The 57671-nt window shown below is 71.1% G+C and carries 40 protein-coding genes, 1 tRNA gene, 1 rRNA gene and 2 pseudogenes; 36 read left to right on the plus strand and 8 right to left on the minus strand.

The annotated features are described in order from the left end of the window. The 3 genes and pseudogenes from rrf to ACGFIE_RS30795 all read left to right on the plus strand — a co-directional run. Positions 1–89: ribosomal RNA gene (gene rrf / locus ACGFIE_RS30785) — 5S ribosomal RNA — on the plus strand; the annotation flags it as partial. A gap of 1554 nt (positions 90–1643) precedes the next feature. After that, positions 1644–2274: pseudogene (locus ACGFIE_RS30790) on the plus strand (hypothetical protein); the annotation flags it as partial. 460 nt (positions 2275–2734) lie between these two features. After that, on the plus strand, positions 2735–3760 hold the full coding sequence (locus ACGFIE_RS30795) for an HAD-IIA family hydrolase (RefSeq protein ID WP_393301287.1): 1026 nt from the start codon (positions 2735–2737) through the stop codon (positions 3758–3760). An 18-nt stretch (positions 3761–3778) separates the two neighbouring features. On the opposite strand, the gene ACGFIE_RS30800 is transcribed toward ACGFIE_RS30795, so the two are convergent. After that, complete coding sequence (locus ACGFIE_RS30800; protein ID WP_393301290.1) at positions 3779–4117, minus strand: SCP2 sterol-binding domain-containing protein; 339 nt, start codon at positions 4115–4117, stop codon at positions 3779–3781. A gap of 112 nt (positions 4118–4229) precedes the next feature. On the opposite strand from ACGFIE_RS30800, the gene ACGFIE_RS30805 reads away from it, so the two are divergent. The 5 genes from ACGFIE_RS30805 (at position 4230) to ACGFIE_RS30825 (ending at position 10983) form a co-directional block, all read left to right on the plus strand. Continuing rightward, complete coding sequence (locus tag ACGFIE_RS30805; RefSeq protein ID WP_393301293.1) at positions 4230–4931, plus strand: hypothetical protein; 702 nt, start codon at positions 4230–4232, stop codon at positions 4929–4931. Beyond that, positions 4928–5227, plus strand: coding sequence for a hypothetical protein (locus tag ACGFIE_RS30810; RefSeq protein WP_393301296.1), 300 nt, complete (start codon positions 4928–4930; stop codon positions 5225–5227). Before ACGFIE_RS30805 ends, ACGFIE_RS30810 begins: the two co-directional genes overlap by 4 nt. A 38-nt stretch (positions 5228–5265) precedes the next feature. Further along, positions 5266–6126 carry a TlyA family RNA methyltransferase gene (locus tag ACGFIE_RS30815; protein ID WP_393301299.1) on the plus strand — a complete coding sequence of 287 codons (861 nt, stop codon included), beginning with the start codon at positions 5266–5268 and terminating at the stop codon, positions 6124–6126. 94 nt (positions 6127–6220) lie between these two features. After that, complete coding sequence (locus ACGFIE_RS30820) at positions 6221–7105, plus strand: NAD kinase (protein WP_039907907.1); 885 nt, start codon at positions 6221–6223, stop codon at positions 7103–7105. A 158-nt stretch (positions 7106–7263) separates the two neighbouring features. Beyond that, positions 7264–10983 (plus strand): S8 family serine peptidase, encoded by a 3720-nt coding sequence (locus tag ACGFIE_RS30825; protein ID WP_393301302.1) that lies wholly within the window; start codon positions 7264–7266, stop codon positions 10981–10983. Positions 10984–11038: 55 nt separating this feature from the next. Here the strand turns inward: ACGFIE_RS30825 and ACGFIE_RS30830 are convergent, their stop codons facing one another. Next, positions 11039–12058, minus strand: a complete 1020-nt coding sequence (locus tag ACGFIE_RS30830) for a helix-turn-helix domain-containing protein (protein WP_393301305.1) — start codon at positions 12056–12058, stop codon at positions 11039–11041. Positions 12059–12161: 103 nt separating this feature from the next. Here ACGFIE_RS30830 and recN point away from each other — a divergent pair, with 103 nt between their 5' ends. The 9 genes from recN (at position 12162) to ACGFIE_RS30875 (ending at position 25049) form a co-directional block, all read left to right on the plus strand. Continuing rightward, positions 12162–13919, plus strand: a complete 1758-nt coding sequence (gene recN, locus ACGFIE_RS30835; RefSeq protein ID WP_363689071.1) for a DNA repair protein RecN — start codon at positions 12162–12164, stop codon at positions 13917–13919. A gap of 119 nt (positions 13920–14038) precedes the next feature. After that, entirely contained in the window at positions 14039–15217 is a 1179-nt protein-coding gene (steA, locus tag ACGFIE_RS30840) for a putative cytokinetic ring protein SteA (RefSeq protein WP_363689073.1), read from the plus strand. 27 nt (positions 15218–15244) lie between these two features. Next, positions 15245–16189 (plus strand): copper transporter, encoded by a 945-nt coding sequence (locus ACGFIE_RS30845; RefSeq protein ID WP_393301309.1) that lies wholly within the window; start codon positions 15245–15247, stop codon positions 16187–16189. A gap of 61 nt (positions 16190–16250) precedes the next feature. Beyond that, complete coding sequence (locus ACGFIE_RS30850; protein ID WP_393301312.1) at positions 16251–17117, plus strand: hypothetical protein; 867 nt, start codon at positions 16251–16253, stop codon at positions 17115–17117. 4 nt (positions 17118–17121) lie between these two features. Then, positions 17122–18816 (plus strand): murein biosynthesis integral membrane protein MurJ, encoded by a 1695-nt coding sequence (gene murJ, locus ACGFIE_RS30855; RefSeq protein ID WP_393301315.1) that lies wholly within the window; start codon positions 17122–17124, stop codon positions 18814–18816. Between the two features lie 31 nt (positions 18817–18847). Further along, positions 18848–20005 carry a glycosyltransferase family 4 protein gene (locus ACGFIE_RS30860; protein WP_393301318.1) on the plus strand — a complete coding sequence of 386 codons (1158 nt, stop codon included), beginning with the start codon at positions 18848–18850 and terminating at the stop codon, positions 20003–20005. Continuing rightward, on the plus strand, positions 20005–22452 hold the full coding sequence (locus tag ACGFIE_RS30865) for a hypothetical protein (RefSeq protein ID WP_393301321.1): 2448 nt from the start codon (positions 20005–20007) through the stop codon (positions 22450–22452). Before ACGFIE_RS30860 ends, ACGFIE_RS30865 begins: the two co-directional genes overlap by 1 nt. Positions 22453–22615: 163 nt before the next feature. Further along, on the plus strand, positions 22616–24367 hold the full coding sequence (locus ACGFIE_RS30870) for a CTP synthase (RefSeq protein WP_363689085.1): 1752 nt from the start codon (positions 22616–22618) through the stop codon (positions 24365–24367). A gap of 76 nt (positions 24368–24443) precedes the next feature. Further along, positions 24444–25049 carry an NUDIX domain-containing protein gene (locus ACGFIE_RS30875; protein WP_393301324.1) on the plus strand — a complete coding sequence of 202 codons (606 nt, stop codon included), beginning with the start codon at positions 24444–24446 and terminating at the stop codon, positions 25047–25049. 88 nt (positions 25050–25137) lie between these two features. Here the strand turns inward: ACGFIE_RS30875 and ACGFIE_RS30880 are convergent, their stop codons facing one another. Beyond that, positions 25138–25497, minus strand: coding sequence for a TM2 domain-containing protein (locus tag ACGFIE_RS30880; protein WP_393301327.1), 360 nt, complete (start codon positions 25495–25497; stop codon positions 25138–25140). Between the two features lie 246 nt (positions 25498–25743). Here ACGFIE_RS30880 and ald point away from each other — a divergent pair, with 246 nt between their 5' ends. The 9 genes from ald (at position 25744) to ACGFIE_RS30925 (ending at position 34343) form a co-directional block, all read left to right on the plus strand. Further along, positions 25744–26859, plus strand: a complete 1116-nt coding sequence (gene ald / locus ACGFIE_RS30885) for an alanine dehydrogenase (protein WP_363689089.1) — start codon at positions 25744–25746, stop codon at positions 26857–26859. A 14-nt stretch (positions 26860–26873) separates the two neighbouring features. After that, complete coding sequence (locus ACGFIE_RS30890) at positions 26874–27866, plus strand: site-specific tyrosine recombinase XerD (protein WP_393301440.1); 993 nt, start codon at positions 26874–26876, stop codon at positions 27864–27866. A 181-nt stretch (positions 27867–28047) separates the two neighbouring features. Next, on the plus strand, positions 28048–28971 hold the full coding sequence (locus ACGFIE_RS30895; protein ID WP_007458526.1) for a ParA family protein: 924 nt from the start codon (positions 28048–28050) through the stop codon (positions 28969–28971). A 41-nt stretch (positions 28972–29012) separates the two neighbouring features. Then, complete coding sequence (locus ACGFIE_RS30900; protein WP_393301330.1) at positions 29013–30065, plus strand: segregation and condensation protein A; 1053 nt, start codon at positions 29013–29015, stop codon at positions 30063–30065. Next, a complete protein-coding gene (gene scpB, locus ACGFIE_RS30905) occupies positions 30058–31044 on the plus strand; it encodes an SMC-Scp complex subunit ScpB (protein WP_393301333.1) in 987 nt (328 codons plus the stop codon). Before ACGFIE_RS30900 ends, scpB begins: the two co-directional genes overlap by 8 nt. Then, entirely contained in the window at positions 31031–31801 is a 771-nt protein-coding gene (locus tag ACGFIE_RS30910) for a pseudouridine synthase (RefSeq protein ID WP_393301336.1), read from the plus strand. The genes scpB and ACGFIE_RS30910 overlap by 14 nt, the downstream gene beginning before the upstream one ends. 196 nt (positions 31802–31997) lie before the next feature. Then, positions 31998–32678, plus strand: a complete 681-nt coding sequence (gene cmk, locus ACGFIE_RS30915; protein ID WP_393301338.1) for a (d)CMP kinase — start codon at positions 31998–32000, stop codon at positions 32676–32678. Further along, entirely contained in the window at positions 32675–34078 is a 1404-nt protein-coding gene (gene der / locus ACGFIE_RS30920; RefSeq protein WP_363689099.1) for a ribosome biogenesis GTPase Der, read from the plus strand. Before cmk ends, der begins: the two co-directional genes overlap by 4 nt. 191 nt (positions 34079–34269) lie before the next feature. Then, positions 34270–34343: transfer RNA gene (locus ACGFIE_RS30925), tRNA-Pro, on the plus strand. 113 nt (positions 34344–34456) lie between these two features. Here the strand turns inward: ACGFIE_RS30925 and ACGFIE_RS30930 are convergent. Continuing rightward, the gene (locus ACGFIE_RS30930; protein ID WP_393301342.1) at positions 34457–35638 is read right to left on the minus strand and encodes a tyrosine-type recombinase/integrase; all 1182 of its coding nucleotides are present in this window, start codon (positions 35636–35638) and stop codon (positions 34457–34459) included. Between the two features lie 195 nt (positions 35639–35833). Here ACGFIE_RS30930 and ACGFIE_RS30935 point away from each other — a divergent pair, with 195 nt between their 5' ends. Continuing rightward, on the plus strand, positions 35834–36073 hold the full coding sequence (locus ACGFIE_RS30935) for a hypothetical protein (RefSeq protein WP_357371136.1): 240 nt from the start codon (positions 35834–35836) through the stop codon (positions 36071–36073). Here the strand turns inward: ACGFIE_RS30935 and ACGFIE_RS30940 are convergent. Further along, positions 36058–36327: a helix-turn-helix transcriptional regulator gene (locus ACGFIE_RS30940; RefSeq protein WP_393301345.1), complete on the minus strand. Its 270-nt coding sequence runs from the start codon at positions 36325–36327 to the stop codon at positions 36058–36060. The genes ACGFIE_RS30935 and ACGFIE_RS30940 overlap by 16 nt on opposite strands. Positions 36328–36785: 458 nt before the next feature. On the opposite strand from ACGFIE_RS30940, the gene ACGFIE_RS30945 reads away from it, so the two are divergent. Continuing rightward, positions 36786–37235 carry a hypothetical protein gene (locus ACGFIE_RS30945; RefSeq protein ID WP_393301348.1) on the plus strand — a complete coding sequence of 150 codons (450 nt, stop codon included), beginning with the start codon at positions 36786–36788 and terminating at the stop codon, positions 37233–37235. A 217-nt stretch (positions 37236–37452) separates the two neighbouring features. Here ACGFIE_RS30945 and ACGFIE_RS30950 read toward each other — a convergent pair whose 3' ends face one another. Continuing rightward, a complete protein-coding gene (locus tag ACGFIE_RS30950) occupies positions 37453–37617 on the minus strand; it encodes a hypothetical protein (RefSeq protein WP_393301351.1) in 165 nt (54 codons plus the stop codon). Between the two features lie 577 nt (positions 37618–38194). Here ACGFIE_RS30950 and ACGFIE_RS30955 point away from each other — a divergent pair. Then, positions 38195–42637 carry a LamG-like jellyroll fold domain-containing protein gene (locus tag ACGFIE_RS30955; protein ID WP_393301354.1) on the plus strand — a complete coding sequence of 1481 codons (4443 nt, stop codon included), beginning with the start codon at positions 38195–38197 and terminating at the stop codon, positions 42635–42637. A 167-nt stretch (positions 42638–42804) separates the two neighbouring features. Continuing rightward, positions 42805–49968, plus strand: coding sequence for an RHS repeat-associated core domain-containing protein (locus ACGFIE_RS30960; protein ID WP_393301357.1), 7164 nt, complete (start codon positions 42805–42807; stop codon positions 49966–49968). Between the two features lie 715 nt (positions 49969–50683). Here ACGFIE_RS30960 and ACGFIE_RS30965 read toward each other — a convergent pair. Further along, a complete protein-coding gene (locus ACGFIE_RS30965; RefSeq protein ID WP_393301360.1) occupies positions 50684–51247 on the minus strand; it encodes a GntR family transcriptional regulator in 564 nt (187 codons plus the stop codon). 158 nt (positions 51248–51405) lie between these two features. Here ACGFIE_RS30965 and ACGFIE_RS30970 point away from each other — a divergent pair, with 158 nt between their 5' ends. From ACGFIE_RS30970 to ACGFIE_RS30990, 5 genes and pseudogenes are all read left to right on the plus strand, one after another. Next, positions 51406–51729, plus strand: coding sequence for a hypothetical protein (locus ACGFIE_RS30970; protein ID WP_393301363.1), 324 nt, complete (start codon positions 51406–51408; stop codon positions 51727–51729). A gap of 26 nt (positions 51730–51755) precedes the next feature. Beyond that, positions 51756–53236, plus strand: a pseudogene (locus ACGFIE_RS30975) (FtsK/SpoIIIE domain-containing protein). Then, positions 53194–54534, plus strand: a complete 1341-nt coding sequence (locus ACGFIE_RS30980; protein WP_393301443.1) for a replication initiator — start codon at positions 53194–53196, stop codon at positions 54532–54534. The pseudogene ACGFIE_RS30975 and the gene ACGFIE_RS30980 overlap by 43 nt, the downstream one beginning before the upstream one ends. Further along, on the plus strand, positions 54531–54719 hold the full coding sequence (locus ACGFIE_RS30985; protein WP_183218303.1) for a helix-turn-helix domain-containing protein: 189 nt from the start codon (positions 54531–54533) through the stop codon (positions 54717–54719). The genes ACGFIE_RS30980 and ACGFIE_RS30985 overlap by 4 nt, the downstream gene beginning before the upstream one ends. After that, positions 54709–56007, plus strand: coding sequence for a tyrosine-type recombinase/integrase (locus ACGFIE_RS30990; protein ID WP_393301366.1), 1299 nt, complete (start codon positions 54709–54711; stop codon positions 56005–56007). Before ACGFIE_RS30985 ends, ACGFIE_RS30990 begins: the two co-directional genes overlap by 11 nt. 47 nt (positions 56008–56054) lie before the next feature. Here the strand turns inward: ACGFIE_RS30990 and ACGFIE_RS30995 are convergent, their stop codons facing one another. Next, positions 56055–56210 (minus strand): hypothetical protein, encoded by a 156-nt coding sequence (locus ACGFIE_RS30995; RefSeq protein WP_393301369.1) that lies wholly within the window; start codon positions 56208–56210, stop codon positions 56055–56057. Positions 56211–56484: 274 nt separating this feature from the next. On the opposite strand from ACGFIE_RS30995, the gene ACGFIE_RS31000 reads away from it, so the two are divergent. Beyond that, positions 56485–57642, plus strand: coding sequence for a helix-turn-helix domain-containing protein (locus ACGFIE_RS31000; RefSeq protein ID WP_393301372.1), 1158 nt, complete (start codon positions 56485–56487; stop codon positions 57640–57642). The last annotated feature ends 29 nt before the right edge of the window (positions 57643–57671 follow it).

Genomic DNA, 57671 nt, shown 5'->3' on the forward strand with positions numbered 1-57671 from the left:
CCGGTTACATTCCGAACCCGGAAGCTAAGCCCTCCAGCGCCGATGGTACTGCACTCGTGAGGGTGTGGGAGAGTAGGACACCGCCGGACAATCTTCCAGTCGAGGGCCGCCCCATCCGGGTCGGCCCTCGACTGCGTAGCGCCATTGGTGGCGCAATCAGGAAGGATGTACCTGTGAGTTCAGGACCGCAGGGCGGAGATCGTCCCCGTCGTTACGAAGACCGCACCGACGGCCAGGGTGGCCGCGACCGTGGTGCGCGCCGCGACGACCGGCCCCCGTACCGGGGAGATCGGGACAACGCCGGCGGCGCCCGAGGCGGATACGCCGGCGGTCGTGATGGTGGTTCCCGTGGCGGCGACCGCGATGGTTCCCGTTCCGGCGCGCCGCGTGAGGGTGGCTTCCGCGGTGGCGACCGCGATGGTTCCCGTTCCGGCGCGCCGCGTGAGGGTGGCTTCCGTGGTGGCGACCGTCGCGAGGGTGGCGGCTTCCGTGGTGGCGACCGCGATGGTTCGCGCTCGGGCGCGCCGCGTGAGGGTGGCTTCCGTGGCGGTGACCGCGAAGGTGGTTTCCGTGGTGGTGACCGTCGTGAGGGTGGTTACCAGGGTGGCGGTGACCGTGGTCGTTCCGGCCCGCCCCGCGAGGGTGGCTTCCGTGGTGGCGACCGTGAGGGTGGTTTCCGCGGTGGTGACCGTCGCGAGGGTGGCGGCTTCCGTGGTGGCGACCGCGATGGCACCCGTTCTGGCGCGCCGCGTGAGGGTGGCTTCCGTGGTGGCGACCGCGATGGTTCGCGCTCGGGCGCGCCGCGTGAGGGTGGTTTCCGTGGTGGTGACCGCCGTGAGGGTGGTTACCAGGGTGGCGGTGACCGTGGTCGTTCCGGCCCGCCCCGCGAGGGTGGCTTCCGTGGTGGCGACCGCGAGGGTGGTTTCCGCGGTGGTGACCGTCGCGAGGGTGGCGGCTTCCGTGGTGGCGACCGCGATGGTTCGCGCTCGGGCGCGCCGCGTGAGGGTGGCTTCCGTGGTGGCGACCGCGAAGGTGGTTTCCGTGGTGGTGACCGTCGTGAGGGTGGTTACCAGGGTGGCGGTGACCGTGGTCGTTCCGGCCCGCCCCGCGAGGGCGGTTTCCGTGATGGCCCGCGCTCTGGCGCTCCGCGTGAGGGTGGCTTCCGCGGTGGCGACCGCGAGGGTGGTTTCCGTGGCGGCGACCGCGAGGGTGGCTTCCGTGGCGGCGACCGTCGTGAAGGCGGCTTCCGGGGCGGCGACCGTGACGGCTCGCGTTCCGGTGCGCCGCGTGAGGGCGGCTTCCGAGGCGGCGACCGTGACGGTTCGCGCACCGGTGCGCCGCGTGAGGGTGGCTTCCGCGACGGCGGCCGTGAGGGTGGCTTCCGGGGCGGTGACCGTCGCGAGGGCGGCGCGTCCCGTGAGGGCGGCTTCCGCAGCGGCGGGGACCGCGACGGTGGGTTCCGCGCCGACGAGCGGCCACGTCGTGAGGGGGACTTCCGGCGCGACGACCGTGGCGCGGGCTCCGAGTCGTCCGAGGGTGGGCGCAGTCTGGCCCCGGTGTTGCCGGACGACATCGTCGCGACCGACCTCGACAAGGACGTCCGTGCCGAGCTGCTCTCGCTGAACAAGCCGGTCGCCGAGACGGTGGCGCGGCACCTGGTCGCCACCGGTCAGCTGATCGACGAGGACCCGGCCGAGGCGTTGGCGCACGCGCTGGCCGCCCGACGGCTCGCGTCGCGCATCTCCGCGGTCCGTGAGGCGGTAGGCCTGGCCGCGTACCACGCGGGGGAGTGGCAGACGGCGATCGCCGAGCTGCGGACGTACCACCGGATGACCGGCCTGCAGAGTCACCTGGCCGTGCTCGCCGACTGCGAGCGCGCCCTGGGCCGGCCGGAGCGGGCCATCGACCTGTTCCGCGGCGCCGACCAGGCGAAGCTGGACCAGGCCGTCGCGATCGAGCTGCTGATCGTCGCGGCCGGGGCACGGGGTGACCTCGGCCAGAAGGACGCCGCTGTCGCGATGCTCCAGGTGCCGGACCTCACCAGCGAGGCGACGGTGCCGTGGACGGCGCGACTGCGGTACGCGTACGCCGACGCGCTGCTCGCGGTGGGCCGGCGCGAGGAGGCCCGCGAGTGGTTCTCCCGCGCCGCCGACGTGGACACCGAGGGCGAGACCGACGCCGCGGAGCGGCTGCTGGAACTCGACGGCGTCGTCATCGAAGGAGATGACGAGGACGAGGCCGAGGAGATCGCCGCGGGCCCGGGTGCGCCCGGCTCGGTGCCGGCCCAGCCGGACACCGATCTCACCGCAGGCGACGACGTCGACGACTCCGACACGTCCGACCGCGCCGAGGTCGACGGTCTCGACGACGAGGACGCCCGCGGCGACGAGGACGAGGACTTCGACGACGACGAGGACGACGACGCGGAGGACGACGAGGGCGAGGACGACCGCGACGAGGACGACGACGAGGACTTCGACGAGGACGAGGACTTCGACGACGACGAGGAGGACGGCGTCGCCGGCCGCTCGGGCGACGGCGAGGACGTCGACGGCGAGGACCGCCAGGCGGACGAGAGCGGCACCTCCCCGGCAACCGCCACGGCCCCGACCACGCCCGCCAGCGACGACAGCCGCGCGGACGACACGCTGAGCGGCGACACGCTGAGCGATGGCACGGTCGACGGCGGCGGGACCGCCCCCACCCGGGGTGACGAGTCGGAGTCGACGCAGCGATGAGTGGGGACGCCGGGAAGCGGCTGATCGACGGGTACACCCTGGTGGTCTTCGACCTGGACGGGGTGATCTACCTGATCGACCGGCCGATTCCCGGCGCGGTCGACGCGGTGGCCCGGCTGCATGCCGAGGGGCGGTCGGTGGCGTACGCCACCAACAACGCCTCGCGCCGTTCCAGCGACGTCGCCGACCTGCTGACCGGGATGGGCGTGCCGGCGCGGCCGGAGGAGGTCCTCACCTCCGCCGCCGCGTCGGCGGAGCTGCTGCGGGATCGGCTACCGGCCGGCGCGCCGGTGCTGGTGGTCGGCGCGGAGGCGCTGCGCGCCGAGCTGCGCGCGGTCGGGCTGACCCCGGTCAGCCGCGCCGACGAGAAGCCGGCCGCTGTGGTGCAGGGCTACGGTCCGCAGGTCGGCTGGGCCGAGCTGGCCGAGGCGTCCGTCGCGGTACGGGCGGGGGCGATCTGGGTCGCCACCAACACCGACCGGACGCTGCCGAGCCCGCGGGGCCCGCTGCCGGGCAACGGGTCACTGGTCGCGGTGCTGCGGACCGCGTTGGAACGGGACCCGGACCTGGTGGTCGGCAAGCCGGAGTCGGCGCTGTTCGAGACCGCCGCCCGGCGCGGCGACGGCGGCCAGGTCCTGGTCGTCGGGGACCGGTTGGACACCGACATCGAGGGCGCCCGCCGAGCGGGGCTGGACAGCCTGCTCGTGCTCACCGGCGTCAGCGACGTACCCGAGCTGCTCGCGGCCGAGCCACGACGGCGGCCCACGTACGTCGCGCGGGACCTGGCGGGGCTCTTCGACCCGGCGGCGGCCGTGCGGGTCCCCGGATCGGCGGACGCCGACGGCTGGTCCGTCACGGACCGTGCGGGGACCCTGGAACTGGCCGGCGCGGGCCGGCCGCTGGACGCCCTCGCGGCGCTCTGCGCGGCGGCCTGGGCGACCTCGGCGCCGCCCGTGATCCGCCCGGCGGGCCCGGACGCGGCTGCCGCGCTGGAGAGCTTCGGGCTGGCCACCGACGGGTGACGCCGTCGGGCGCGCTCGTCAGAGCAGCTTGCGCAGCTTCATCAGGTCGAACGGGTTGGCCTTGATCGACACTCGACGGGACGTGACAGCCTTGGTGACGTCCAGGTCACCACGGACCAGGGCGAGCAGATCGTCGCTGGACGTGCTCAACGCGATCTTGGCCTTCGGGTCGTCACCGTCGGTCAGCTCGACCAGCCGACCACCGCTGATCCGCCCGTGGAACGCCGTGTCCAGGTCGGTGATCCGGCAGGCCAGCGTCCGTTCCAGGTCGATCTTTTCGCGGACCGTCTCGGCGTTGCGGTCCAACCGGGCGGCCAGCTCCTGCAACGCCTGCCGGCACTCGTCCACGCTGGCCACATCTCCCCCTCGCCGATCGCCACGCCGTCCCCGGCACCGTACCGCACAGGACAGTCGGCGGTGCCCGGTAGCGTGACACCTGCAGACCGGCGCCGGATGGAAGGACTCAGGCATGCAGGACGCGTGGCGCGCCTACCTCGAACTGGCCATGGGCCTGGCGGAGGCGCCCCGGAAGAAGGCCCAGGACGCGGTGCGTCGTGTCGTCGGCTCCGGCGGCGCGACAGCCGCCCAGCTCCAGGCCCTCGGCGAGGAGCTGGTCACCACCGGCGCCGCCAACCGGGAGTCGCTGACCAAGCTGGTCCGCTTCGAGGTCGACCGGGCTCTCGGCGCGGTCGGTCTCGCCACCGCCGACGAGGTGGCCGAGCTGACGCGACGCGTGCGTGACCTGGAACGGCAACTCCGCGAGGCGCGCGCCACCGAGCCGCGCACGCCGACCGGCGAGCCGGCTGCCGAACGGCCCGGCGAGCCGACACCGCAGCCCGACCCGACCCGCGCCGCGCAGCCCGGCAGCGGCCTCGTGCCGTCGAACGCCCCGGTCTCCGCCCCGGTCGCGAAGAAGGCCGTCGCGAAGAAGGCCGTCGCGAAGAAGGCCATCGTGAAGAAGCCGCCGGCGACGATCAGCCGGACCGCCGACGACACCCCGGCGCCGGCCGCCGTGCCGGTCAGGGCCGACACCCCGACGCCCGAGGCCGTGCCGGTCAGGGACGAGACCTCGACGTCGGCGGCTCCCTCGGCCCACGACGACATCCCGACACCGGCGGCGATGCCGGCCAAGAAGGCGGTCCGCAAGCGCCGCCCGGACGGTGACTCGTGAGCGACGCCGCCCGTCCGGGCCCGCCGCCCGGCATCCGCCCCGGCCCGCCCGGAGGCTTCCGGCCCGGGCCGCCGCAGGCCGGGTCGTTCGCCGCCCGACCGGGCCCACCTGTGGGCGCCCGCCCCGGCCCGCCGCCCGAGGACGTCGGCGACGACACGGCCCGCCACCCCGCGGTGGACGCGGCCGTGCGGGCCATGGACAACGCGGCGACGCTCGCCCCGGCCGACCAGATCGCACAGTACGAGGCGGCCTACGAGACGCTGCGCGAGACGCTCGCCACCATCGACCAGACCTGAGCAGGACGACCAGGTCGGACAGATCCGGAGAACCACCCATGGCACGTCGCAACCGGCTGGACGCCGAACTCGTCCGCCGCGGGCTGGCCCGCTCCCGGGAGCAGGCCGCCGCGCTGGTCGAGGCCGGCCGGGTCCAGCTGCGCGGAGTGCCCGCGCGTAAGGCCGCCGCGATGGTCGACCCCGCCGATCCGCTGCTGGTCACCGGCGCGGACCCGACCGAGGAGTACGTCTCCCGGGGCGGGCACAAACTCGCCGGGGCGCTGGCCGCGTTCGGGCCGGGAGGGCTGCGCGTCGCCGGGCGGCGCTGCCTGGACGCCGGCGCGTCGACCGGGGGCTTCACCGACGTGCTGCTGCGCGCCGACGCCGCCGAGGTGGTGGCCGTGGACGTCGGCTACGGGCAGCTCGCCTGGTCGCTGCGCACCGACGAGCGCGTCCGCGTCCTGGAACGCACGAACGTCCGTACCCTCGTCGCGGACGCGATCGGCGGACCTGTCGATCTGACGGTGGCCGACCTGTCGTTCATCTCGTTGCGGTTGGTGCTGCCGGCCCTGGCCGGCTGCACCCGCGACGACGGTGACCTGGCGCTGATGGTGAAGCCGCAGTTCGAGGTGGGCAAGCAGCGGGTCGGCGCCGGCGGGGTGGTCCGCGACCCGGCGCTGCGTGCCGAGGCGGTGCTCGACGTGGCCGCCGCGGCGGCTCAGCTCGGCCTCGGGTTGGCCGACGTGGCCGCCAGCCCGCTGCCCGGGCCCAGCGGCAACGTCGAGTTCTTCGTATGGTTGCGCCGGGGCGCACCACCTGCCGACCCGCAGCGGGTGCGGGCCGTGGTGGAGGCCGGGCCGGACGGTCCGACGACGGCCGGCGACGTGCCGGACGTGGCGGCGGAGGAGGTCGCAGGGTGAACGCGAACAGCGAGCGGCGCACGACGGCACACGGCGGTGCCGGTGCGGCGGCGATGACTGTGTGCCGTCTGACGGCGGACGGGCGGCCGGTCCGATGAGCCGCACGGCGCTGCTGGTGACCCACACCGGCCGTCGACGCAGCACCGAGCACGCCCGGTCGGTCGCCGCCGACCTCATCGCCGCGGGCTTCGAGGTGCGGGTGGTCGCCGAGGAGGCCGACGACCTCGACCTGCCCGGGACGGTTCCGGTCGCCGGCCCGGAGGCCGCCGAGGGCGCCGAGATCGTCTTCGCGCTCGGCGGGGACGGCACCTTCCTGCGCGCGGCCGAGCTGGCCCGCCCGGCGAAGGCGCCGCTGCTCGGCATCAACCTCGGCAAGGTGGGCTTCCTCGCCGAGGCGGAGATCAACGACCTGGACACCGCGGTCCGGGACGTCGTCGAGCGCAACTACACGGTGCACGAGCGGCTCACGCTCGACGTCACGGCCGAGTTCGACGGCGGCCCGACCATCGAGTCCTGGGCGCTCAACGAGATCAGCGTCGAGAAGGGGGAGCGGGCGCAGATGCTCGAACTCCTCGTCGACGTGGACGGCCGTCCGCTGTCCCGCTACGGCTGCGACGGCGTGGTCTGCGCCACCCCCACCGGCTCCACCGCGTACGCGTTCTCCGGAGGCGGTCCGGTGGTCTGGCCGGAGGTGGAGGCCCTGCTGCTGGTGCCGATCAGCGCGCACGCGTTGTTCAGCCGCCCCCTGGTCACCGCGCCCACGTCGACGTTCGTCATCACCGTGGACCCGTTCACCACCCTCGCCGTGCTCGCCTGCGACGGCCGGCGGGTCTACGACCTGCCGCCGGGTGCCCGGGTGACGGTGCGTCGGGGCGCCCTGCCGGTGCGCATCGTCCGGCTGCGCGCCCGTCCGTTCACCGACCGGCTGGTCGCCAAGTTCGGTCTGCCGGTGCACGGCTGGCGGGGCAGCCGCCGGTGACTGTGGCGCACACCGTCGGTGTCCAGCGGTTGTCCACCTGACGACATGTCGCCGCTGCGGCGGCTGAACGCTAGTGACCTGGTTGTGTGCCGCGTCGCAGACTCCGATCGGTCCTCATCTACGGATGGCGGGCCCACAGGAGTAGAGGAGCGCAACGCATGCACTGGTCCCCCCGCTGGCTCAGCGCCGGCGCGGTCGGCGCGCTGGTGGTCGGCCTCGCCGCACCGGCGTCCGCCGAGCCGCCCGTCCGGCCCACCGGCCCGAGCCTGGGCGTGTCCGCCCCGGGCGCCGCGCCCGTCCGCATCACCCTGATCACCGGCGACCAGGTCGAGCTGGCGCCGGCCGCGCCGGGCCGGGTCGCCGCCACCGTACGCCCGGGACCCGGGCGGGAGCGGGTCATCTTCCAGACCCTGGAGGTCGACGGCGGGCTGCGGGTGCTGCCCAGCGACGCCCTGCCGTACGTCTCCAGTGGTGTCCTCGACGCCAACCTGTTCGACGTGCAGGAGTTGGCCGCGGACGGCTACGGCGACGCCGCGCAGGGCGCGCTGCCGCTGATCGTGCGCTACCAGGAGCCGGCCGCCGGCCGGGTCCGGCCGCTCGGCGGCGTCACCGACGCGCGTCCCCTGCCGAGCATCAACGGCGCCGCGCTGCGGGTCGGCAAGGCCGACCTGGGTGGCCTGTGGAGCACTCTCGCCGGCGCGCCGACGGCCCGCGCCACGGCCGCCGCGCCCCGCCTGGGCGGCGGTGTCGCCCACGTCTGGCTGGACGGGCGGGTGCGTCCGACGCTGGAGCACAGCGTCCCGCAGATCGGCGCCCCGACGGCCTGGGCGGCCGGCCGCGACGGCAGCGGCGTGAAGGTGGCCGTGCTCGACACCGGCGTCGACGCCACCCACCCCGACCTGGCCGGGCGGATCGCCGAGGCGCGGGACTTCTCCGGCAGCGGCAGCGCCCGGGACGGCCACGGCCACGGCACGCACGTCGCGGCCACCATCGCGGGCAGCGGCGCCGCGTCGGCGGGGCTGCGCAAAGGCGTCGCACCCGGCGCGCGACTGCTTGTCGGCAAGGTGCTCGACGACAACGGCTCCGGCTACGACTCGGCCATCATCGCCGGCATGGAGTGGGCGGCCCACTCGGGCGCGAAGGTGGTCAGCATGAGCCTCGGCGGCGACCCGACCGACGGCACCGACCCGATGAGCCAGGCCGTGAACGACCTGACCGCCGAGACCGGCGCGCTCTTCGTGGTCGCCGCCGGCAACGCGGGTGCGGCGCGTACCGTCGGCTCGCCGGGCGCGGCCGCCGCGGCGCTCACCGTGGGCGCGGTGGACCGCGACGACAACCTGGCGGAGTTCTCCAGCCGCGGGCCGCGCCTGGGCGACAACGGCCTGAAGCCCGAGATCACCGCGCCGGGCGTCGGCATCATCGCCGCGCGGGCCGCCGGCACCACAATGGGTACGCCGGTGGGCGACGCCTACACGGCCGCCTCCGGAACCTCGATGGCCACCCCGCACGTGGCGGGCGCGGCGGCGATCCTCGCGCAGGACCACCCGGACTGGTCCGCCGGGAGGCTGAAGGACGCGCTGGTCAGCACCACGAAGGCGAACCCGGCGCTTACCGTCTTCGAGCAGGGCGGCGGTCGGGTCGACGTGGCGCGGGCACTGACCCAGCGGGTGTACGCGTCGGCCACCGCCGACTTCGGCCGGGTCACCACGGGCGGCGCCGCGGTGCAGCGGAGTGTGACGTACACCAACGACACGTCCGGCACGCAGACCCTGCGGCTGGCCCTGGAGCTGCGCAACCTGGACAGCGGCGCGGCCGAGACCGACGGCGTGACCGTCGCGTCCGGCGAGGTGACCGTGCCGGCGGGCGGCAGCGTGGCCGTGCCGCTGCGCGCCGACCCGGCGAAGCTGGCCCGGGGCCCGCACGGCGGCTGGCTGGTCGCGACCGGCGCGGACGGTGTCGCCGTCCGCACGCCGGTGGGGCTCACCGTCAGCGGCCCGCTGCACCAGGTCACCGTGAAGGTGCTGGACCGGCAGGGTCAACTGACCCTCTCGCCGGGGCTCACCCTCTACGGTGAGCAGCCCGAGTCGGACTTCTGGGGCTGGTGGCCGGGCGAGGGCACCCTGCAGGTCGAGGAGGGCACGTACCTGCTGACCGCGCTTGTCGAGCACGGTGCCCCCCTCGACGAGCAGCTGACCGAGGCCGTCGAGCCGGAACTGACGGTCGACCGGGACCTGACAGTGGTGCTCGACGCCCGCAAGGGCACGCCGGTGCGGATCGAGACGCCGAAGCCCAGCGAGCAGCGGGCCACGCTCAGCTACTACGTGCACCGGGTGCTCGGCAACGGCCGGCAGATCGACCACGGCGTGATGGCGTACAGCACCGTCCAGCAGGTCAACGTCACGCCGACGCGCCCGGTACGCCAGGGTGAGTTCGAGTTCGCCTCGCGCTGGCAGCTCGTCGCGCCCATGGTGGACGCGACGATCAGCGGGGTGTCCGGTCCGTCGGACATCAACCTGCTGGGCACGTCGCCGGCGCCGACGGGCCGGCGGAAGCTGCCGCTGGTCTGGGCCGGCGCCGGCACCCCGGCCGAGTTGGCGCGGGCGCGGGGCGCTGCCGCGCTGCTCGCCGCCGACCCGAACCGGAGCGAGGACGAGCAGGTGGCCGCCGCGGCGGCGGCCGGCGTCGCCGTGGTGCTGATCGTCCGGCCGCAGGACCAGAGCGCGTGGACGGTCTGGCGGCCGGCCGGGGAGCGGCTGCCGATCCCGGCGCTGGTCGTCGCGTACGACGACGGGCAGCGGCTGATCGCGGCGGCGCGCAGGGGCCGGGCGACGCTGGACCTGACGCTGACCGTGGACAGCCCCTACCTGTACGACGTGTGGCAGGTGTCGAAGGGCCGGGTGCCGGAGCGGATCGTGCACACGGTGACGGCGCGGAACACCGCCGAGGTGACCGCCAGCTACGGCGACACGGGCGCGGGCTGGGCCACCGAGGAGCGCTTCGGTTGGCGTCCGTGGCAGGAGTACTCCTGGAACGACGACCAGCGCCTGGTCCGCAACGGGACCACCCGGCAGGAGTTCGTCAGCGCCGGGGACTCCTGGTGGCAGCACCGGGTGCTGCACAAGGAGATGTACATGCAGTGGGGGCAGTTGACAGGTGGGCTGACCCAGGCGCCCCGACGGTACGCCGCCGACGACCGGGAGGCCGAGACCTGGCACGCCCCGGTGGTCCGTCCGGCCGTGCCGGCCAGCGGGGCGCCGGTGCCCACGCGTACGGGCGACAGCCTGGACGTGCGGGTGCCCGAGTTCGTCGACGCCGACGGGCACTACAGCGTGGCGGGCAACAGCGAGGAGTCGGACACCGTCGAGGCTCGCCTCAGCCGCGACGGGCAGCAGATCGCCGACCTGTCCGACGGCTGGGCGCCCGTGCCGACCACCGCCGCAGCGGCCCGCTACCGCCTCGACGTGACGACCCGGCGGGCCTCGGACCAGTGGCGCTACGCCACCCGTACCGACACGGCGTGGCAGTTCACCTCGGCCCGGCCGGCGGGTGACGCGGCGGTGCCGCTGTCGCTGTTGCAGGTGGACTACCGGGTGCCGGCCGACCTGCTCGGCGCCGTTCCCGGCCACCGGCCGCACCAGCTGGGCCTGACCCTGCGCCAGCCGAGGGGAGTCGCCGCGCCGGCGGGCACCAGCCTGCGGGTGGAGGTCTCCTTCGACGAGGGCGTCACCTGGCGGGTCGCGCCGACCAGAGGGTCGGGAACCCGCTGGACCGCGACCGTCCCGGCCGGGCACGGCACCGTGTCGCTGCGGGTGCACGCCACCGACCGGGCCGGGAACTCCGTCGACCAGACGGTGCTGCGGGCGTACGGACTGCGTTGACCGGGGCGTTACCAGGGGGGCCCGCCGTCGCGTCGACGGCGGGCCCCGCCACGTTTCAGAGCCAGCCGCGCCGGGCGACCTGGAACGCCAGCCCGGGTCGGGTGTCCACGCCTGCGGCGTCCATCAGGTCGGCGAGGCGGCGCTGCACCGTCCGGCGGCTCACCCCGAGCTGGGAGGCGATGGACTTGTCCGGTACGCCCGCCACGAACAGCGACAGCAGCCGGGCCTCGTCGGCGTCGGGCTGGTAGCCGTCGACCGGACGGTCCTCGGCCTCGTCGCGCCGGCTCTCCACCGCCGCGACGGCGAGCGGGTCGTCGAGCCGCAGCCGGGTGGCCACCCGCCAGTGGCTCTCGAAGAGGGCGAGCAGCGCGTCGAGCAGTTGGCTGCGGCCGATCACCGCGGCGCTCGGCTCGCCGCCGTCGCGGTCGGGCACCAGCGGGCAGATCGCGGTGCGGGCGTCCACGATGGCCAGTCGGACCGGCAGCCGGTCCAGCACGCGGGCCTGCTCACCGGCGGCGACCCCCTTGGCCAGGTCCGCGAGGGCGCCCGGCTCCAGCAGCAGGTCCCGCTCGTAGATGGCCCGGTAGGTCACCCCGCGCGCCAGCGCGTCGAACTCCTCGACGTTCTCCGGGCCGGCCATGGCCAGCGGGTTGGCCCGGCAGAACCAGAGCACCTCGCTGCGGGCCGAGTTCTGCAGGTCCCGCAGCCGGTCGCGCAGCACCCGGCCGCCCCGGATCACCTCGACCAGGTGGTCCACGTGGTGGCGGCGCAGTCCGGCGCGGTACTCCTCGGCCAGCTGGGTGACCCGGCGCCGGGCCGCCTCCAGATCCTCCTGGTGGCGCAGCAGCGTCGCGCCCAGGGCGACGTCCGGTGCTCTGGGGCGCAGCGGGGCGTCCGGGTCGCTGTCGGTGGGCTGCACCAGACCCTTGGCCCGCAACGCCTCGACCTGCTGGACGACCTGCGCCCGGGGCCGGTGCAGCCGGTGGACCAGCTCGTCCACCCGGGCCGTGGTGAGCTGGAGCAGGCAGCGGTAGAGCTCCTCCTCGGCGGGGGTCAGGCCGATCACGTCCAACACGGGGCAAGACTGTACGTCGGCGGGGTGCGGGCCGCATCGGGGCCCGGGTCGTGGGGCCCGTCGGCTGGTCAACTGTCGGCCCTCGCGTCTACTGTCGGGTGCTGTGCTGGAAGAGCTGCGCATCACCGGACTCGGCGTCATCGAGGACACCACGCTGCCGTTGACCGGCGGGATGAACGTCATCACCGGCGAGACCGGTGCCGGCAAGACGATGGTGGTGACCGGCCTCGGCCTGCTCTTCGGCGGCCGGGCCGACGCCGGGCGGGTCCGTGCCCAACCGGGCCGGGCCGTGGTCGAGGGGCGTCTGCGGCTCTCCGGCCGGGTCGCCGACGCGGTGCACGCCCGGATCAGCGACGCCGGTGGCGAGCCCGACGAGGACGGCTCGCTGCTGCTGAGCCGCACGGTGACGGTGGAGGGCCGCTCCCGGGCCCACGTCGGCGGCCGGAGCATGCCCGTGTCGATGCTGGGCGAGGTCGGCGAGCAGGCGGTGGCCGTGCACGGCCAGTCCGACCAGTTGCGGCTGCTGCGCCCGGCCGAGCAGCGGGCCGCTCTGGACCGGTTCGCCGGGCCGGCGCACGAGAAGCTGCTCGACGCGCTGCGTGAGGCGTACACCGGGTGGCGGCGGGTGGTCGACGACCTGGCCGACCGGCGGCGCAACGCCCGCGAGCGCAACCAGGAGGCAGACCTGCTGCGGCTGGGCCTCGACGAGATCACCCGCGTCGACCCGCAGCCCGGCGAGGACGACGAGCTGAAGACCGAGGCGCAGCGGCTGGAGCACGCCGAGGGTCTGCGGACGGCCGCTCAGGTGGCCCAGCAGTGCGTGGCGGGCGGCGCGGAGGCGGCCGACGAGACACCGGACGCGACGGCGCTGCTCGGCACGGCCCGACGCACCCTGGAGGCGCAGTCCGGCACCGACCCGGCGTTGGGCGAGCTGGCGGCCCGCCTGGAGGAGGCGGCCACGCTGGTGACCGACGTCTCCGCGGAGCTGTCGGCGTACCTGGCGACTCTCGATGCCGACCCGGCCCGGTTGCAGCACGTCTACGAGCGGCGGGCCGCGCTGCGGGCGTTGACCCGCAAGTACGCCGACGACGTCGACGGGGTGATCGCCTGGGCCGACCGGGCCCGCACCCGACTGTCCGACCTGGACACGTCCGACGACCTGCTCGACGAGCTGGACCGTGAGGGGCAGCGGCTGGCCGGTGAGGTGGCCGACCTGGCCTCCCGGGTGTCGGTGTCCCGGCAGGAGGCGGCGGTCCGCTTCGCCGACCAGGTCACCGTGGAGTTGGCCGGTCTGGCCATGCCGCACGCCCGGATCGAGGTGGCGGTGCTGCCCCGACCGGCCGGGCGGGCCGAGCCGACGTTGACGGTCAACGGCGTCGAGGCGGGTGTCGCGGCGGACGGCGGCGACGAGGTGGAGCTGCGGTTGCTGGCGCACCCGGGCGCGCCGTCGTTGCCGTTGCAGCGCGGTGCCTCCGGCGGTGAGCTGTCCCGGGTGATGCTCGCCATCGAGGTGGTCTTCGCCGGCTCGGGCGGCCCGCCCACGCTTGTCTTCGACGAGGTGGACGCGGGCGTCGGCGGTCAGGCCGCGGTGGAGATCGGCCGTCGGCTGGCCCGGCTGGCCCGTAGCCACCAGGTGTTGGTCGTCACCCACCTGCCGCAGGTGGCGGCGTTCGCCGACCGCCATCTGGTGGTGGCGAAGGACACTGGTGGCGCGGTGACCACCAGCGGGGTGCGGGTCGTGGAGGACACCGAACGCGCGCGGGAACTGGCCCGGATGCTGGCCGGTTTGCCCGATTCGGATCTGGGTATCGCTCATGCCGAGGAGCTTCTGGCCGTGGCCGCCAAGGAAAGGCGGTTGTGACGCCGCGTATTGTGAGCGCAAGCACACCGGCTTGTGCCATGGTGTGCTTCCCTGGATAGGCGGCCCTGCTCAGGCATGTCGCGACAGATTTGCCTGCCTCACATGCCAGGATGGTCACGATGCGTCTACCCACGTTGCGCCGGAACCGAAACGCGGAGCCGGGCAGAGTCCTCGGCACCGCGCGCCTTGATCGTCGGACCAAACGCCTGGTCGGTCGGCTACGCCCCGGTGACATCGCGGTCATCGACCACGTCGACCTGGACCGGGTGGCGGCCGACTCGTTGGTCGCTGTCGGTGTCGCGGCGGTGCTCAACGCCAAGCCGTCGGTCTCCGGCCGCTACCCCAACCTCGGGCCGGAGGTGCTGATCGCCGCCGGCATCCCGCTCCTGGACGATCTCGGGGAGGGCGTCTTCGAGCGGATCCGCGAGGGCGACCAGGTGCGGATCGACGGCAACACCGTGTTCGCCGGCGAGGAGCCGGTGGCGCACGGCATCCTGCAGGACGCCGAGTCGGTCGCCAAGGCGATGTCCGACGCCCGGGAGGGGCTGTCGGTGCAGTTGGAGGCGTTCGCCGCCAACACGATGGACTACCTGCGCCAGGAACGCGACCTGCTCCTCGACGGCGTGGGCGTCCCGGACATCCAGACCCAGATCCAGGGTCGGCACTGCCTGATCGTGGTGCGCGGCTACGACTACAAGGCCGACCTGGACGTGCTGCGCCCGTACATCCGGGAGTTCAAGCCGGTCCTGATCGGCGTGGACGGCGGCGCGGACGCTCTGGTCGAGGCCGGCTACACCCCCGACATGATCATCGGGGACATGGATTCGGTCACCGACGACGTGCTGCGCTGCGGCGCCGAGGTGATCGTGCACGCCTACCCGGACGGGCGGGCGCCCGGCCTGCCCCGGGTCAACGGTCTCGGCGTTCCGGCCATCACCTTCCCCGCAGCGGCGACGAGCGAGGACCTGGCGATGCTGCTGGCCGACGAGAAGGGCGCGTCCCTCCTCGTCGCGGTCGGCACCCACGCCACGCTCGTCGAGTTCCTGGACAAGGGGCGCGGTGGGATGGCCTCGACGTTCCTGACCCGGTTGAAGGTGGGGGGCAAGCTGGTCGACGCCAAGGGCGTGAGCCGGCTCTACCGGCAGAGCATCTCCGGCTCGTCGTTGTTGTTGCTGCTGCTCTCGGCGATCGCGGCGATGGCCTCCGCGGTGGCGGTCTCCACCGTCGGGAAGGCGTACCTGGGCGTGGTCGCCGAGTGGTGGGACAATTTCGTGTTCCAGCTGTACCGGCTGTTCTAGTTCCCGACCGATCAAGAGGCTGCAAGAGTGATCAACTTTCGCTACCACGTGGTGTCCCTCACCGCGGTCTTCCTGGCTCTGGCGATCGGCCTGGTGGTCGGCACGGCCGCCCTCAACGGCCCGGTCGCCGACTCGCTCAAGGAGCAGGTCACCGGGTTGCGCAAGGACAACCAGCAGTTGCGGCAGCAGGTCAACAGCATGGAGAAGCAGCTCGGGCTGGAGGAGGAGTTCGCCGAGCAGGTGTCCCAGGTCGTTCTCCCCGGCACCCTGACCGGTCGCCGGGTGGTGGTGCTCAGCTTGCCCAACGGGCGCGACCACACCGAGGGCGTGCTCAAGAAGATCCAGCAGGCCGGCGCCACCATCACCGGCCGGGTCGACCTGCAGGACAAGTTCATCAACCCGGACAACAACTCCAACCTGCTGGAGCTGGCCGTCACCGCCGCTCGCCCGACCGCGCAGACCACCGGCCTGCCCGGCAACGGGCACGGCGTCGAGACCTCCAGCGCGCTGCTGGCAAGCGTCCTGCTGGACCGGCCACAGGGCGTCGCGCCGGTCAGCGACGCCGACCGACGGGCGGTGCTCGCCGCCTACAACAACGCGGGTTACCTCACCACCGACGACAACAAGGTCACCGGGTCGGCCGAGGCGGTCGTCGTCGTCACCGGGCAGCCGTACGTCGACAAGGACTCCGAGAAGCGGGACGAGTCGGTCGTCAAGATCGCCGAGCAGTTCGACCGGACCGGATCGATCGTGGTGAGCGGCAACGGCTCCGTCGGCGGCAATGTGGTGTCGGTGGTCCGTGGTGACCCGGTGCTGTCCCAGACCATCTCCACGGTCGACAACGCCAACACCGTGCAGGGTCAGTTCGTCAGCAGCCTCGCCCTGGCCCAGCAGCTCACCGAGAAGAAGGCCGGCCAGTACGGCGTCGGTGACAACGCCGCCTCCGGCCTGTTGCCTAGACTGCCCCAGTGAGCGAACGACGTACCCCCGTGTCCGGAACCGACGCGACCCTGCGCCCGAGCGAGGTGGCGGCGTGAGGATGCTGGGCCGGCTGCTGATCGCCGGCGCCGGCGCGACCGCCGCCCGGTACGCGCTGCGCGAGGTGCGGACCGCCCCGGTGGGGCCGGCGCTGGAGCGCACCAACTTCCGGGGCCGGACGGTGACGCTCGCCGCCGGCCCGGCGCTCGCCGCCGGTGCGACAGCCGCGGGCGTGTTCGGCGCCACCAGCGCCGCCTCCGGTGGCGCTGCCCTGGTAGCGGGCCTGGGCGCCGGCGGTGTCGGGCTCTACGACGACGTGGTCGGGGCCCGCCCGGAGCAGAAGACGGCCAAGGGCTTCGCCGGGCACCTCGCCGCGCTGCGGGAGGGTCGGGTCACCGCCGGGCTCGTCAAGGTCGTCGGGGTGGGCGCGGCCGGGCTGGGCGCGGCCGCGCTGCTCGCCGCCGACCCCCGGGTCGCCGCGCACCCGCGCCGCCAGCGCCACGGCGCCCTCGGCCGGAGCGTCGACGTGCTGCTCGGCGCCGGGGTGATCGCCGGCACCGCCAACCTGCTCAACCTGCTCGACCTGCGGCCCGGCCGGGCCATCAAGTCCGGGCTGCTGCTGGGCGCGCCGCTGGCCGGCGGCCCGCACGGCGGGATCGCCGCCGGCGCGGTCGGCGCCGCGGCGGGCCTGCTCCGCGACGACCTGTCCGAGGACGTGATGCTCGGCGACAGCGGCGCGAACGCGCTCGGTGCCCTGCTCGGCGTCGCCCTCGCCGCCCGCAGCGGCCCTCTCGGCCGGGCCGGTCTGCTCGCCGTGCTCACCGGGCTGACCGCGGCCAGCGAGAAGGTCAGCTTCACGGCGGTGATCCAGCGGACCCCGGGCCTGCGGCAGCTCGACGCACTGGGCCGACGCGCCGACTGACGACGTGACCAGACCGGCCCCCCTCGCCGGCGCCGGCCGGCTGGCCGGGGCAGCCGCGCTCATCGCCGTCCTCACCGTGCTCAGCCGGCTCGCTGGCTTCGGCCGTACCGCCGTGTTCACCGTGGGCCTGGGCCACACCGACCTCGGCGGCACCTACGTGGTGGCCAACGCGGTGCCGAACTTCATCTTCGAGATCGTCGCCGGGGGAGCGCTGGCCAGCCTCGTCGTACCTCTGCTCGCCGGCGCGGTCGCGGCGGACGACCGGACTGCCGTCGCCCGGACCACCGGGGCGCTGCTGACCTGGACGTTGGCCCTGCTGGTCCCGCTCGCGCTGCTCGTGGTGTTCGCCGCCGGGCCGGTGATCGGACTGCTCGGCGACGGGCTTACCGCCGCCCAGCAGCAGAGCGGCGTACGGATGCTGCGGGTCTTCGCGCCGCAACTGCCGCTGTACGGAATCGGCATCGTGCTCACCGGGGTGCTCCAGGCGCATCGCCGCTTCGCCTGGCCGGTGCTCGCCCCGCTGCTGTCCAGCCTCACCGTCATCGTCGTCTACCTCGTTTTCGGGGCGACCGAGGGCCGGTACGCCACCGTCGGCGAGGTGAGCCCAGGCGGCGAGTTGCTGCTCTCCGGTGGCACCACCCTCGGTGTGGTGGTGTTGTCGTTGTCGCTGCTGATTCCGGTCGGCCGGTTGCGCCTCGGGCTGCGTCCCGGATTCGGCTTCACCACCGACGCGCGGGCCCGGGTCGGCGGGTTGGCGGTGGCCGGCGCGGTCACCGTCACCACCCAGCAGATCGCCCTGATCGTCAGCCTGAGCCAGGTCACGTACGGTGCGGCGACCAACCCCAGCGTCTACAACCTGGCGCAGACCGTCTACCTGCTGCCGTGGGCGGTGCTGGCGGTGCCGCTGGCCGTCGCGGCCTATCCGACCCTCGCCGCGGCGCGGTCGGCCGGCGACGAGGACGGCTACCGGGCGACCCTGGCCCCGGCCGTACGGGGAGTGCTGCTGTTCAGTTGTCTCGGCGCGGCCGCGCTGATCGGGACGGCCGGCCCGGTCGGGCACTTTTTCTTCCCGGCATCCACCGCGCCGACGGCCGCCGCCGCGATCACCGGGTACGCGCCGGGCCTGGTCGGCTACGGCCTCTTCGCGATCCTCACCCGGGCCCTCTACGCCCGGGGCGAGACCCGGGCGGCGACGGCCGCGACCGCCGTCGGCTTCCTGGTGGTGCCGCCCGTCGTCCTGGTGCTCCGTGCGCTCCTGCCGCTGCGCGACCGCGTGCTCGCCGTGACGTCGGCCAACTCGGTGGGCATGGTGGTGCTCGGCGTGTTGCTGGTCACGGCGGTGCTGCGCAGCGCCGGCCGACCGGCGCTGGCCGGCGCGGCGCGCGCCGCTGCGGCCGGTGGCCTCGCCGGGCTGCTCGCCGCGCTCGCCGGGCTGGGCCTGAGTCGCTGGCTCGACAGGCTGGACGACGGCACCCCGACGACGCTCGCGGCACTCGGTCAGGGCATGCTGTCCGGGGTTCTGGTCGGTGTCGTGTTCCTCGTCGTGGTCTGGTTCGTCGACCGGCGGGACGTACGGCCGCTACTGACCGGGGTGGTACGCCGCCTCGGCCGGCGAGGGCCGCGGGGCCGGTCCGGCACGTCGACGCCGGGCGCGGTCCCCCCGGAGCGGGGCGACGGGAAGGAGACGGCGGTTCGGTGAGCGTTGTCAACGGGAACCGGCGGTGGCCGGAATGACGGAAACCAGCGGTTGGCGAGGTTCCGTGGCGCTGCTGCTGGCGTCCAGCACCGGCGGGGTCGGCCAGCATGTCCGCTCGGTGGCGCGCGGGCTGGTCGCGTCCGGTGCCACGGTGCTGGTCTGCGGGCCGGCGTCCACGCAGGAGCAGTTCGACTTCACGGGTGTCGGCGCGCGTTTCCAGCCGGTGGAGATCCCGGCCAGCCCGACCCCGGCCGACGCGCGGGCGGTGCTCGCCCTGCGGCGGGCGCTCGCCGCCGCGCCTGTCGACGTGGTGCACGCGCACGGTCTGCGCGCCGGTCTCGTCGCCGTGCTGGCCCGTCCGCCCGCCCCGGTGGTCGTGACCTGGCACAACGCGGTCCTCGCGGGCGGCCTGCGCGGCGGCGTCTCGCGACTCGTCGAGCGGGTGGTCGCCCGGGGCGCCCGGGTGGCTCTCGGCGCGTCCACCGACCTGGTCGAGCGGGCCGCCGCGCTGGGCGCCGTCGACGCCCGACTCGCCCCGGTCGCCGCCCCGACGCTGCCCGCGCCGCGCCGACGCCGCGACGCCGTCCGCGCCGAGTTCGGCGTACGACCGGAGCAGCCACTGATCGTCTCGGTGGGGCGGCTGCACCCACAGAAGCGCTACGACGTGCTGATCGACGCGGCGGCCCGCTGGCGTACGCGTACCCCACCGCCGGTCGTGGTGATCGCCGGGAGTGGCCCGGCGTACCTGCCGCTGGCCGCGCGGACCTCCGCGGCCCGCGCGCCGGTGACCCTGCTGGGGCACCGCACCGACGTGGCCGACCTGCTCGCCGGCGCCGACCTGGCGGTGGTCACCAGCGACTGGGAGGCCCGGCAGCTGTTCGCCCAGGAGGCGATGCGGGCCGGCGTACCGCTGGTGGCGACCGCGGTGGGTGGCCTGCCGGAGCTTGTCGGCGACGCCGCCGCGCTGATCCCCGCCGGCGACGTGGACGCGGTCGACGCGGTGGTGCGCGCGCTGCTGGACGACCCGGCGGCCCGGGCCGAGCTGGGTCGGCGCGGCGCCGAGCGGGCGGCGACGTGGCCCACCGAGACGGACACGGTGGCAGTGCTGGCGGCCCTCTACGCCGAGCTGGCCGCCCGACCGATCGGTCCGGCGGCTCCCGGCTCCGACGCGCCGATGACGGGACACCGGTGATGCTGCGTCGACTCGCTCCCGCCCTGTTGACAGTGCTCGTGGTGGTGTTGGGCGTCACCGCGCTGGCCGCCCGGCCACCCCAGGGCACCCCGCAGCGCACCGCCGACTTCGTGGTGCTGGTCGGGATCGCCGGGCTGCGCTGGGAGGACGTCGACCAGCAGAGCACCCCGACGTTGTGGCGGATGGCTCAGGACGGCTCGATCGGCTCCCTGTCGGTGCGGTCCGCGCACCGGCCCACCTGCCCGGTGGACGGGTGGCTGACCCTCGGCGCGGGCAGCTTCGCCGCCTGGAACGCCACCCGGCCCGCCGGTGGCTGCCCGCCGGCCGGCGTGGCCGTGGAGCAACCGGACGGGATCGGCGCGAACCTGCCCGACCAGGAGAGCGTGGTCCAGTACAACCAGCAGCGGCTGCCCTGGGGCACCATGCCCGGGTCGCTGTCGGAGTCGGTGCGCTGCTCGGTCGCCGTGGGTCCGGGCGCCGCCGTGGCCGCCGCCCGCCCGTTCGGCCGGGTCGACAGGTACGCCGCGGGTCTGCCCGCCGATCCGCGCCAGCTGCTCGGCTCGTGCGTGCTGAGCATCGTCGACCTCGGCACGGTCGAGGGGACCGACCCGGCGGAACGTGCCGTGCAGGCGCGGGCGGCCGACGCCCAGTTGGCCCGGGTGCTGACCGCCCGGCCGCAGCGGTCGCTGGTGCTGGTCGCCGGGATCTCCGACACCGAGCAGCCGTCGCGGCTGCACGTGGCGGTCGCCGACGGGCCGGGCTGGGAGCGGGGTTGGCTCACCTCGGCCAGCACCGGCCGCGACGGTTACCTGCAACTTGTCGACCTCGCGCCGACGGCGCTGGCCGCGCTGGGCCGGCCGATGCCCGACCGGCTGTTCCTCGGCCGGCCGGCGGTCAGCACCGGCGGCCGCCCGGCCGACCTGATGGAGGCGACGAACGCGCCGGCGAATGCCGACCGGGAGGCGGCCGCCCAGCGGGCCGTCTCCGGCCGGTTCTTCGCCCTGCTCGCCGGGCTGCAGGTGCTGCTGGCCCTGGCGGTACTGCCGTTGCTGCGCCGAGCCCGACCGCACGCAGGCCCGACCGGCCCGTCCCCGGTCTCCGCCCGCGTCGTGGCGGTGGCGGAGTTGCTGCTGGTGGCGGCCGCGTTGACGGTCCCGGCCGCGCTGCTCGCCGACGCCGTTCCCTGGTGGCGGGGCGAGCACCCCGGGTGGATCTTCGCCGGTGTCACGGTGCTGCTGGTCGCGGGGGGCACCGCGGCGGTCCGGTTCGCCCCCGGGTACGCGAGCACCCTCGGCCCGTTCGGCGCGGTGGCAGGCCTCACGACCCTGGCCGTCGGGCTGGACGTGCTCACCGGGTCGAGCCTCCAGCTCAACAGCGTCATCGGCTACTCGGCGTTGCAGGGTGGCCGGTACGCCGGGCTGAGCACTGTCGGGTTGGGGGTGTTCATCGCCGGCGCGCTGGTGACCGGCGGGTGGTTCGCCCAGCGGGTGCACCGCCGCTGGCGGCCCGCCGTGATGGTCGCCGTGGGTGGCCTGGCAGTGGTGGTGGTCGGCAGCCCGTACCTGGGCGCGGACCCGGTCGGCGCGATCGCGTTGACGGCCGGGCTGAGCGTGGCGGCTGCCATCAGCGCCGGCGGCTGGCTGACCATCACCCGACTTGCCTGGGCGACCATGGCCGCCCTGGCCGTCGGCATCGGCTTCGCAGTGGTGGACCTGCGCCGGCCGGCGGCCGAGCGGGGGAGCCTGGGCCGGTTCCTGTCCGCGGTGGGCGACGGCACCGGCGGGTTCACCGTGCACCGGTCCAGCACGGCGAACTTCGAGACGTTGGTGAACAGCCCGTTGACCGTGCTGGCGCTGGCCGGTGGGCTGCTGGTGTGGTTCGTCCTGCTGCAGTCGTGGGGCGGGCTGATGCGGCTGTTCGGCATCTACCCGGCGGTACGGGCCGCGCTGGGCGGCACGGCGGTCGCGGCGGTGCTCGGTGGCGTGCTCGACGGCGCGGCACTGGACGTGGCGGGCGCGGCTGCCGCCCTGGTGGTGCCGATGGCCACGTTGGCCTCGCTGCGGGTCCTCGGGCACGCCGCCGACCGGACCCGGCCGGGCACGGGCCGTGTCCGGGAGAACGAGGCCGACGACGACTCGGGTTCCGGGGGCGACGGTCCGACCGGCGGGGGTGACGGCCCGACCGGTGGCGGTGGGCCGCTGGGCGCGGGCCATCCCCGGCCGATCGGCGGTCCACCCACCGCGCCTCCCCGAGCGGTAGTGCTTCCCCCGGCCCCCGACGACGCGCCCGCGGCCCCTCCGGTGGCCGACGGGCCCGCGCAGCCGCCTCCGGAGCGCCCGGCGGCGGGCGCGGCGGCCGGTACGCCTCCCGCGCCGGCGCAGCGCCGCCCGACGGACACACCGGCTGCGCCGGTCACTCGACCATCGACCGAGGTTGCCGCCTCCTGACCGCCGGGCGTGGACCCGGTGGCCAGGCGCTGTCCCGCCCGGGGTGCGGCCTGCGAGTACCCGCCAGGGAGGTGTTACCGTGGAATCCCGTGGATCGCGTGATCACTTTGCTGATCGAGCACGGCGGTCTGCATGACCGCGACAGACGACACGGGAGCAGGCCTTGGCCCCATCAGCACGGACGACCAGGCACATTTTCGTCACCGGGGGCGTCGCCTCCTCGCTGGGTAAGGGCCTCACCGCCTCCAGCCTCGGCAACCTGTTGACCGCGCGCGGGCTGCGCGTGGTGATGCAGAAGCTCGACCCCTACCTCAACGTCGACCCCGGGACGATGAACCCGTTCCAGCACGGCGAGGTCTTCGTCACCGAGGACGGCGCCGAGACCGACCTCGACGTCGGGCACTACGAGCGTTTCCTGGACCGGGCGCTGTCCGGCAAGGCGAACGTCACCACCGGCCAGATCTACTCCGACGTGATCGCCAAGGAGCGCCGGGGGGAGTACCTGGGCGATACCGTCCAGGTCATCCCGCACATCACCAACGAGATCAAGTCGCGGATCCTCGCGATGGCCGACCCGGACGACGACGGCGTCCTGCCCGACGTGGTGATCACCGAGGTCGGTGGCACCGTCGGCGACATCGAGTCGCTGCCGTTCCTGGAGGCGATCCGCCAGGTCCGCCACGACCTGGGCCGGGACAACTGCTTCTACCTGCACGTGTCGCTGGTGCCGTACCTGGCGCCGTCGGGCGAGCTGAAGACCAAGCCGACCCAGCACTCCGTGGCGCAGCTGCGCAACATCGGCATCCAGCCGGACGCCATCGTGCTGCGCTGCGACCGGGAGATCCCGGTGAAGCTCAAGGAGAAGCTGTCGCTGTACTGCGACGTGGACACCGAGGCGGTCGTCGCAGCCCCGGACGCCCCGAGCATCTACGACATCCCGAAGGTGCTGCACCGCGAGGGGCTCGACGCGTACGTGGTGCGCCGGCTCAACCTCTCCTTCCGGGACGTGGACTGGGCCAGCTGGGACGACCTGCTGGAGCGGGTGCACCGGCCCCGGCACACGGTCACCGTCGCCGTGGTCGGCAAGTACGTCGACCTGCCGGACGCGTACCTGTCGGTGAGCGAGGCGATCCGGGCGGCCGGTTTCGGTCACCGGGCGCGAGTGCAGCTGCGCTGGGTGCCCAGCGACGAGTGCGTCACCCCGGCCGGCGCCGCGGCGGCCCTGGCCGGCGTGGACGGCATCCTCATCCCGGGCGGGTTCGGGGTCCGGGGCATCGAGGGCAAGATCGGCACGGCCCGGTACGCCCGGGAGAACGGCATCCCCCTGCTCGGCCTCTGCCTCGGTCTGCAGTGCATGACGATCGAGGTGGCCCGGCACCTGGCCGGCCTGGACGGCGCCAACTCGCTGGAGTTCGACGAGCAGGCCGCGCACCCGGTCATCGCCACGATGGCCGACCAGGAGGACATCGTCGCCGGCAAGGGCGACCTGGGCGGCACCATGCGGCTCGGGGCGTACCCGGCGACGTTGACCGAGGGCTCGATCGTCGCCGAGGCGTACGGCAGCACCGACATCAGCGAGCGGCACCGGCACCGCTACGAGGTCAACAACGCCTACCGGGACGCGCTGACCAAGGCGGGCCTGCACATCTCCGGCACCTCCCCGGACGGCCGGCTGGTCGAGTTCATCGAACTGGACCGGGATCTGCACCCGTTCTTCGTGGCCACCCAGGCGCACCCGGAGCTGAAGAGCCGCCCCACCCGCCCGCACCCGCTGTTCGCGTCGTTCGTCAAGGCCGCCGTGACGTACTCGCAGGCCGACCAGTTGCCAGTCGACCTGGAGGCCGCGTCGGAGGCCCCGTCGACGCGCAAGGCCGCCCGCAACGGCGCCGCCACGAAGGCGACGTCCGCGTCGTGAGCGAGCGGAGCGAGCGAACCAGCAGGCTCAACAGCGGGGCGCCAGGCGCCGTCGTCGAGCGCGGCGAGGCGACGGCGTGAGCGCGGTCGAGCACCGCTACGAGGTGCGCTCCCGCGAGGAGCGCTACCGGGGTCGGATCTTCGACGTGGTCACCGAGGAGGTGACCATGCCGGGCGGTGGGACCGCGCAGCGTGACCTCGTCCGGCACGTCGGGGCGGTGGCCGTGGTGGCCCTCGACGACGCCGGCCAGGTGGTGCTGATCCGGCAGTACCGGCACCCGGTCGGCCGGCACCTGTGGGAGCTGCCGGCCGGGCTGATGGATGTCTCCGGTGAGGAGTTGCCAGCGGCCGCGTTGCGGGAGTTGGCCGAGGAGGCCGACCTCACGGCCGGGCGGATCGACGCGCTTGTCGACCTGCACAGCTCGCCGGGTTTCACAAACGAGCTGGTCCGGGTCTACCTGGCCCGGGACCTGGCCGACGTGCCGGCGGCGGAGCGCCACGAGCGCCGCGACGAGGAGGCCGACCTGCAGATCGTCCGGATGGCCCTGGACGAGGCGGTCGACATGGTCCTGGCCGGTGAGATCACCAACGCGTCCGCGGTGGCCGGTCTGCTCGCCGCCGCCCGTGCCCGGGACACCGGTTTCACGTCTCTGCGCCGGGCGGACGCGCCGCTGCCGCGCTGAGCGCCGCCACCGGTCCAGCATCGGCAGGGTGTACGGACGAAAGGGGCCCCGCGGTCAACCGCGGGGCCCCTTCGCCGTGTCTGGTCTATCAGTCGCGCAGCGTCCGGCCCTGCGCGTCCGTGCCGCCGTTGACCAGGATCAGGATGCCGTCGATGACGCCCCAGAGCGCGCCGACACCGCAGGTCACGATGCTCACGACGAGTTGGAGAACGGCGATCTTGGTGTGTCCGGTGTAGAACCGACCGGCCCCGAAGGTGCCGAGCAGGATGCCGAGGATGCCCGCGACGACCTTGCTCTTGTCGGAGTAACCCGGGGCGTACCCGGGCTGCTGGTAAGGAGGAGTGGTCATGGGCGGACACACTAGTGATCCACTCGCCCGCTGTCCGTACCGCCACACGGCAGATGGGACGATAATGGGCGAACACTGTCCTGACGGCTGAGGTGACATGGCACCGCCGGCCCGTTCGGCGCCCTGACACTCCGTCAGGTCACCCGGGCACCGGATGCCACTGTGCTGGCTCCCGGCGGGGTCGGGCGCGCCTAGACTGCCGCCGGCGGGACCGGTGGACCGCGGCGGCAATCGGGCCGTCGTGGCGCCGAGCAGTCGGGGGAACCGGTGGACCGTGGCGGCAACGGGGCCGTCGTGGCACCGCGCAGTCGGGGGAACTCAGCCCCGAAGAGAGGTGTCTGCATCGTGAAGGTCGGAATCCCACGCGAGGTCAAGAACCACGAGTACCGCGTGGCGATCACGCCGGCGGGCGTCAACGAGTTCACCCGCAGCGGCCACCAGGTCTTCGTCGAGTCCGGCGCCGGCGTCGGCTCCAGCATCACCGACGAGGAGTTCGCCGCGGCGGGCGCCACGATCCTGGCCACCGCCGACGAGGTGTGGGACACCGCCGAGCTGGTGCTCAAGGTCAAGGAGCCGATCGCCGAGGAGTACCACCGGATGCGCGAGGGGCAGGTGCTCTTCACCTACCTGCACCTGGCCGCCTCGAAGGAGTGCACGGACGCCCTTGTCGACCGCAAGGTGACAGGCATCGCGTACGAGACCGTCGAGCTGCCCGACCGGTCGTTGCCGCTGCTCGCCCCGATGTCCGAGGTGGCCGGCCGGCTCGCCCCGCAGGTCGGCGCCTTCTACATGATGCGTACCGGCGGTGGGCGCGGCGTGCTGCCCGGCGGCGTCTCCGGCGTGTACGCGGCGAAGACAGTGGTCATCGGCGCCGGCGTCTCCGGCATGAACGCCGCCGCCATCGCGCTGGGCCTGCAGTCCGAGGTGCTGCTGCTGGACAAGAACGTCGCCCGGCTGCGCCAGGCCGACGCCATCTACCGGGGGCACCTGCAGACCATCGCCTCGAACGCGTACGAGGTCGAGCGGGCCGTGCTCGACGCCGACCTGGTCATCGGCGCGGTGCTGGTGCCCGGCGCGAAGGCTCCGACGCTCATCTCCAACGAGCTGGTCTCCCGGATGAAGCCGGGCAGCGTGCTCGTCGACATCGCCATCGACCAGGGCGGCTGCTTCGAGGACTCGCGCCCCACCACGCACGCCGACCCGGTCTACAAGGTGCACGAGTCGATCTTCTACTGCGTGGCGAACATGCCCGGCGCGGTGCCGAACACCAGCACCTACGCGCTGACAAACGTCACCCTGCCGTACGCCCTGGAGTTGGCCAACCACGGCTGGCGCGAGGCGCTGCGCCGCGACCCGGCCCTCGCCCTGGGCCTGAACACCCACGACGGCCAGGTCACCTACGGCCCGGTCGCCGAGGCGCACGGCATGAGCGTGCTCCCGCTGGCCGACGTCCTGGCCTGAAGCGGGGTGGCGGTCTGAGTGGGGTCGCGCAGCAGGCCGGCGTGGGCGCGGAGCCCGCGCCGGCCCTGCGCCGTGCCGTCCGCGGCTACCTCGACCACCTGACAGTCGAGCGCGGCCTGTCCGCGAACACCCTCGCCTCGTACCGCCGGGATCTGGATCGTTATCTCACGACCCTGGCCGACGCCGGCGTCGCCGACCTCGCGTCGGTCGGCGCCGGCGTCGTCGAGTCGCACCTGGCCCGACTGCGCGCCGGCGACGACGACCATCCGCCCCTCGCCGTGTCGTCCGCCGCCCGCGCGGCCAGCGCGGTCCGCGGCCTGCACCGCTTCGCGCTGCGCGAGGGGCTGGCCGGCGCCGACCCCAGCCGCGACGTCCGCCCGCCCGCCCCGCCGCGCCGGCTGCCCCGCGCGCTGGGAGTCGACGACGTGGTCCGGCTCCTGGAGACCGCCGGCCCGATCACCGCGACCGGCGACGACGCGCCGCTCGCGCTGCGCGACCGGGCGCTGCTGGAGTTCCTGTACGGCACCGGCGCGCGGATCTCCGAGGCGATCGGCGCCGCGATCGACGACCTCGACACCGACGAGGGCACCGTCCTGCTGCGCGGCAAGGGCGGTCGGATGCGGCTGGTGCCGATCGGCGGGTACGCCGTCGACGCCGTCCGCGCCTACCTGGTCCGGGCCCGCCCCGGGCTGGCCGCCGGCGGCAGGGGCACCCCCGCGGTGTTCCTCAACGCGCGCGGCGGAGCGCTGTCCCGGCAGGGCGCCTGGGCCATCCTGCGCCGCGCCGCCGGGCGGGCCGGCCTGCCGGTCGAGGGCGCCGCGGCGGTCTCCCCGCACACCCTGCGCCACTCGTACGCCACCCACCTGCTCGACGGCGGCGCCGACGTGCGGGTCGTGCAGGAACTGCTCGGCCACGCCTCGGTGACCACCACCCAGGTCTACACCCTCGTCACCGTGGAGCGGCTGCGCGAGGTGTACGCCACCGCCCACCCGCGCGCCCTCGGCTGAACCCCGGCGGCGGTCGGCTCCGACACGCCGGGCCGGTGCCGAACGCCCTGCTGGTCGGTGGCGTACAGTCGGCATCGGCGCGGACCTCCTGGGGCGACACGACCGGGGTGCGCAGCGGCGCCGCGAAGGACGTCGGACGGCTCCGACGCCGGGTGGGTCGTCGGGAGGGGGCAACGAGGACATGGCTGGCAACGGTGACCGTGCCGAGACCTGGACGTCGGAGCTCCGCGAGCAGCAGGCCACGCTCGGCGCGGACCTGGGTCCGGCGGATCCGGCGGCCTACACCATGCGCAAGCCGATTCCCGAGCCGATGCCCACCGATCGGCACGGCCCGGCGCGCATCATCGCGATGGCCAACCAGAAGGGTGGCGTCGGCAAGACCACCACCACCATCAACCTGGGCGCGGCCCTCGCCGAGTACGGCCGCAAGGTGCTGCTCGTCGACTTCGACCCGCAGGGCGCGCTCTCGGTGGGCCTGGGGGTCAACCCGCACAACCTCGACCTGTCCGTCTACAACCTGCTCATGCAGGACGACGTGATGGCCGAGGACGTCCTCATCAAGACCGACGTCGCGGGTCTGCACCTGCTGCCGGCAAACATCGACCTCTCCGCCGCCGAGATCCAGCTCGTCAACGAGGTCGCCCGGGAGATGGCCCTGGCCCGGGTGCTGCGCTCGGTCCGCAAGGAGTACGACTACATCCTCATCGACTGCCAGCCCTCACTGGGCCTGCTGGCGATCAACGCGCTGACCGTCGCGCACGGTGTGCTCATCCCGCTCGAATGCGAGTTCTTCAGCCTGCGCGGCGTGGCGCTGCTGCTGGACACCATCGACAAGGTCCGTGAGCGGCTCAACTTCGACCTGGAACTCGAGGGCATCCTCGCCACCATGTACGACAGCCGCACCACGCACTGCCGCCAGGTCCTCCAGCGGGTGGTCGAGGCGTTCGGCGACAAGGTCTACCAGACGGTCATCACCAAGACGGTGAAGTTCCCCGAGTCCACCGTGGCCGGTGCGCCGATCACGACGATGGACCCGGCGTCCTCCGGGGCGCGCAACTACCGTCAGCTGGCCCGCGAGGTGATCGCCGCCCAGTCGGAGCGGTAGCCGGAACGCCAGGTGCCCGCCTCGTGGACTACGGTCGTCCGGTGACCGCGCCACCCCTCGACCCGCCGGCCGGCCCGCACGAGGTCGCCGCCCCGACGGTGGCCGCCGAGGTGGCCGCGGAGGTCGACGGCGTGCTGACGACCGACGCGGCGCTCACCGACGCCGCGCCCGCCGCCGAGACGTCCGGCTTCACGGTGCGGCTGGCCAACTTCACCGGCCCGTTCGACCTGCTGCTGCAACTGATCGGCAAGCACAAGCTCGACGTCACCGAGGTGGCCCTGCACACGGTCACCGACGAGTTCATCGCCTACATCCGGGCCATGGGCGACAGCTGGGACCTCGACGAGGCCAGCGAGTTCCTGCTCATCGCCGCGACCCTGCTCGACCTGAAGGCGGCCCGGCTGCTGCCCTCCGCCGAGGTGGAGGACGAGGCGGACCTGGCCCTGCTGGAGGCCCGGGACCTGCTCTTCGCCCGGCTGCTGCAGTACAAGGCGTACAAGGAGGCGGCGGCGCACATCGCCGAGCTGGAGGCGGTCGGGGGCCGGCGGTATCCCCGGGCGGTCAGCCTGGAACCCCGCTACGCCGAGGCGCTGCCCGACCTCGTGCTCGGCATCGGCCCGCAGCGGCTGCTGAAGCTGGCCGTGCGGGCGATGACGCCGAAGCCCGTGCCGGAGGTGTCCATCGCCCACGTGCACATGGTCCGGGTCAGCGTCCGCGAACACGCGGCGATCCTCGCCACCCGGCTGCGCCGGGCCGGCACGGCGACGTTCTCCCTGCTGTGCGCGGACTGCGAGGCCACCCTGGAGGTGGTGGCGCGGTTCCTGGCGCTGCTGGAGCTGTACCGGGAGGGTCTGGTGGCCTTCGTGCAGGAGCAGGCCCTGGAGGAGCTGACCGTGCGCTGGACCGGCCCGGTCGACGGCGAGACCGACCTGCACGTCGACGAGTACGCCGGCACCCCCGCCGACCCCGAGCAGGTGCTGGTTCCGGGGTCGGAGTCGGACGGCTCGGAGTCGGAGTCGGACGGGCCGGAGTCGGCGGGGGAGGCCCGAGGGCCGGGCGGGACGGGAACGACGGAGGGTGAGCGGGATGAGTGACGAGGAACGCGGGGACTCCCTGGCCGACCAGGCTGCCGCCTGGGTCCCCCCATGGAACCGCCCCCGCCCGCCAGCCCCCACCGCCACGACTCCCGAGGCCGACGAGGCCGCCGTGGTCGACGAGGCCGACGAGGCCGCCGAGGCCGCCGTGGTCGCCGAGGTCGACGAGGCCGTCGCCGTCCCACCGTTGGCTCCCAGAGATCTTGGTAGCGAACTGCCCCTCCAGGGGCCGGAATCGTCCAAGATCTCTGAGGAGTCGGTCGAATCGCTTGAGCCCGGTGAGGTTGACGCGGTCGGTGAGGTGATCCCGCCTGCTGGGGCTGGGGCTGGGGCTGGGGCTGGGGCTGGGGAGTCGCGGGCTGGGGGCGTACCTCGGCGGGAGGGTGTGGGGCGGCGGCGGGTGACGGTTGTGCCGGAGCCCGCGCCGGAGCTGCCCGACGCCGAGCTGCGCGGCGCGCTGGAGGCGATCCTGCTCGTCGTCGACGAGCCCGTCAGTGAGCTGGTCCTGGCCCAGGTGCTGGAGCAGCCGGCCGAGCGGATCGGGCCGATGCTCGACGAGATCGCCGCCGGCTACACGGCCGCCGGGCACGGGTTCGAGCTGCGCCGTGCCGCGGGCGGTTGGCGGTTGTACACCCGGCCGGAATACGCTACGTACGTCGAGCGGTTCGTCCTGGACGGGCAGTCCGTGCGGCTGACCCAGGCGGCGTTGGAGACTCTGGCCGTGGTCGCGTACAAGCAGCCGGTGACCCGGTCGCGGATCTCGGCCATCCGGGGTGTCAACTGCGACGGCGTCATCCGTACGCTTGTCACTCGCGGCCTCGTCGAGGAGTGCGGCGCCGAACCGGACAGCGGGGCGTTTCTCTACCGGACGACCACGCTGTTCCTGGAGAAGCTCGGGCTGAACACCGTCGACGAGCTGCCACCCCTCGCACCCTTCCTGCCCGACGACGTAGAAGAGCTTGCTGATGCGACCCGATAACCGTTCCCCGAAGTCCGACGCCCCCGTCTACGAGGGGGCGGAGCGCCTGCAGAAGGTGCTCGCCGCCGCCGGCGTGGGTTCCCGGCGTGCCTGCGAGGACCTGATCTTCCGGCGCCGTGTGACGGTGGACGGGCGTGTCGCCAAGCTCGGCGACAAGGTCGACCCGGCCACCTCGGTGATCCACGTGGACGGGGAGCGCCTTCAGGTCGACATCCGCCTGGTCTACGTGGCGATGAACAAGCCGCGCGGCGTGGTCACCTCCATGGCTGACGACAAGGGCCGCAACGAGCTGGCCGAGTTCATCGGCAACCGGGTGGAGCAGCGGGTCTACCACGTCGGGCGGCTCGACGCGGACAGCGAGGGCCTGCTGCTGCTCACCAACGACGGCACCCTCGCGCACAAGCTCATGCACCCCTCGTACGAGGTGCTCAAGACCTACCTCGCCGAGGTGGTCGGGCCGATCCCGCGCAACCTGAGCAAGCGGCTGCTGGCCGGCGTCGAGCTGGAGGACGGGCCGGTCAAGGTCGACTCGTTCAGGGTGGTGGACACGCTCGGTAAATCCGCCCAGGTGGAGCTGAGCCTGCACGAGGGGCGCAAGCACATCGTCCGACGGCTGATGGAGGAGGTCGGGCACCCGGTAACCCGGCTGGTGCGTACCGCGATCGGGCCGATCCGGCTGGGTGAACTGCGCACCGGGCGGATCCGGCGGCTGACCAACGCGGAGGTCGCCGCCCTGTTCCACGCGGTGGGTGACTGACCCCCGAGTTCGGGGTACGGCTGCCGGTAGGCTCGCGACGGCCGGTTACGCGGCCGCCGGAGGTGGCGTGGGTCGCCTCGGGCGGCGTCGCGCGTGGGTCCGCCACGGACCCCGGGCATGATTGACGACGATTGACAAACCGCTTGCGGCGCCAGAGCACCGGGCGATCCGTGAGGTACGGGCTGAGGAGGACACGGTGGAGGAAAACGTACGGGCCGGGCGATGTGTGGTCGCTGTGGACGGGCCGTCCGGTTCGGGTAAGTCGACCGTGTCGAGGCGGCTCGCCGCCGGCATCGGTGCGCGCTACCTCGACACCGGGGCGATGTACCGGGCGATCACGTGGGCCGTGCTGCGCTCCGGCGTGGACCTCACCGACACCGCGTCGGTGGCCAAGGTCGCTGGCGAGGTCAAGCTGCACATCGGCACCCACCCCCAGGGGTACGCCGTGAGCGTCGACGGCGTGGGCGTGGACGCGGACATCCGGGGCCCGGAGGTGACCGGGGCGGTCTCCGCCGTCGCCGCCGTGCCGGCCGTTCGTGAGCTGCTGGTCGCCCGGCAGCGCGAGATGATCGCCAACGCCGGTCGGATGGTGGTCGAGGGCCGCGACATCGGTTCGGTCGTGGCGCCGGACGCCGACCTGAAGGTCTTCCTCACCGCCTCCGAGGCGGCCCGTGCCGCCCGGCGCAGCGCCGAGGACGCCGCCGACGTGGCGGCCACCGCCGCCGACCTGGCCCGCCGGGACCGGCTCGACTCGACCCGCAAGGTCAACCCGCTGGCCCAGGCGCCGGACGCCGTCGTGCTGGACACCACCGAGCTGGGCATCGACGAGGTCGTCGCCCGGCTGCGTGAGCTGCTCACCGAGCGGGGAGTGGCATGAGCGAGGGGGCGGGATGGGTCGAGCTGCGCGAGCCCGACGTCATTCTTGAGGAGCCGACCGGCCCGCAGCCGGTGGTGGCCGTGGTGGGCCGCCCCAACGTGGGCAAGTCCACACTTGTCAACCGGATCATCGGCCGCCGGCAGGCGGTCGTCGAGGACGTCCCCGGTGTGACCCGCGACCGGGTGCCGTACGACGCGCAGTGGAACGGCCGGTCGTTCACTGTCGTGGACACCGGCGGTTGGGAGCCGGACGCGAAGGACCGGGCGGCGGCCATCGCGGCGCAGGCCGAGACGGCGGTGGTCACCGCCGACGTGGTCCTCTTCGTGGTCGACGCGATGGTGGGCTCCACCGACGTGGACGAGGCCGCGGTGAAGATGCTGCGGCGCAGCGCCAAGCCGGTGATCCTGGTGGCGAACAAGGCCGACAACACCGCCATCGAGATGGAGGCCACCTCGCTGTGGTCGCTCGGCCTCGGCGAGCCGTTCCCGTTGTCCGCGCTGCACGGTCGTGGCTCCGGTGACCTGCTGGACGCCATCCTCGCCGCGCTGCCGGAGGCCCCGGCGATCGTGGAGAACAGGCCGCGTGGTCCGCGCCGGGTGGCGCTCGTCGGTCGGCCGAACGTGGGCAAGTCCAGCCTCCTCAACCGGTTCTCCGGCGAGGAGCGGGCAGTCGTCGACTCGGTCGCCGGCACCACTGTGGACCCGGTGGACAGCCTCGTCGAGATCGGCGGCCAGACCTGGCAGCTTGTCGACACGGCCGGCCTGCGCAAGCGGGTCGGCAAGGCCAGCGGCACCGAGTACTACGCCAGCCTGCGTACCGCCGGCGCGATCGAGGCCGCCGAGGTGGCCGTGGTCCTGCTGGACGCCAGCGAGCCGATCAGCGAACAGGACCAGCGGATCCTGACGATGGTGACCGAGGCGGGCCGGGCGCTCGTCATCGCGTTCAACAAGTGGGACCTGGTCGACGCCGACCGCCGGTACTACCTGGACAAGGAGATCGACCGGGAGCTGCGCCGCATCCCCTGGGCGATCCGGCTGAACCTGTCGGCGATGACCGGCCGCGCGGTGGACAAGCTGGCCCCGGCCCTGAACAAGGCCCTCGCCAGCTGGGAGACCCGGGTGCCGACCGCGCACCTCAACCAGTGGCTGACCGCGCTGGTGCAGGCCACCCCGCACCCGGTGCGCGGTGGTCGCGCGCCGCGCATCCTGTTCGCCACGCAGGCCGGTGTGGCGCCGCCGCGGTTCGTGCTCTTCACCACCGGTCCGCTGGACGCCGGCTACCAGCGCTTCGTCGAGCGCAAGCTCCGCGAGGAGTTCGGGTACGAGGGCAGCCCCATCGAGATCTCCGTACGTCCCCGCAAGAAGCTCGGCCCCGGCGGCCGTGGCAAGGCGCACGGCTGACCTGTTCTGCTCGTCGAAATGCCGGATGGGCCGTCGCGGTCCATCCGGCATTTCTTCACCCCACCCTCCTAGGACGCTGTAGGGGGTGTGTGGTGGTTCGCGGCTCGCACGACCCGGGTGGGGCCTGTGCGGACGGCCGGCAGACGCTGCGCTAAGCTGTACCGGCTGCCGCGGGGGAAACCGCGCGGGGGCGGGACGTGGCGCAGCTTGGTAGCGCACTTGACTGGGGGTCAAGGGGTCGTCGGTTCGAATCCGGCCGTCCCGACAGAGTTTCGGCAGGTCAGAGGCCTTGATTCACTTCGGTGAGTCGGGGCCTTTTGCCGTTTCGTCTCACAATTTCTCACGTACGCCCGTACTGCTGAATTTCGGGTGCTCAAGTCACCCGAACAGGCCTGATTCGAGGTGCTCGGCCGCCACCTTGAGGTGGCTGTTGTCGGGGTGAACGTAGACCCGCTTGGCGAGGGTGCCGCCGTCCGCGTGGCCGGCCCAGGCCGCCAGCACGACATCGGGCACTCCGGCGCCGGCGAGGTAGGTCAGGCAGGCGTGCCGCGCGTCGTACGGCCGAACCTTGCGGATCCCGACCTTGGCCATCAGCTCATACACCCGGCGGCGGAGCCAGTCGGTGCGCTGCGGCTGGCCGAGTTCGTTGACCAGGACGTAGCCGCTCTCGACGTAGGCGTTGCCAGCCTTCAGGCGTTCCTTCTTCTGCAGGGTGTGGAACGCCTTGAGCGCCTTCGTTACCGTCGCGGGCATCGGCAGGCCGCGTTTGCCAGCCGCCGACTTCGCCTCCTTCTCCTCGATCTCACCGTCGACGAGCGTCCGGGTGTTGTCCCCGGCCGCGATCGTGCCGGCCTCGAAGTCGACATCGGACCACCGCAGCCCGCACACCTCGGCCGGTCGGAGGCCCATCAGCGACAGTAGGCAAGCGGCGTACAAGCGTTCGCCCGTGATGCCGGTCAGGAACGCCTTCACCTCTTCCTGGGTCCAGGGCTTCCGCTCAGCCTGTGCCTCGGCTGCGGCCTTCGCGGCAGCCCGGGGGATTGCCACGAACGCCGCGACGTTGCGCACCACGAGCTGGCGGCGAACCGCCACGTTCAGCGCGGTTCGAAGGCGGCCGAGCGTCAGGCGCACTGACCGGACACCGAGACCCGTTCCCGGCTTGCCACCACGTTTCCGGCCCTCCGTCAGCATCCAGTCGATCAGAGCCTCGATGTCGGCCTCGGTGACGTCCTGGAGTGGCTTGTTGCCAAGGCGGGCGCGGACCGGCAGCAGCGCATCGCGGTAGTTGGCGGCGGTGGCCTTCTCGACATCGCGGGTGGCGGATGCCAACCACTCGTCGAGGAAGTCGTTGACGGTGATCTTGCCGGGTTTGACGTATGTGCCGCGGTCGGTCTCGTGCTTGATCCGGGCGTACTCCGCCTTGGCCTCCTTCCTGGTTTCGAAGGTGTACGTCCGCTGGTCCCGACGCCCGTCCGGCTTGCGTCCGACGTCCAGGACGAACCGGTAACGGGTCTTGCCGCTTCGAAGCGTGATCTTCTTGATCGGGTCCGAGGTGCTCATGCTGCTGCGCCTTTCGTGGAGGGGGTTTTCGTCGGGGTCTGCGACGGGGAGGATGCGTCTTCAAATGGTACCGAAAAGTGGTACCAAATTCGGGCCCCGGCGTCCGACTCATGGCGGATGGCGATAGGCGATGTGAGATGTGGGACCCTCGACTCGTCATGCGGCCGTTCGATCTGCTTGCCGAGGAGTTGAGGTATGCCGCGACAGCGCCCTGTCGCTGACAACCTGCCGCCGTTGCCGGCGCGGGAGAAGCGGGATCAGCAGGTCAAGATCAGGCTGACGCCGTCGGAAATGGAGAAGTTGGGTGTGCTGCGGCCCGACCTGACCCCGCCCGGGATCGTCGCCTTGCTCGTCGACGATGTGCTCACCGGCCGGTACCGGCCGGCATGGGCTGCCACTGCGCCAGACGAGGATGGACCTCAGCGATCGGCGTAGCGCCGCTCTGTCTGTTCCGGACGATCATCACGGACAGTCGTGAGCTGTCGGTCGACGCCGACGAGCCGGAGCAAATCTGCCGTGCGCACGCGGTACGAGGTTCCAATCCGAAGTACCGGGCAGGGGAAGGCGTTGCTCTTTGCCAGGTCGTAAGCCTTTGTGCGGCCAACTCCGAGAGCGCGGGCGGCGGTCGCCAGGTCGATCATCGCAGGAAGCTGCAGTAGCTCGTCCTGGTTGAAACTGCTAGTTGTCATCACCCTGGTCCTTTGGTCGAGGGGCGGACGCCAGGGGGCGTCTGGCTGGAGAGGCACCGTCTGGCATGCCTCGACACGACCATCCGGTCTCGGTGTTGCTTGGGCCGCTACCCGTTCCTGGTAGCGGCGTTCCCGGGAGCGCCGGTAACACGAGTTGCATTCCAAGGTCGGCCGTGCTTCCTCGCTGGTCGGGCCGTTCTGTCCCTGGCCTTTAGTCGTCTTGTTTCGTGGATCTGCCGACGATTCCGAATGGCGCTGACCGTTGGCGCCGCCTACGGGCTGCGCAGGCATCAGACCGTTACGGCCGTCGTCGAACTACTGGGGGCGCGTGCCTCGGAAACAGCAGCCAACAGGCCGGGTGCCGGCGTGACGCCGCTTGGCAGCGGTCGGGAAACGCCTCGTCTGAAACCTGACGCCGGTGCGGTAGCAAACGGGCTGCCACCGGTGGAGGTGACGGGATGACGAAGCGCGTCGACGGCGGGTTTGGATGCAGTTGGCGCGACGATGCTGCGCCCGACATGGGTCTCGACGCTCTGGGCGGTTGGGTGCTCGATGTTGGCGCTCTGGTCGCGTTCGCGAGGTCGGACATGTTCGTCAGCGCCCTGGTCGCATCGTGCCGTCGGCGCGGGCAGACGGTGCTGATCTGCGACACGAGTCTCGCTGTGGCCGCGCAGGCGGTACCCGAGCAGCACGACCGTCTCGTGAAGCTGTGTCAGGAGCCGAACACGTGGCTTGCGAAACTCGCCGCCGCTGACAGTGACGCGGTAGCGGCTCTCCTGCCAGCAGCCAGCGGGGACATCGGACTTGCCCAGGTGGTCTACGAGGCCGCACGACGCGGCTACGCCGTTCTCTCGGATCGGCGCGCCGTGTTGGCGATCGATGGATCGCTGCTCGTTGAGGCTGCTTAGCGCGGACCTTGTCCAGTTCGGGATACGCCTCGATCGGCTCGACTCGTCGCACAGCGTCGTGTCCGGCCGGCAGGTGTGGGCCGGACTACCCTGCTGCCGGGGGACCAAGCGGTCGGTCGGGCTGTGCGGGCGGTGGGGCCGACGGGCGACCCCGCATCCCTGTTCGGCGACCGTCGGCATGCTTACCTGCTCGCGAAGAGATCGGCTTAGACCATCCTCATTGGAGTGGCAGTGGTGCGGCCGGGCGTACCGCCGTGAAGTCGGCGTGCTCGTACCGGGTGGCGGAGAGAAACAGCAGCCACTCCTCACAGCCCTGCCACGGGTAGAGGTCGGAGGCTTCCAGGCTCCACCAGCGTGGCCACCCATATGTGTCTCGGCTCACTTCATCTCCTGATCCGCGCGCCCCAGCACGTCCGCCTCAGCAAGGCGTCGTGGCCAGATTTACGCCGATTGCAGACACATCTCTTCGTCGCGTAAGGGGCCAACCGTTCAGGCTGACCCAATCACGACGAAAGCATTTTTTCGATCACCGTCCGGAACAGTGCAGAAGCCGCGGACGGGTTGGTAGGCGCTGTCGGTGGCACTACTCGCAAGGATGTAGATCACGGTCGGATAACGATGGCGGCCGGCGTGCAGCCCTCACCATTCGTTGGAGGCAGTCAAGCACCCTCCATTGGGGACTGACCCTCGGTGATCTTGGCTGCTCGCCGGCCGATGTATTTCGGGCTTTCCACGTCCAGCGACTGTCGGCGACGTGCTTGGAGCTGATCATGGGTCTTAGTGATGGGTCGATGCCGGGGTCTGCGATGCACTAGCGTCCGGCTCCACTTGATCAACCATTTTCAGGAGCCGTTCAGTTGATGCGTCACGTGCGCGTCCCCGCCCGGTCGCTGTCGACCCGGCCAGGCGTGAAAAATGCAGATGAGAGTCGGTGGCGGTGGCGGCTGCGTACCGCTGTCGTGGCGACCGTCGCCGTCACTGGCGCGGTCGCCCTGTCGGTCGTCGCCGAGCCTGCGTCGGCGGCGCCGGCGGCGCCGAGCTGCGACAGCCTTGCTGCCGCCGAGTCGCAGGCGCTGGAACTCGCGGCCGCCTGTGATCGCGCCGTGGTGGTCGACGCTTCACGCACGGAGTACACGCAGGTGGTGGCGCAGCCGGACGGACGGCTTCAGCTCGAGTCCTCCGTGGTGCCGCAGCGAACCCACCTCTCGGACGGCTCGTGGGCAGACGTCGACCTGACCCTTCATGCAGGTGAGGACGGGCTGCTGCGCCCGATGGCATCGGTGGCCGACGTCGCCTTCTCCGCCGGTGGCGACACGCCTCTGGTCACCCTGACCCGGGCCAGCAAATCGATGCAGTTCTCCTGGCCCGGCCGGCTCCCGAGTCCGGTGCTGAGCGGCGACTCGGCCACCTACCCGGCCGTCATGCCGGACGTGGACCTGGTGGTCCGCGCGACTCCCACCGGCTTCACCCACGTTCTGGTGGTGCGGTCAGCGAAGGCCGCGAAGAACCCGGCCCTACGCGAGGTCGCACTGAAACTCGGCGGCGACGCGAAGCTGTCCCGCGCCCACGACGGCTCCTTGCAAGCCGTCGCCGGCGGAGCCCCGCTGGCGCAGGCGGAGCCGGCGATCATGTGGGATTCATCGGCTGGGAAGCGCCAGGCCGCCCAGGATCGGGCCCGGGAGGCCTCCAGCGCGAGGGCAGCAGGGGACGGAGCGCGCACCGCGAAGGTCGCCACCCGGGTGGCCCAGGATGGCGGACTGCGGCTGGTTCCAGACGCCGTGCTGCTCGACGCGCCGAGCACCAGCTTTCCGGTCTACGTTGACCCGGCCTGGTCGGTGGCCCGGTCGAAGTGGGCCTACGCGACCAGCGACGGCTGCACCAACACTGACTACACGTATGCCCGGGTGGGCTACAGTCCGGAAGGCCCCTGCGTCGGCTCCCGGTTCCGGTCGTACTTCGAGTTCCCGACGACCAGCGGCTCGATCTCGCTCAAGGGCAAACACATCGAGTCGGCGTATGTACAGATGAAGCTCCGCCACTCGTGGTCATGTACCGACACCTCCGCGCATATGTACCTGACGCCGGTCATCAACGCGACGATGAAGGCGTCGTTCTCAACGATGACGCTGAAGACGTGGCTGGACAGCGCGGCGGGGCACGCGAACAAGGACACGGGCTGCTCGGACTCGCCGCAGGACGACATGTACATGAACTTCAGCGGCTCGAACGTCACCACCCAGACGCAGACGGCGGCGACGGGCGGCTGGCCCAGCCTGACCGTGGGCTTCTGCGCGTGCAATGACGCCGGACAGTACGAGACCTCACAGGACCGTTGGAAGAAGTTCTATCCGGGCAGCGCCAAGCTCGTAGTGGACTACGACTCGATTCCGGGTAAGCCGACCGGCCTTCAGGTCGCCGGGGTGGCCTGCCTGGCGAGCGGTTCGGTCACGATCGGGACGACGGCCCCGACCTTCTCGGCGGTCTACCCGGACGCCGACTCCGGTCAGACGCTGACCGGCACCTACCAGTGGATCGAGGTCCCCGCTGGCGGTATGAAGACGGTGACTGACACCTACCCGACGCGGAAGACAGCGCCGCCCACGGCGCCGGCGAGTGCGAACGGGCGGGCCACTACCGCCGCGGTGAACGGCCTGGCCAATCACACCTACGCGTTCAGGGTGACGGCGGTCGACCCGGCACCGTACTCGCAATGGAGCGGCTGGTCCTCCACGTGGTGCCAGTTCTCCATCGACACCAGCGTGCCGCCGGCGCCCACGATCACGTGCGGCGGTCTCCCGATCGAGCAATGCCCTGTGCCCGGTCCGGGGGAGCCGATCACCTTCACCCTCTCGTCTACCACCAGCGACGTGACGAAGTTCCGGTACAGCTGGACCGGCCCGCCCGGCACCCCGCACACGCTTCGGTCGTACGCCGGTGACGGGGCTGGAGGCTTCAGTTCGAGCTTCACCACCCCGCCGGGCCTGTGGGATACCGATGGGACCGTGCTCAGCCCCGGGGATATGGACGGGGACGGCAAGCCGGATGTGATCTTCCGGCGATCCGGAGACGCGAGCCTGCACCTGGTGCGCGGTAACGGCACGGGCGGCTTCTCGGCTGACCCTGAGGAACTCGACGCCGGCAACTGGTCGACTGCCCAGTACCTCTTTTCGCCGGGTGACTTCACCGGCGACGGCAAGCCGGACCTCCTCTACCGGGACCAGCCCACTCAGAACCTGTTCATGCGCCGCGGCACAGCTGACGGCGGCCTGGAGGCCACCGCTGTCCAGGTCGGCACCGGCTGGTCGTCGGCGACCTGGATTTTCTCACCTGGCGATTTCAACGGCGACGGCAAGCCCGACGTGCTCTACCGCAAAGCGGACGGCAGCCTGATGATGGTCCGCGGCAACGGCACCGGCGGCTGGATCACGGGCCTCGCCGAGACCATCGGGGCCGGATGGAACGGCGCTGCGCTGTTCGGCAAGGGTGATTTCTCCGGCGACGGCAAGACCGACATGCTCTACCGGATCAACTCCACCGGCGAGACGAAGCTGATCCGGGGTAACGGGACCGGAGGCTGGTTGGAGTCGACTGGCGTGCTTAAGGGAACGATCCCGACTGGGGGAGCGATCGTTGTGCCGGGTGACTTCTCCGGCGACGGCAAGAAGGACATCCTGGTCACCATCCCGGCAGCACCGAACTACGGCGAGGTGACCGCCAGTGGCACCACCACCAAAACCGCATCTATCACGGTGAACACCTACAAGTATGGCAAGAACATCTTGTGGGCCCGGGCCGTCGACAGCACCGGCAACCTCGGCGCCGCCGTGTCCACGAGTGTCACCGTCCCCAGACGCTCGGAGGCGGTGGCACGCTGGCGTCTCGAGACCGACCCCACCCGTGCGGAGGCTGAGGTCGTAAAGGACAGCCAGCCGTCGCTCGGCGACACCGATAGCGCGGGCCCGCTGGAAAAGGTGACCGATCTGAGCCCGACCAACGTGGCTTGGCAGTCCGACGCGCATCTGATCAGCGAGAAGTCCGCCGCGTTCAACGGCACCTCGTCGACGGCGACCACGGCCGGTCCGGTCATCTACACCACCGACTCGTTCAGCGTCGCGGCCTGGGTCCGACTGGCGGCCGTACCGTCCAGCGACATGAAACTGGCCATGCAGGAGGGCGTGGACGCGGCCGGTTTCGAGCTCGGCGTACGGCAGGAGGGTTCACCGCTCAAGCCGTACTGGTCGTTCGTGATGAAGGACACCCCCACCCAGTCCAGCACCACGCGCCGGGCCATCGCCACCGTCCCGATCACCGCGGCCGACACTGGGCGCTGGGTTCACCTGGCTGGGGTCTACGACAAGCTCGCCGGCAAGCTGCGGCTGTACGTGGACGGGACGATGGTCGACGACGAGGACCGGGCCGTCGCACCGTGGTCGGCGGCGGGCCGGTTCGTGGTGGGCCGCAGTGCGACGAGCGGCGGAGTGGCCGGCGCCTGGTGGAACGGCAACATCACTGATGTGCAGGTCTTCAACCGTGTGCTGGTGAACGACGACTTCACTGGGAAGTTAGGGTCCGACCCGGACTCCGGGGGAGTGGATGAGCCAGGGGTGCTGTCCGCGACCGAGGTGGGGCGGTGGGACTTCAACACCGCCCACCCATGCCACCTGCAAGATTTACGTGACAACTGTGACGCCTCCGACGGGACAGGTTTCGCCCGGTGGCTGGCGCTACAGCGGGGTGTCTCCGTGGAATCGGGCAACCGGGGCAACGGCCTCTACCTGGACGGGTACTTCTTCCCTGACGAGAACCCGGAACCGGGTGCCACCCAGGAGTGGGCGCATTCGGCCCGGCTCACCGGATGGACCGATCCGGACATCGACGGTAACGAGTTCTCCCTTTGGCAAGCCGCGCCGGTGCTACGGACCGACCAGTCGTTCACGGTGTCGGCCTGGGGCTACTTGGACAACACCACCCTCAACCAGACCCTCATCTCCCAGGCCGGCAACCACGAGTCGGGTATGTGGATCAAGTACGACCCGACGAAGGAGAAGTGGGTCTTCATGGTCACCCAGGCCGACGACACCGCCGCGGCCCAGACAGCCACCAGCTCCACCCAGGACGCGCAGGCCGGGGTGTGGACCCACCTGGCCGGCGTGTACGACGCGGGCCGCAAGCAACTGCGGCTCTACGTCAACGGCGATCTGTCCAGCTCTGTGGCCGTCTCGCAGCCGCCGATGGCATCCAGCGGGCCCCTTCAGGTAGGGCGCACGCTCTGGCACGACAAACAACTCGACTACTGGCACGGCGGCGTAGATGACATTGGCGTCTACCAGGGCGCGATGAGCAACGTCGACGTCAAGAAGCTCTACGAGTCGCAGCTATACGACGACCCGGAGCAGCCGTAGGCGACCGGTTCGAGGACAGGCCGGGCGGTGGGATCCCAGGACGAAGGTCTCCGGATCCCACCACCCCTCTCGTACCGAGACTTCATGGCCGAACGGCGGTGTTCACATTCGGCATCCCCCTACCCATTTGCCGACAAGGGACCGCGCCTGGTGCCCGCCATTTGCTCGTGCGCAATCTGCTTCATATTGACCAAATTCAGCCCGCCCGGCTGAAACACGTGGAGGCGATGGTGTTAAAAAAGGTGGACGCGCGGACGCGCGTTCTGCTGTCCGAACGACGAGGAGTCACCAGCCGCAGACGTAAGCTGCTGGCCGGCCTACTCGTCAGCACGCTCCTGGGCGGCACAGCCGTGGTCACCCCGGCAAGGGCAGAACCCGAGACGACGCACCTTGCCTCGCAACGGGAAAAGCTCGACAAGGACGGCCAGCGCGTGAGCGGCAGGGCGTGGCCGTACAGCCCACAGAAGCGGGACGCGACGCCCGTACCGGTGTGGCCGGCCGCCGGCATCGCACGCGCAGCGCTCACCGACAGCAAATCGGCCCGGGCCGGCGCCCTTCCAGTCTCGGTCACTCGCGCGGCCGGCGCGGCCGGCACCCGGGTCTCCGACGTGACGGTCCAGCTCCTGAACAGGGCCACCGCCCCCGCCGCTTGGCGAGACGGGCTGCTGATGCGGGTCGGCACGCCAACCGACAGCCCTAAATCCGGCAAGGCGAAGCTCTCGGTGGACTACCGCTCGTTCCGCCACGCCTACGGCGGCGACTGGGCATCCCGCCTTCAGCTGTGGCAGCTCCCGGAGTGCGCGCTGCTCACCCCGGGACGCGCCGGCTGCGCGGCCACCGCGTTGCGCTCCCGCAACGACACCCGTACCGGCGCCGTAACCGCCGAGGTACCTGTCACTCCCTTGGACCCGGCCGGCGTGTCCACCAGGAGCGGGCAACTCGCCTCAGGGCGGACGGTGACCGCGCAAAGCGGCACCCTGCTCGCCCTCGCCTCCGGGCCGTCCGGATCCGACGGCACCTTCACCATCAGTTCGCTGTCCGCCTCCTCGACCTGGGGGGTCGGCGGGGCAACCGGGGGCTTCACCTGGTCGTACGGAATGCGGACACCACCGGTCACCGGGCCGGCGCCTGGCGTAAATATCAGCTACTCGTCCGCCAGCGTGGACGGCCGCTCGGAGGCATCGAACAACCAGCCGACCTGGCTGGGCGAGGGCTTCGACTACTGGCCGGGCTACATCGAACGGCGCTACGTCTCCTGCGCCGACGACATGGCCGACGACAAAAACGGGGCTGCCCCGAACAACACACGCAAGACCGGCGACGAGTGCTGGCGTTCGGAGAACGCCGTGATGAACCTGGGTGGCAAGGGCTCCGAGCTCATCTACGAGGCGGGGAAAGGCTGGCACTCGCGTAACGAGGACGGCTCAAAAATCGAGAAGCTGACGGGATCCGGCAGCGACGACAACAATGGTGAGTACTGGAAAGTCACCACGACCGACGGCACGCAGTATTTCTTCGGCCGGCACGCCCTGCCCGGCCAGACCGCGGTGACCGACTCGACGTGGACCGTGCCGGTGGCCGGCAACCACCTCAACGAGCCGTGCCACGAGTCGTCGTACACCTCGTCGTTCTGCGACCAGGCCTGGCGCTGGAACCTGGACTACGTGGTGGACCCCCGGGGAAACACCGCCTCGTACTGGTATGCCAAAGAGGCGAACAAGTACGCCCGCAACATCAGCGACACCGACGTGGTGCCGTACACCCGGGGCGGAACGCTCACCCGGATCGACTACGGCACCTGGGACCGCAGCTCCACCGATCGGTCGGTGAAGGCGATCGGCCAGGTGCTCTTCGACGCCAAGGACCGCTGCCTCACCACCTCCTGCGGCACGCACGACGCCACCAACTGGCCGGACACCCCCTGGGACCAGGAGTGCACTGGCAGCCCCTGCACCCGCAAGTACTCGCCCACGTTCTGGACGACCAAGCGGCTGGCGAAGGTGACCACGAGGGTGTGGGACACCACCAAGGAAACCCCGCCTGACTGGCAGGACGTCGACGTGTGGACGTTCACCCACTCGTTCCCGCCGATCGGCGACGGAAGCGACCACCCCGGCCTCTGGTTGGACAAGATTGACCACGCCGGCCTCATCGGCGGCACCGCCACCATGCCACCGGTGACATTCACCCCTGTGTCGATGCCCAACCGGGTGCTGACCGACAACACCTCGACCAACAACTGGCAGCGGCTGGACTACATCGTCACCGAGACCGGCGCGAAGATCGACGTAGCGTACAGCTTGCCGGAGTGCACCTCAGCCAACATCTCCAGCAACCTTGCCAACGCAGCGACAAATACCAAGCGCTGCTACCCGGTTCTGGTCGTTGACCCTGACGACCCTGCCGGCGTGAGGCTGACCCCGCACTGGTGGCACAAGTACGTGGTCAAGGAGATCGCCGAGGCAGACGTCCAGCTCACCGACGGCCACCAGGCGCCGCCGAAGTACACCTACTACGAATACGTTGGCGATCCGGCGTGGCACTACGCCGACGATGACGGCCTCAGCGAGGCCAAGTACAAGACGTGGAACCAGTTCCGCGGCTACGCGACCGTTAAGGTCCGCACCGGCGACGTGCCGGGCGCGCAGACCCTGACCGAGACCCACTACCTGCGGGGAATGAACGGCGACCGGCTCGCCACCTCCGGCGGCACCCGAACGGTGACCGTGTCCGCCTCGCTGGGCTCGGAGACGGTGTACGACGACGACCAGTACACCGGAATGGTGCGCGAGCAGATTACCTACAACGGCGACGAGTCGAAGCCGATCGGCAAGACGGTGAACGTGCCCTGGATGTCGCCGGCCACCGCGACCCGCACCATCAACGGCGACACGGTGACCGCGCGCTACACCAACACCCGGGCCAGCTACAACGCGACCGCGCTCGGCCCGGACGGGGCGCGTGGCTGGCGTACCACCCGCACCGAGTCATGGTTCAACGGCACCTACGGCACCCTCGACAAGTCGCAGGACAGCGGCGACCTGGCGAAGACCGGCGACGAAACCTGCACCACCTACACCTACAACCGCAACACCGGCCTGAATATGGTGGGCACGGTCAAACAGACCACCACCACCGCCCTGGCCTGCGGCACGGCTCCGACCACCACCGACCACATCCTCTCCGACAGCCGCAACTACTACGACGGGGCCACCAGCCCGGACACCGCGCCCACCTACGGCACAGTGACCAAAATGGAGTCCCTCAAGGACTGGACTCCCTCCGGCGGCACGGTATGGCAGACCGCCGGGCAGGCTGGCTTCGACATCCACGGCCGGCAGACGTCGGCGACCGACATCAAGGGCAACGTCGTCACCACCGAGTACACGCCAGCCACCGGTGGCCCTGTCACCGCCATCACCACGAAGCGGGGTGCTCCCTACAACTGGACCAGCGCCATGGAGATGAGCCCCTACTGGGGCACCACAACGAAAACGACCGACCTCAACGGAGCGGTCTCCGAGGCCTCCTACGACGCGCTGGGTCGGGTGTACCGCGTCTGGGGCCCGGGCTGGGCCCGCAACGGACACGAGACCAGCCCATCGGCGGAGTACAGCTACTCGTTCGCGCCGAACCGGGACGCCTACCCCTACACCACCTCAAAGAACTTGAACGCGGCCGGCGGCTACAAGGTCACATACCAGATCTTCGACGGCCTGCTCCGGCCCCGGCAGAGCCAGACCGCTTCAATCGTTGGTGGCGCCACCGTCGTCGCCGACACCCTCTACGACAAGTCCGGCCGGGTGGCGGCCTCCTACCAACCGCACGCCGAGCCCGGCGCACCGTCCGGCAAGCTCTGGTGGGTACCGGAATGGTCGGTGCCCGCGATGACCAAGCCGCTGTACGACAACGCCGGCCGGACGACCGCGCAGATCTTCCTGTCCGGCGACGGGATCACCAACCTGGTCGAGAAGTGGCGCACCACCATGGCGTACGAGGGTGACCTCACGAAGTTGACGCCGCCACCCGGTGCCACGCCCAATACCACGCTTACCGACGCGCAGGGCCGAACCGTAGAACTGCGCGAGCACACCACGGTGCAGGGCGTGGCAGGGGCCTACCTGGCCACCAACTACACGTACAACGGGAAAGGTCAGCTCACCCAGATCACCGATGCCAAGGGTGACCGGTGGACCTACAAGTTCGACGTCAAGGGCCGCCAGTGGCAGACCACGGACCCGGATGCTGGCACGACCACCTTCGAGTTCAACGACGCCAACGAGGTCCAGAAGACGACCGACGGCCGAGGTGAGGTGCTCTGGCACACCTACGACGCCCTTGGCCGAAAGACCGAGCTGCGCGACGACACATCCACCGGCGCGCTACGGGCCCGCTGGAAGTACGACACCCTCTACACCACCTCGACCCTCCGGTCGAAGGGGCAGCTAACCGAGGCGTACCGGTACGACACGGTTGGCACCACCACCAGCATCTACAAGTGGCAGGTAGGCACCTTCAACCAGCGCTACCAGCCCATGAGCGTCAATTACGTCATCCCAACGGCTGAAGGTACCGGGCTGGCGAAAACCTGGACGTTCGGCTACGACTACTCCCCATACGACGGCAGCCCCACCACCGTCAACTACCCGGACGGCGGCGGGCTTGTCGGCGAGACCGTCACGACCGTCTACGACGCGACCACGGGACTACCCACCAAGCTCCAGTCCTCCGCCACCGGCGTGACCAACTACGTCGCCGCGCAGCAGTACACCGAGTTCGGCGAGCCAACCGTCACCACCCGCAAGATGGCCGGCGGCGTCTATGTACAGGACACCGCCTGGTACGACGAGGCCACCCGAAGGCTCAAGCGCACGGAGGTCAAGCCGGAAACGGCCACCGGCACGGTCTCAGATCTCGAATACTTCTATGACGAGGCCGGCAATGTCACCTCCCTCGCCGACACACCACAGGTCGGCTCTACCGACGTCCAATGCTTCAACCAGGATGTGCTGGGCCGGTTGACCAGTGCATGGACCCCAAAGGCAGGGGTTGCCTGCAAGACCGCTCCGACCGCATCGAACCTCGGCGGACCGGCCCCCTACTGGCTCGACTGGAGCCACGACGAACTGGGCAACCGCAAGAAAGAGACCAATCACAGCCTCGCTGGCGACACCGTCCGCGACTACACCTATCCAACCCCGGGCCAAGACGTAGCCCGGCCACACGCCGTAACCAAGGTGACGACCACCGCCCCGGGCGCGCCGCCAGTCGAAACCAACTATGGCTACGACAACAGCGGCAACACCATCTGTCGACCGAACGGCTCGGCAACCAACACCTGCCCGCCCAACACCGCGTCGCAGAATCTCAGCTGGGACGCCGAGGGCCACCTGGTCAACGTCTCAGGCAGCGGAGCGGCAGCCGGCAGCAACATCTACGACGCCGACGGTACGCGCCTGATCCGGCGGGACTCCACCGGCACCACCCTGTTCCTTCCCGGGCAAGAAGTTCGCCGGGACAACAACGGAACCCTCAGCGGCACCCGCTACTACAACTTCGGCGGCAAGCTCATCGCGTCCCGAAACGCCGGCGGCGTGACCTGGCTCTTCACCGACCGCCAAGGCACCCAGCACACCAGCATCGTCGCCGCGAGCCAAACGGTAACCACGCGCCGACAGACACCATTCGGCGGCGCCCGGGGTACCGATGCGACGTGGCCCAACGAGAAAGGGTTCGTCGGGGGAGACAAGGATCCCAACGGCCTGACCCACCTGGGCGCCCGGGACTACGACCCAGGCTTGGGACGGTTCATCTCCGTCGACCCCATCCAAGACCTCGCCGACCCGCAGCAGTGGAACGGCTACGCCTACGCCCACAACTCACCGGTCACCTCCAGCGACCCGAGCGGACTGATCGACCCGGACTGCAACCAAGCAAACATCGACTGCTCCGGCTATCAGATGGGGAATGAGCAGGGCAATCAGGAAGCGAAGGATCCGGACAACCCCTGCTGGCCGAGCTATTACTGCCCCCCTACGAACGGCATGGCCGGCCCGCCGGTACAACACCACCAACCCACGATCAACGACAAACTCGCCCAGCGGGTGCCGGGCGGTATTCCGGATTACGTTCTGGCCAGCGGTCACTACCACGGAAGCCAGCTTTTCACATACAACGAGGCATTCCAGTGGGCTGCCCAAGACCCGAGCTATGCGAGCTACATGTGCTATCACATCCTGAATCTCTCCGAGTCGACCTGTGACGGCTTCTACGAGAAGATCAAGCCGGCCTCGCCCGGTGGTCTGACAGCATTCCTTCAGCTTGTGGTGATCACTGCGGCTGTCGCCTGTGTGCTCGTCGGTCCGGAATGCTTCATTCCAGCTGGCGCTAGCATCGGCGAGTTCGCGGCCTCAGGAACGATCGTCGGCGCGCCCGGCATCGGCGCGGTCACGGGTTATCTGGGAGTCGGTGGCGGTGCCGCGTACGCGTTCGGCGCTGCGGAAGATGGCGCGGGTGCAGTAGCCGGTGCCGAAGAGGGAGCTGGCGCTCGCTTCCTGGGTTCCGCCTGCAGCTTCGATGGCGATACTAAAGTGTTGATGGCCGACGGCAGCGCCATACCGATCAAAGACATCAAAGTCGGCGATCAGGTGGCGGCCACCGACCCGGAGACGGGCGCGAAGGGAAGCCGGCCTGTCACTAACCTGTGGATCCACCAGGACACCCTTCAGGATCTCCTGATCGCCGGCAAAGTCCTCTCCACCACCGAGGACCACCCCTTCTGGAACGTGACCGACCAAAGGTGGGAGCGCGCCGACGAGCTCGACCCCGGTGACTTGCTCGCCACCCCAAACGGCCCAGGCATCGCGGTGGGCCGGCTTGCACCTGGCACGGCACGTACAGATGCGGCCTACAACCTCGGCGTCGAGGGCATCCACACGTACTATGTGCTCGCCGGCAAAACCCCGGTGCTTGTCCACAACACCGGCCCAGGCTGCGGCTCACTTTGGATGAATCCGGATAAGCTTCCGCATCACTACATGCGAACGAGCGAAGAAGGGGTAATGCACGCGGCTGATTTTGGTGTATCCGGTCCCTATAACAAGGTGAATGGCCAAGCCTTTATCGGTGCTGTTGAACGGTTCACGAAGAGCCCAGGAACCATCCAAGTTCGGGGCACCTTCCGGGGACAAGATGCGATTCACTACGTCGACCCTGATACGGGACTCCATGCCTCATTCGCGGCCAATGGGCCGAGCGTTGGCGAATACTTGGGTGGGTGGAAATCCGGTGGTGATCAGCTAACCTACCTGCTTCAACAGGGTAAGCTCTAGGCCGATCGTGTTGGAGGAAGATGATGGAAGATGAACTACGTATTCGCCTTTCACGGGACCAAGCGATCGTTCTTTCCGCGTGGCTCGATCGGCAGATGACAAAGCCGTCGTTCGCTGAAAATGCAATCGATGATCGCGCTGTCTGGTCGCCTCTGCTGAGGATATCGGGGACTCTCGAACAGGCGCTCGTGGAGATATTTCGCGGTGACTACAATCAGGTGTTGGATTCATCGCGCGGAAGGCTGATTGCAGAGCTTGGAGACTTCGGGGCGCCTGAGTCGTCCCGCTAGTTCTTCGTGCAGTGGCGCCATTGCTGAAAGTGGTGGCGCCACTGCTTTGTGTGTAAGTGTGCGCGGTTGGTCGCATGTGTTGCTGTCAGCGCTGCTGTCAAAGACCGATCACATATGTACAATTATGAATGTAAGGGCGTGTTTGGGGCAGCGGGCAAGTTGTCCGGTGGAGCGGCTTTTAGCGTCGCGGAGCTTGCTGCCTGAAGCGATCGCCATGGTCCAGCGCCCCGATGTCGTTACTCGCCGCACGTGGCTGGCTGCATCTGGCGCGTTCGAGTGGGCCCGTTGAGTAGGTGCGTGCGCGCGGGGCCGCAGGCCTTGAGCGCGTGCGCGCGGCCCGGCGCAGCCGGGCCGTTCTTGATCCTGTATAGCTTTTCTTAGCCAATCGGCTGCTGCGGGCTTCGTTGGCGCTGGGGCTGTTGCGGCTACTTGGTCGGCTTGCGGGCGCGGCGCGTCTTCGCCGGCTCGGGTGCTGCTGGTGCGGCGTCGGCTGGGTCGATGCCGGCGTTGGCCTTGTACTTCGCGATGTCCTCGGCGAGATCTTGGTGTGCTGTGTTGAGGTCGGCGAGTTCCTGAGCGGCGACGTTCATGCCGTGGACGTCTTTGGCCATCATCGCGTCGACGACGCGGCCGGCGATCTCGTTCTGTTTCAGGAGGAACTGGGCGACGCGTCGGTTGAGGTCCGGGTCGTCGGCCATGGCCGCAGTGCCGCCGCGGGTCGGGTCGGGTCGTCCGTTGGTGCCGATGCGGTCGGTGGCGAGTGGGTGCACGAAGGTGCCTTTGCCGACGACGGCGTAGGTGAGTCCGAGGTTTTGCAGCTCGCGGAGCGCGCGTTGGGCGGTCATCGACGCGACCCCGTGACTCTCGGCCATCTTTCGGGCGGTGGGTAGTGCGTCCCCGCCGTGCAGGGTGCCGGTGCGGATCTGGTCGATGATGTCGTCAACGACTCGTTGGAACAGGGCGCGTTTGTCGTCGGCAGGGTGCGTCATGGGCTGATCGTAACCATCTTGTCCTGGTTGAGCTACACGTGCTTCCCAAGATTCTTCACCATAAGCTCTTGACTCGATCACGATTGTCACGTGAAGCTTAGGTAACTTAGGAACCATGCCGTTGGGGTGTGGTTCCGTCGAGTCAAGGAGTTTCAACCATGTTGGTACTGCCGATCGATGGCAGTCGGGCGTTGCTGGTGTTGGCGACGCCCGTACCGCAGTACAAGGACAGGTCCGCCGGGATCGTGGCGACGGACCGGGTCACGGGTGCCCCGCTTGTGGAGGTGCCAGTGGCGCTCACCGTGGATGGTGGGCAACCGCAGGTGTTGCGGATCTCGCTGCCCGAGCCGGGCGTGCCCAAGGGCCTGGTCGTGGGGCAGATGGTCCGCGCGTCGGAGTTGATATTCGTGTCGGGGGAGAAGAACGGCCGGACGTGGCAGATCTTCCGGGCCGCGTCGTTGACGGCGGTGAAGCCCGGATGATCACTGTTCCCGATCCCCGTCTGACCATGCTGGTCCCGGCCGCCATCCTCGCCCTCGCCGCCGTGGTGGGGCTGGTCTGGCTGGCCATCCACGCGGTGCGCTACCTGGCCACGGCTCAGTCACTGCGGCCGGTGCTGCGCCGGGCCTGGCGGATCAAGTACACGTGGAAGCGCACCGCCCGCCGGGTCGGCCTCGTGCAGACCGAACGGACACGTCCCCCGTGGTGGTCGAACCGCCCGGCCACGGCGGTGATCGTCCGGGAGTTGGTGCCGGCGATCCGGGTCGCGGTTGAGCCGTGGGGTGTGCGCGTGGACGCGTCCACGGTGGGCCGTCTCGGCGTCGACGAGTTCCAGAACGCCGCGACCCATCTCGCCGACGTGTGGCGGGTGGGTCAGGTGCGCGTCGAGCAGGCCCGGCCGGGCCTGGTCCGGCTACGTGTCCTGATCACCGACCCCCTCACCAGCCACACCCAGTGGACCGACGACGCCACCGGGACGGCCGGTCCCGCGCTGTGGCTGGCCGGTATCGACGCCGACGGCCAGCCGGTCACCATCCGCAGCTCCGGAGTGTCCGGGGTCGTGGTCGCGGGCCTGGCTGGCTACGGCAAGACCAGCTTCCTCAATGCCCGGTTCTGCCAGCTCGCTCCGTCGTCGGCGGTGCAGTTCGTGCTCATCGACGGCAAGGGCGGCCCGGACTACGACGACCTGTTCACCCGCGCCTGGCTGTCGGCCAAGGACGACCCGCAACTCGTCCGAGATCACCTCGTCCGGGTGCGGGATCTGATGGTGGCCCGGCAGCAGACGATCCGGGCGGTGCTCGGGGTCAAGAACATGTGGCACGTCGGCCCGTCCGAGACCTGGCCGTTGGTCGTGGTGGTTGTCGATGAGGCGCATACGTTCCTGAACGAGACCAAGGGCACCGACGCCGACTCCAAACGCCTCGACGCCCTCGCCCGGGAGACGGCCAGGCTGACCGAGGAGCTGATCCGTAAGGGCCGCAACGTCGGCATCCAGGTCATCCTGGCCACGCAGAAGGCAACCGGTGACGCGATCCCCACGAAGATCCGGGACAACTGCCAGGTGGCGGTGTCCTTCGCGCAGCGCACCTCGGAAGCGGCCACGGCGGTACTCGGCTCCGACATCAGCGGCTACCCGGACGAGCATCCCCGCCGGTTGCAGGACCCGGCGTATGTCGGGGTGGCGTCGATGGTCGCCGAAGGCCGTCCCGGGTTCACCCTCGTGCGTACCCCGTACGTGCCCGACGCGGTCGCCGACCGGATCGCCGCCCAGACGACGCATCTGGTGCGTGACCCGCTCGCGTTGCTTTCGGCCGGGGCGGAAGTGATGACGCATGGGACGACCTGACCGGTATCGACGGCGGCAGCGGCCCATTCCGCCAAGAACAACACCGCTGCCCCCGTCACCTACCAGCCCCGACCCCCAACCGGGAGCGGGAACCGCCCCGATCTTCGCACCCACCGCCAGCGGTGTCGACCTGGACGCGTTGACCCGTCTCGCTGAGGCCGAACAGGCACAGCAGCGTGCGGGTGAGTGCGCTCGGCCGGTGCTGCTGTCCGGCCGGCGCCTGCTCGTGGACCCCGGAACCGGCCGGATCGTCGACCAACTCGACACCGCCGATACCGGTCACTCGATCGGCGTGCGGTGCCGTAACCGGCGTCGTGTGGTGTGCCCGGCGTGTTCGGCGTTGTATCGGCTGGACGCGTTCCATGTGTTCGCAGCCGGCCTACGCGGCGGCAAGGACACCCCGGCCCTGGTCGCGGATCATCCCCGGCTGTTCGTCACGCTGACCGCGCCGTCGTTCGGCCGCGTGCACTGCGGCCCCGCACGTGACGGCTCGCCACACCGGTGCCATCCGCACCATGGTTGCGGGCGCTGGCACGGTGTTGGTGATCCGGCGATCGGTACCGCGATCGATCCGGGCGGCTACGACTACGGCGGGCAGGTGTTGTTCAACGCCCACGCCGGAGCGTTGTGGGCGCGGTTCACCATCGACGTTCGTCGTCACCTGGCCTCCGCGGCTGGCTTGACCCGGGTGGTGGCTGCCGGGCAGGTGCGGGTGGTCTTCGCGAAGGTCGCCGAGTTCCAGACCCGGGGCGTGGTGCACCTGCACGTCATCGTCCGCCTCGACGGCCCGGCCGGGCCGGGCTCGGCACCACCGGCGTGGGCCACGCTGCGACGGCTGACGACCGCGATCCGCGCCGCCGCCACCGGAGCAGGGATCACGCTTCGTGGCTCCCGGATCACCTCGGCTCGGGTGCTGCGCTGGGGATGCCAACTCGACATCCGGCGTATCGGCGGTCACGGGATGTCCGACGTGGCGGTGGCCGGGTATGTCGCCAAGTACGCGACCAAGTCCACCGAGGCCGCCGGGGTCGACATCCCGCCATTGTTCTGCCGCACCTGCATCGGGCGCGGCGTCACGATGCAGACCGGCGGCCGGCTGTGCCGTTCCTGCAACGGCACCGGTCGGCGACCCGGCATCACGCTCGATCATCTGACCGACCACGTCCGCACGCTGGTCGACACGTGTTGGAGACTCGGCGGGCACCCGGAGTATGCCGGGCTGCGGCGGTGGGCGCACCAGCTCGGCTTCCACGGCCACTTCGCGTCGAAGTTACGCGGCTACTCCACCACCTTCGCCGCGCTACGCGCCGAACGCCGCACCTGGAGCACCCTCAGCCAGGTCGAACGCCTCGGCCTGCCCACCGGTACGCCGCTGCTGGTCGTGTCCGACTGGCGCTACACCGGCCGACCCGACCACGGCCGGGACAGGTGGTCGGCATGAGCGTCGATCTGTTGACCGTCGATGACGTGATGGCCCGGCTCCAGATCGGCCGGCACACCGTCTACCACCTGATCCGCACCCGCCGGCTGCACTCGGTGCGCATCGGCCGCTGCCGGCGCATCCCCGCCACCGCGCTCACCGCTTACCTCGACACGCTGACCAAGGAGGCCGGCGATGGCCGGTAGAAGAAAGGCCAACGGCGAAGGCACCATCTTCCAACGCGCCGACGGCCGCTGGTGCGGCTCCGGCTACGTCCTGGCCGCCGACGGCACCCGCAAACGCATCTACGTCTACGGCACCACCCGCCGCGAAGCGGCCGACAAACTCGCCACGAAACTGGCCGACTCGAACCGGGGCCTGGTCGTGGCCGCCGACGCGAACCTGACTGTCGGCGACTACCTGACGGCCTGGCTCACCGGCGTCGCCCGGCACCGCCTGCGGGCAACCACCTATGTCACGTACGAGTCGCTGGTGCGCCGGTTCCTCATCCCTGGCCTCGGCCACCGCAAGCTCGCCACCCTGACCGTCCGCGACGTCCGCGCGTTCCTCGACCGGATCGCGACCGTGTGCCAGTGCTGCACCTGGGGCTGGGACGCCAACCGGGACCCGAACCACCGACGCACCGACCGGCGTCCGCGTTGCTGTGCCATCGGCGCGTGCTGCGGCAAGCACATCCGCCCGGCCACCGTCCGCTACATCCGGGCCGTGCTGTCCGCGGCTCTCGCCGACGGAGTCCGCGAGGACATCCTCGGCCGCAACGTCGCCTCTGCGGTCCGGCTGCCCACCCCGCGCAGCGACTTCCAACCCTTCACCGTCGGGGAAGCACGTCGCTACCTGCTCGCCGCCGCCTACCACCGGCACGGCCCGCTGTTCGAACTCGCCTTGCGCACCGGGCTACGCCAAGGGGAACTGCTCGGGTTGCGCTGGGACGACATCGACCTGGACGCCGGGCACCTGCATGTGCGGCGCACCCTGGCTCGTACCCGGGGCGGCCACACGTTCCAGCCGGTCAAGACGCACCGCTCGGCCCGGCGCATCGTGCTACCCCGCGACTGCGTCACCTCGCTCAAGCGCTACCGGACCCGTCAGGACATCGACCGCCGCGAGGCCGGCGACACCTGGAAAGAGTCCGGGCTCGTGTTCACCACCGGCATCGGAACGCCGATGGACCCGGCCGCCGTCTACCGCCACCACCAGGACATCTGCGACCTCGCCGACGTCCGCTACATCCGGTTTCACGATTTGAGGCACACCTGTGCCACGCTGCTGCTGGAACAGGGCGTGGACCTGGTCACGATCAAAGATTTGCTCGGTCACGCGCAGATCCACACTACCGCTGACGTGTACTCCCACGTCCGGCTCCGCATGCAACGCGCCGCCATCGAATCCATGGGCGACGCCCTCGACACCGACGACGATCCAGAACCCGACCCCGACCCCGACCCCGACCCCGACGATCCTGCCCAGAGTTGACATCTGTGATCTCCGCCCGGCTCTCACCGGCCGGGCGGCGATCCACCCTATCGCTCGGTGTCGGTGGGCATCTCGTACGGCCAGGTGAGGAACCGCCGGTAGAGCACGCCTGCCGGCATCGCTGCGAGATCGGCGCACGCCTGCACGAAGCACGCCGACAGGAACACCGACAGCGACACCCGCGCATCGGCGTACTCAGCCATGAGTTGCCGCTGTCGGCTCGGGCACGGCCACGGTCGCCCGCACGCCGCGCATGTCCACACCGGACGGATCGGCACGTGCATCGACATGGCAGCGATTCCCTCGGCTGGTGGGCTACGGTGGGGAAGACCGGTATGTACCGCATGCTGCCAAGAACACGGATCGACGACGGGTTCTGAGCCACCGCGACCGGCCTTCCCCGGATCGGCACCAACAGGTCCGGTACTTGCGAGCGCGTTCCCGCTGGGCCTGCCACCAAGCATCGGCGTTCAAGGGATGAACATGGAAGACAACGGCCGTCTCCCGCCGTCTCCACCCAGCGGAGACCTCGCCAACCGGCTCCGCGCCGCCCGCGAAGCCGCCGGGCACAGCCTCGCGACCATGGCCGCGCTGACCCACTTCAGCAAGCCCTACCTCGGCCACGTCGAGACCGGCCACCGCCACCCCACCCCGGACGTTATCGACCGCTACGAACAGGTCCTCGGCGTCCCGATCGGCATCCCCCACGACCCGGTCCGCACCGCCCACGAATGGCTCTGCGGCAACCAGCCACCCGCCGGACGCACACCGAAGACCGGCCGCCGCCTCGGCACCGCCCAACTCCGCCGCCTCGAAGCCCGGGTGATCGAGCTACGCCACCGTGACGACGTCGTCGGCAGCCGCGAACTACTCCCCGTCGTGCGCGCCGAACTCGACGCCGTCTGCCGCCTGGCCGACGAAGCGGTCTGCACCGACCGCCTCGGCACTCGCCTGCATGTCGTGATCGCCGAACTTGCTCAACTCGTCGGCTGGATCGCCTCCGACGCCGGGCACTACCGGCACGCCGAACAGGCATACCTCACCGGCGCCGCCGCAGCAGACACGGCCGGAGACCGAGTCCTCGGCGGACAACTACTGTCCAGCCTCGCCTACCAGATCACCAACATCGGCAAACGCGAAGACGGCCTACTCATCGCCAAAACCGCCGTCGCCGGCGCCACCGACGCGACCCCGGTCGCACGGGCGTTGCTGCTGGAACGCCTCGCCTGGGCCGCCGCCCGCTGCCACGACTCCGACACCTGCCGCCGCACCCTGGACGCCGTCGACGACGCCTACGACCAGTGCAGCCCCGGGATCACCGAACCGGAATGGGTGTACTGGCTCAACCGCGCCGAGATCGACGTCATGGCCGCCCGCTGCCACATCCAACTCGGCCAACCCGCCGCCGCTGAACCCCTACTCACCCGCGCCCTGGCCGACTACAACCCCGACCACGTGCGCGAGGTCGGCCTCTACCAAACCTGGCTCGCCGAAGGCTACGCCCGCACCGGCAACCACGACGCCGCCCGCCACATCCTCGACCAGATCAACACCAGCGCCGTCGACGCCGGCTCCGTCCGCCTCCAACGCCGCATCGACGCCGTCACCCGCCTGACCACCACCGGCAGCCACTGACCCACCCGGCCGATCAGCGGCGCTGTCGA

This window comes from Micromonospora sp. NPDC049275, assembly GCF_043197115.1.
Taxonomy (GTDB): Bacteria; Actinomycetota; Actinomycetes; order Mycobacteriales; family Micromonosporaceae; genus Micromonospora.

Coding starts and splice junctions, on each gene's coding strand:
- ACGFIE_RS30795 (WP_393301287.1), top strand. CDS start 2,735: ATGAGTGGGGACGCCGGGAAGCGGCTGATCGACGGGTACACCCTGGTG.
- ACGFIE_RS30805 (WP_393301293.1), top strand. CDS start 4,230: ATGCAGGACGCGTGGCGCGCCTACCTCGAACTGGCCATGGGCCTGGCG.
- ACGFIE_RS30815 (WP_393301299.1), top strand. CDS start 5,266: ATGGCACGTCGCAACCGGCTGGACGCCGAACTCGTCCGCCGCGGGCTG.
- ACGFIE_RS30820 (WP_039907907.1), top strand. CDS start 6,221: ATGAGCCGCACGGCGCTGCTGGTGACCCACACCGGCCGTCGACGCAGC.
- ACGFIE_RS30825 (WP_393301302.1), top strand. CDS start 7,264: ATGCACTGGTCCCCCCGCTGGCTCAGCGCCGGCGCGGTCGGCGCGCTG.
- steA (WP_363689073.1), top strand. CDS start 14,039: ATGCGTCTACCCACGTTGCGCCGGAACCGAAACGCGGAGCCGGGCAGA.
- ACGFIE_RS30860 (WP_393301318.1), top strand. CDS start 18,848: ATGACGGAAACCAGCGGTTGGCGAGGTTCCGTGGCGCTGCTGCTGGCG.
- ACGFIE_RS30865 (WP_393301321.1), top strand. CDS start 20,005: ATGCTGCGTCGACTCGCTCCCGCCCTGTTGACAGTGCTCGTGGTGGTG.
- ACGFIE_RS30880 (WP_393301327.1), bottom strand. CDS start 25,497: ATGTCACCTCAGCCGTCAGGACAGTGTTCGCCCATTATCGTCCCATCT.
- ACGFIE_RS30895 (WP_007458526.1), top strand. CDS start 28,048: ATGGCTGGCAACGGTGACCGTGCCGAGACCTGGACGTCGGAGCTCCGC.
- scpB (WP_393301333.1), top strand. CDS start 30,058: ATGAGTGACGAGGAACGCGGGGACTCCCTGGCCGACCAGGCTGCCGCC.
- ACGFIE_RS30910 (WP_393301336.1), top strand. CDS start 31,031: ATGCGACCCGATAACCGTTCCCCGAAGTCCGACGCCCCCGTCTACGAG.
- der (WP_363689099.1), top strand. CDS start 32,675: ATGAGCGAGGGGGCGGGATGGGTCGAGCTGCGCGAGCCCGACGTCATT.
- ACGFIE_RS30930 (WP_393301342.1), bottom strand. CDS start 35,638: ATGAGCACCTCGGACCCGATCAAGAAGATCACGCTTCGAAGCGGCAAG.
- ACGFIE_RS30935 (WP_357371136.1), top strand. CDS start 35,834: ATGCCGCGACAGCGCCCTGTCGCTGACAACCTGCCGCCGTTGCCGGCG.
- ACGFIE_RS30940 (WP_393301345.1), bottom strand. CDS start 36,327: ATGACAACTAGCAGTTTCAACCAGGACGAGCTACTGCAGCTTCCTGCG.
- ACGFIE_RS30945 (WP_393301348.1), top strand. CDS start 36,786: ATGACGAAGCGCGTCGACGGCGGGTTTGGATGCAGTTGGCGCGACGAT.
- ACGFIE_RS30965 (WP_393301360.1), bottom strand. CDS start 51,247: ATGACGCACCCTGCCGACGACAAACGCGCCCTGTTCCAACGAGTCGTT.
- ACGFIE_RS30970 (WP_393301363.1), top strand. CDS start 51,406: ATGTTGGTACTGCCGATCGATGGCAGTCGGGCGTTGCTGGTGTTGGCG.
- ACGFIE_RS30985 (WP_183218303.1), top strand. CDS start 54,531: ATGAGCGTCGATCTGTTGACCGTCGATGACGTGATGGCCCGGCTCCAG.
- ACGFIE_RS30990 (WP_393301366.1), top strand. CDS start 54,709: ATGGCCGGTAGAAGAAAGGCCAACGGCGAAGGCACCATCTTCCAACGC.
- ACGFIE_RS30995 (WP_393301369.1), bottom strand. CDS start 56,210: ATGGCTGAGTACGCCGATGCGCGGGTGTCGCTGTCGGTGTTCCTGTCG.
- ACGFIE_RS31000 (WP_393301372.1), top strand. CDS start 56,485: ATGAACATGGAAGACAACGGCCGTCTCCCGCCGTCTCCACCCAGCGGA.